Annotated in this window: 67 protein-coding genes, 2 tRNA genes and 2 pseudogenes (2 of these 71 only partly in view); 36 read left to right on the forward strand and 35 right to left on the reverse strand. The window is 63.0% G+C overall.

Features of this window, described 5'->3' with window-relative positions:
- Positions 1-89 carry the 5' end (the start) of a histidine kinase dimerization/phosphoacceptor domain -containing protein gene (locus tag MA07_RS21605; RefSeq protein ID WP_036356662.1) on the reverse strand. The gene continues 1498 nt to the left of window position 1, outside the view, so the window shows 89 of its 1587 coding nt (coding positions 1-89); it begins with the start codon at positions 87-89; its stop codon lies off the left edge, out of view.
- A gap of 153 nt (positions 90-242) precedes the next feature.
- Here MA07_RS21605 and dapD point away from each other — a divergent pair, with 153 nt between their 5' ends.
- The 3 genes from dapD to MA07_RS21620 all read left to right on the forward strand — a co-directional run bounded on the left by dapD (position 243) and on the right by MA07_RS21620 (position 2950).
- Positions 243-1088 (forward strand): 2,3,4,5-tetrahydropyridine-2,6-dicarboxylate N-succinyltransferase, encoded by an 846-nt coding sequence (gene dapD, locus MA07_RS21610; protein WP_036356664.1) that lies wholly within the window; start codon positions 243-245, stop codon positions 1086-1088.
- Positions 1089-1092: 4 nt separating this feature from the next.
- Entirely contained in the window at positions 1093-2256 is a 1164-nt protein-coding gene (gene dapE, locus MA07_RS21615; RefSeq protein ID WP_036356667.1) for a succinyl-diaminopimelate desuccinylase, read from the forward strand.
- Positions 2257-2359: 103 nt separating this feature from the next.
- Positions 2360-2950 (forward strand): hypothetical protein, encoded by a 591-nt coding sequence (locus MA07_RS21620; protein ID WP_052003411.1) that lies wholly within the window; start codon positions 2360-2362, stop codon positions 2948-2950.
- On the opposite strand, the gene truA is transcribed toward MA07_RS21620, so the two are convergent.
- The 5 genes from truA to def are packed head-to-tail and all read right to left on the reverse strand — an operon-like array spanning position 2942 to position 5644.
- Positions 2942-3691, reverse strand: a complete 750-nt coding sequence (gene truA / locus MA07_RS21625) for a tRNA pseudouridine(38-40) synthase TruA (RefSeq protein WP_036356670.1) — start codon at positions 3689-3691, stop codon at positions 2942-2944. The two genes, MA07_RS21620 and truA, sit on opposite strands and share 9 nt — an antisense overlap.
- A 2-nt stretch (positions 3692-3693) precedes the next feature.
- Positions 3694-3873: a hypothetical protein gene (locus tag MA07_RS28045; protein ID WP_052003412.1), complete on the reverse strand. Its 180-nt coding sequence runs from the start codon at positions 3871-3873 to the stop codon at positions 3694-3696.
- A gap of 24 nt (positions 3874-3897) precedes the next feature.
- The gene (locus tag MA07_RS28050) at positions 3898-4188 is read right to left on the reverse strand and encodes a GNAT family N-acetyltransferase (protein ID WP_052003413.1); all 291 of its coding nucleotides are present in this window, start codon (positions 4186-4188) and stop codon (positions 3898-3900) included.
- Between the two features lie 8 nt (positions 4189-4196).
- Positions 4197-5129 (reverse strand): methionyl-tRNA formyltransferase, encoded by a 933-nt coding sequence (fmt, locus tag MA07_RS21635; protein WP_036356672.1) that lies wholly within the window; start codon positions 5127-5129, stop codon positions 4197-4199.
- On the reverse strand, positions 5126-5644 hold the full coding sequence (gene def / locus MA07_RS21640) for a peptide deformylase (protein WP_036356675.1): 519 nt from the start codon (positions 5642-5644) through the stop codon (positions 5126-5128). The genes fmt and def overlap by 4 nt, the downstream gene beginning before the upstream one ends.
- A gap of 198 nt (positions 5645-5842) precedes the next feature.
- Between def and rmuC the strand changes: the two genes are divergently transcribed.
- Complete coding sequence (gene rmuC, locus MA07_RS21645) at positions 5843-7030, forward strand: DNA recombination protein RmuC (protein WP_036357011.1); 1188 nt, start codon at positions 5843-5845, stop codon at positions 7028-7030.
- 104 nt (positions 7031-7134) lie between these two features.
- Positions 7135-7638 carry a ferritin-like domain-containing protein gene (locus tag MA07_RS21650; protein WP_036356678.1) on the forward strand — a complete coding sequence of 168 codons (504 nt, stop codon included), beginning with the start codon at positions 7135-7137 and terminating at the stop codon, positions 7636-7638.
- A gap of 59 nt (positions 7639-7697) precedes the next feature.
- On the opposite strand, the gene MA07_RS21655 is transcribed toward MA07_RS21650, so the two are convergent.
- The 8 genes from MA07_RS21655 to rpmH form a co-directional block, all read right to left on the reverse strand.
- A complete protein-coding gene (locus MA07_RS21655; RefSeq protein WP_036356681.1) occupies positions 7698-8438 on the reverse strand; it encodes a pyrimidine 5'-nucleotidase in 741 nt (246 codons plus the stop codon).
- A gap of 83 nt (positions 8439-8521) precedes the next feature.
- The gene (argB, locus tag MA07_RS21660; RefSeq protein ID WP_036357015.1) at positions 8522-9427 is read right to left on the reverse strand and encodes an acetylglutamate kinase; all 906 of its coding nucleotides are present in this window, start codon (positions 9425-9427) and stop codon (positions 8522-8524) included.
- A gap of 129 nt (positions 9428-9556) precedes the next feature.
- Positions 9557-9925, reverse strand: coding sequence for a DUF423 domain-containing protein (locus tag MA07_RS21665; RefSeq protein WP_036356684.1), 369 nt, complete (start codon positions 9923-9925; stop codon positions 9557-9559).
- The gene (gene yihA, locus MA07_RS21670) at positions 9922-10587 is read right to left on the reverse strand and encodes a ribosome biogenesis GTP-binding protein YihA/YsxC (RefSeq protein WP_036356688.1); all 666 of its coding nucleotides are present in this window, start codon (positions 10585-10587) and stop codon (positions 9922-9924) included. The genes MA07_RS21665 and yihA overlap by 4 nt, the downstream gene beginning before the upstream one ends.
- Positions 10588-10656: 69 nt before the next feature.
- Complete coding sequence (locus MA07_RS21675) at positions 10657-12195, reverse strand: CHAD domain-containing protein (RefSeq protein ID WP_052003414.1); 1539 nt, start codon at positions 12193-12195, stop codon at positions 10657-10659.
- Positions 12196-12327: 132 nt separating this feature from the next.
- On the reverse strand, positions 12328-14187 hold the full coding sequence (gene yidC / locus MA07_RS21680) for a membrane protein insertase YidC (RefSeq protein WP_036356691.1): 1860 nt from the start codon (positions 14185-14187) through the stop codon (positions 12328-12330).
- Positions 14180-14611 (reverse strand): ribonuclease P protein component, encoded by a 432-nt coding sequence (gene rnpA / locus MA07_RS21685; RefSeq protein WP_036356694.1) that lies wholly within the window; start codon positions 14609-14611, stop codon positions 14180-14182. The genes yidC and rnpA overlap by 8 nt, the downstream gene beginning before the upstream one ends.
- 19 nt (positions 14612-14630) lie before the next feature.
- The gene (gene rpmH / locus MA07_RS21690) at positions 14631-14765 is read right to left on the reverse strand and encodes a 50S ribosomal protein L34 (protein ID WP_027314822.1); all 135 of its coding nucleotides are present in this window, start codon (positions 14763-14765) and stop codon (positions 14631-14633) included.
- A 266-nt stretch (positions 14766-15031) separates the two neighbouring features.
- On the opposite strand from rpmH, the gene MA07_RS21695 reads away from it, so the two are divergent.
- From MA07_RS21695 to MA07_RS21710, 4 genes are all read left to right on the forward strand, one after another.
- Positions 15032-15826, forward strand: a complete 795-nt coding sequence (locus tag MA07_RS21695) for a TVP38/TMEM64 family protein (RefSeq protein ID WP_160195472.1) — start codon at positions 15032-15034, stop codon at positions 15824-15826.
- Complete coding sequence (locus MA07_RS21700; protein WP_052003416.1) at positions 15826-17283, forward strand: FAD-dependent oxidoreductase; 1458 nt, start codon at positions 15826-15828, stop codon at positions 17281-17283. Before MA07_RS21695 ends, MA07_RS21700 begins: the two co-directional genes overlap by 1 nt.
- An 8-nt stretch (positions 17284-17291) precedes the next feature.
- The gene (locus tag MA07_RS21705; protein WP_036356700.1) at positions 17292-18728 is read left to right on the forward strand and encodes a HAMP domain-containing sensor histidine kinase; all 1437 of its coding nucleotides are present in this window, start codon (positions 17292-17294) and stop codon (positions 18726-18728) included.
- 104 nt (positions 18729-18832) lie between these two features.
- Positions 18833-18909, forward strand: a tRNA-Arg gene (locus MA07_RS21710).
- 98 nt (positions 18910-19007) lie between these two features.
- Here MA07_RS21710 and MA07_RS30530 read toward each other — a convergent pair.
- Positions 19008-19175: a hypothetical protein gene (locus MA07_RS30530; protein ID WP_200879412.1), complete on the reverse strand. Its 168-nt coding sequence runs from the start codon at positions 19173-19175 to the stop codon at positions 19008-19010.
- Between the two features lie 143 nt (positions 19176-19318).
- Between MA07_RS30530 and MA07_RS21720 the strand changes: the two genes are divergently transcribed.
- Positions 19319-19585 (forward strand): GlsB/YeaQ/YmgE family stress response membrane protein, encoded by a 267-nt coding sequence (locus MA07_RS21720; protein ID WP_036356706.1) that lies wholly within the window; start codon positions 19319-19321, stop codon positions 19583-19585.
- Positions 19586-19644: 59 nt separating this feature from the next.
- On the opposite strand, the gene MA07_RS21725 is transcribed toward MA07_RS21720, so the two are convergent.
- Positions 19645-19896: a YgaP-like transmembrane domain gene (locus MA07_RS21725; RefSeq protein ID WP_036357028.1), complete on the reverse strand. Its 252-nt coding sequence runs from the start codon at positions 19894-19896 to the stop codon at positions 19645-19647.
- Positions 19897-20045: 149 nt separating this feature from the next.
- Between MA07_RS21725 and MA07_RS21730 the strand changes: the two genes are divergently transcribed.
- Positions 20046-20540 (forward strand): ferritin-like domain-containing protein, encoded by a 495-nt coding sequence (locus tag MA07_RS21730; protein WP_036356709.1) that lies wholly within the window; start codon positions 20046-20048, stop codon positions 20538-20540.
- Between the two features lie 74 nt (positions 20541-20614).
- Here MA07_RS21730 and MA07_RS21735 read toward each other — a convergent pair whose 3' ends face one another.
- The 3 genes from MA07_RS21735 to MA07_RS21745 form a co-directional block, all read right to left on the reverse strand.
- Entirely contained in the window at positions 20615-20863 is a 249-nt protein-coding gene (locus MA07_RS21735) for a hypothetical protein (protein ID WP_036356712.1), read from the reverse strand.
- A complete protein-coding gene (locus MA07_RS21740; RefSeq protein WP_036356715.1) occupies positions 20850-21494 on the reverse strand; it encodes an acyl-homoserine-lactone synthase in 645 nt (214 codons plus the stop codon). The genes MA07_RS21735 and MA07_RS21740 overlap by 14 nt, the downstream gene beginning before the upstream one ends.
- Before the next feature lie 77 nt (positions 21495-21571).
- On the reverse strand, positions 21572-22303 hold the full coding sequence (locus tag MA07_RS21745) for a LuxR family transcriptional regulator (protein ID WP_036356718.1): 732 nt from the start codon (positions 22301-22303) through the stop codon (positions 21572-21574).
- 114 nt (positions 22304-22417) lie between these two features.
- On the opposite strand from MA07_RS21745, the pseudogene MA07_RS21750 reads away from it, so the two are divergent.
- The 9 genes and pseudogenes from MA07_RS21750 to MA07_RS21790 all read left to right on the forward strand — a co-directional run bounded on the left by MA07_RS21750 (position 22418) and on the right by MA07_RS21790 (position 27913).
- Positions 22418-22803 (forward strand): annotated as a pseudogene (locus tag MA07_RS21750) (helix-turn-helix transcriptional regulator).
- A 100-nt stretch (positions 22804-22903) separates the two neighbouring features.
- Positions 22904-23446, forward strand: a complete 543-nt coding sequence (locus MA07_RS21755) for a hypothetical protein (RefSeq protein ID WP_200879413.1) — start codon at positions 22904-22906, stop codon at positions 23444-23446.
- An 11-nt stretch (positions 23447-23457) separates the two neighbouring features.
- Positions 23458-23850 carry a phage holin family protein gene (locus MA07_RS21760; RefSeq protein WP_036356722.1) on the forward strand — a complete coding sequence of 131 codons (393 nt, stop codon included), beginning with the start codon at positions 23458-23460 and terminating at the stop codon, positions 23848-23850.
- Complete coding sequence (locus MA07_RS28055; RefSeq protein WP_052003417.1) at positions 23847-24269, forward strand: DUF3618 domain-containing protein; 423 nt, start codon at positions 23847-23849, stop codon at positions 24267-24269. Before MA07_RS21760 ends, MA07_RS28055 begins: the two co-directional genes overlap by 4 nt.
- Positions 24270-24290: 21 nt before the next feature.
- A complete protein-coding gene (locus MA07_RS28060) occupies positions 24291-25031 on the forward strand; it encodes a hypothetical protein (protein WP_052003418.1) in 741 nt (246 codons plus the stop codon).
- 397 nt (positions 25032-25428) lie between these two features.
- Positions 25429-25782, forward strand: coding sequence for a response regulator (locus tag MA07_RS21775; protein WP_036356725.1), 354 nt, complete (start codon positions 25429-25431; stop codon positions 25780-25782).
- Between the two features lie 49 nt (positions 25783-25831).
- The gene (locus tag MA07_RS21780; protein ID WP_036356727.1) at positions 25832-26872 is read left to right on the forward strand and encodes a UV damage endonuclease UvsE; all 1041 of its coding nucleotides are present in this window, start codon (positions 25832-25834) and stop codon (positions 26870-26872) included.
- 80 nt (positions 26873-26952) lie between these two features.
- Positions 26953-27405: a response regulator gene (locus tag MA07_RS21785; protein WP_200879414.1), complete on the forward strand. Its 453-nt coding sequence runs from the start codon at positions 26953-26955 to the stop codon at positions 27403-27405.
- 184 nt (positions 27406-27589) lie between these two features.
- Positions 27590-27913 (forward strand): SWIB/MDM2 domain-containing protein, encoded by a 324-nt coding sequence (locus MA07_RS21790; protein WP_036356729.1) that lies wholly within the window; start codon positions 27590-27592, stop codon positions 27911-27913.
- A gap of 19 nt (positions 27914-27932) precedes the next feature.
- Here the strand turns inward: MA07_RS21790 and MA07_RS21795 are convergent, their stop codons facing one another.
- Positions 27933-28547: a hypothetical protein gene (locus tag MA07_RS21795; protein WP_152568974.1), complete on the reverse strand. Its 615-nt coding sequence runs from the start codon at positions 28545-28547 to the stop codon at positions 27933-27935.
- A 112-nt stretch (positions 28548-28659) separates the two neighbouring features.
- On the opposite strand from MA07_RS21795, the gene MA07_RS21800 reads away from it, so the two are divergent.
- Positions 28660-29523: a D-amino-acid transaminase gene (locus MA07_RS21800; RefSeq protein WP_036356731.1), complete on the forward strand. Its 864-nt coding sequence runs from the start codon at positions 28660-28662 to the stop codon at positions 29521-29523.
- Between the two features lie 53 nt (positions 29524-29576).
- Complete coding sequence (locus MA07_RS21805) at positions 29577-29918, forward strand: hypothetical protein (RefSeq protein ID WP_036356733.1); 342 nt, start codon at positions 29577-29579, stop codon at positions 29916-29918.
- 3 nt (positions 29919-29921) lie between these two features.
- Here MA07_RS21805 and MA07_RS21810 read toward each other — a convergent pair whose 3' ends face one another.
- On the reverse strand, positions 29922-30944 hold the full coding sequence (locus MA07_RS21810) for a hypothetical protein (RefSeq protein ID WP_160195473.1): 1023 nt from the start codon (positions 30942-30944) through the stop codon (positions 29922-29924).
- A gap of 247 nt (positions 30945-31191) precedes the next feature.
- Entirely contained in the window at positions 31192-31794 is a 603-nt protein-coding gene (locus MA07_RS21815) for a DUF1134 domain-containing protein (protein ID WP_036356736.1), read from the reverse strand.
- A gap of 160 nt (positions 31795-31954) precedes the next feature.
- Between MA07_RS21815 and MA07_RS21820 the strand changes: the two genes are divergently transcribed.
- The gene (locus MA07_RS21820; RefSeq protein ID WP_036356738.1) at positions 31955-32602 is read left to right on the forward strand and encodes an HAD family hydrolase; all 648 of its coding nucleotides are present in this window, start codon (positions 31955-31957) and stop codon (positions 32600-32602) included.
- Here MA07_RS21820 and MA07_RS21825 read toward each other — a convergent pair.
- Positions 32585-33418, reverse strand: a complete 834-nt coding sequence (locus tag MA07_RS21825; RefSeq protein ID WP_036356741.1) for a 3'(2'),5'-bisphosphate nucleotidase CysQ — start codon at positions 33416-33418, stop codon at positions 32585-32587. The two genes, MA07_RS21820 and MA07_RS21825, sit on opposite strands and share 18 nt — an antisense overlap.
- A gap of 172 nt (positions 33419-33590) precedes the next feature.
- Between MA07_RS21825 and MA07_RS21830 the strand changes: the two genes are divergently transcribed.
- Positions 33591-34232 (forward strand): histidine phosphotransferase family protein, encoded by a 642-nt coding sequence (locus tag MA07_RS21830; protein WP_036356744.1) that lies wholly within the window; start codon positions 33591-33593, stop codon positions 34230-34232.
- 80 nt (positions 34233-34312) lie between these two features.
- On the opposite strand, the gene MA07_RS21835 is transcribed toward MA07_RS21830, so the two are convergent.
- Positions 34313-35014, reverse strand: a complete 702-nt coding sequence (locus MA07_RS21835) for a response regulator transcription factor CtrA (RefSeq protein WP_036356746.1) — start codon at positions 35012-35014, stop codon at positions 34313-34315.
- A 517-nt stretch (positions 35015-35531) separates the two neighbouring features.
- On the opposite strand from MA07_RS21835, the gene MA07_RS21840 reads away from it, so the two are divergent.
- Positions 35532-35921, forward strand: a complete 390-nt coding sequence (locus tag MA07_RS21840) for a flagellar export protein FliJ (RefSeq protein WP_036356749.1) — start codon at positions 35532-35534, stop codon at positions 35919-35921.
- Between the two features lie 53 nt (positions 35922-35974).
- Here the strand turns inward: MA07_RS21840 and MA07_RS21845 are convergent, their stop codons facing one another.
- Entirely contained in the window at positions 35975-36595 is a 621-nt protein-coding gene (locus MA07_RS21845; RefSeq protein ID WP_036356752.1) for a GNAT family N-acetyltransferase, read from the reverse strand.
- A 173-nt stretch (positions 36596-36768) separates the two neighbouring features.
- On the opposite strand from MA07_RS21845, the gene MA07_RS21850 reads away from it, so the two are divergent.
- Positions 36769-37779, forward strand: coding sequence for a lysylphosphatidylglycerol synthase domain-containing protein (locus tag MA07_RS21850; protein WP_036356755.1), 1011 nt, complete (start codon positions 36769-36771; stop codon positions 37777-37779).
- A gap of 21 nt (positions 37780-37800) precedes the next feature.
- On the opposite strand, the pseudogene MA07_RS29210 reads toward MA07_RS21850, so the two are convergent.
- Positions 37801-37986, reverse strand: a pseudogene (locus MA07_RS29210) (helix-turn-helix domain-containing protein); the annotation flags it as partial.
- A 270-nt stretch (positions 37987-38256) separates the two neighbouring features.
- Positions 38257-38532 carry a DUF1153 domain-containing protein gene (locus MA07_RS21860; RefSeq protein ID WP_036356763.1) on the reverse strand — a complete coding sequence of 92 codons (276 nt, stop codon included), beginning with the start codon at positions 38530-38532 and terminating at the stop codon, positions 38257-38259.
- 329 nt (positions 38533-38861) lie between these two features.
- Here MA07_RS21860 and mnmA point away from each other — a divergent pair, with 329 nt between their 5' ends.
- The 4 genes from mnmA (at position 38862) to MA07_RS21880 (ending at position 41280) form a co-directional block, all read left to right on the forward strand.
- Entirely contained in the window at positions 38862-40019 is a 1158-nt protein-coding gene (gene mnmA / locus MA07_RS21865; protein WP_036356767.1) for a tRNA 2-thiouridine(34) synthase MnmA, read from the forward strand.
- A 22-nt stretch (positions 40020-40041) separates the two neighbouring features.
- Positions 40042-40683: a class I SAM-dependent methyltransferase gene (locus tag MA07_RS21870; protein WP_036356770.1), complete on the forward strand. Its 642-nt coding sequence runs from the start codon at positions 40042-40044 to the stop codon at positions 40681-40683.
- A gap of 122 nt (positions 40684-40805) precedes the next feature.
- A complete protein-coding gene (locus tag MA07_RS21875; RefSeq protein WP_244445327.1) occupies positions 40806-41012 on the forward strand; it encodes a hypothetical protein in 207 nt (68 codons plus the stop codon).
- A 191-nt stretch (positions 41013-41203) separates the two neighbouring features.
- Positions 41204-41280, forward strand: a tRNA-Met gene (locus MA07_RS21880).
- A 204-nt stretch (positions 41281-41484) separates the two neighbouring features.
- On the opposite strand, the gene MA07_RS21885 is transcribed toward MA07_RS21880, so the two are convergent.
- Positions 41485-41928: a helix-turn-helix domain-containing protein gene (locus tag MA07_RS21885; protein ID WP_052003421.1), complete on the reverse strand. Its 444-nt coding sequence runs from the start codon at positions 41926-41928 to the stop codon at positions 41485-41487.
- 73 nt (positions 41929-42001) lie between these two features.
- Between MA07_RS21885 and MA07_RS21890 the strand changes: the two genes are divergently transcribed.
- Complete coding sequence (locus MA07_RS21890) at positions 42002-43285, forward strand: MFS transporter (protein WP_081929112.1); 1284 nt, start codon at positions 42002-42004, stop codon at positions 43283-43285.
- A gap of 148 nt (positions 43286-43433) precedes the next feature.
- Here MA07_RS21890 and MA07_RS21895 read toward each other — a convergent pair whose 3' ends face one another.
- Both MA07_RS21895 and rocF read right to left on the reverse strand, forming a co-directional pair.
- Positions 43434-44489: an ornithine cyclodeaminase gene (locus tag MA07_RS21895; RefSeq protein WP_036356776.1), complete on the reverse strand. Its 1056-nt coding sequence runs from the start codon at positions 44487-44489 to the stop codon at positions 43434-43436.
- A 3-nt stretch (positions 44490-44492) separates the two neighbouring features.
- Complete coding sequence (gene rocF, locus MA07_RS21900; RefSeq protein WP_036356779.1) at positions 44493-45443, reverse strand: arginase; 951 nt, start codon at positions 45441-45443, stop codon at positions 44493-44495.
- Between the two features lie 123 nt (positions 45444-45566).
- Between rocF and MA07_RS21905 the strand changes: the two genes are divergently transcribed.
- Both MA07_RS21905 and MA07_RS21910 read left to right on the forward strand, forming a co-directional pair.
- Positions 45567-46004 (forward strand): Lrp/AsnC family transcriptional regulator, encoded by a 438-nt coding sequence (locus tag MA07_RS21905; protein ID WP_036356783.1) that lies wholly within the window; start codon positions 45567-45569, stop codon positions 46002-46004.
- 87 nt (positions 46005-46091) lie between these two features.
- Complete coding sequence (locus tag MA07_RS21910) at positions 46092-46484, forward strand: RidA family protein (RefSeq protein ID WP_036356786.1); 393 nt, start codon at positions 46092-46094, stop codon at positions 46482-46484.
- Between the two features lie 23 nt (positions 46485-46507).
- Here MA07_RS21910 and MA07_RS21915 read toward each other — a convergent pair whose 3' ends face one another.
- Complete coding sequence (locus MA07_RS21915; protein WP_052003422.1) at positions 46508-47995, reverse strand: sensor domain-containing diguanylate cyclase; 1488 nt, start codon at positions 47993-47995, stop codon at positions 46508-46510.
- Between the two features lie 313 nt (positions 47996-48308).
- Between MA07_RS21915 and MA07_RS21920 the strand changes: the two genes are divergently transcribed.
- Positions 48309-48497: a hypothetical protein gene (locus MA07_RS21920; RefSeq protein ID WP_036356788.1), complete on the forward strand. Its 189-nt coding sequence runs from the start codon at positions 48309-48311 to the stop codon at positions 48495-48497.
- A gap of 57 nt (positions 48498-48554) precedes the next feature.
- Here MA07_RS21920 and MA07_RS21925 read toward each other — a convergent pair whose 3' ends face one another.
- Positions 48555-49289: a TerC family protein gene (locus tag MA07_RS21925; RefSeq protein ID WP_036356791.1), complete on the reverse strand. Its 735-nt coding sequence runs from the start codon at positions 49287-49289 to the stop codon at positions 48555-48557.
- A gap of 338 nt (positions 49290-49627) precedes the next feature.
- Here MA07_RS21925 and MA07_RS29770 point away from each other — a divergent pair, with 338 nt between their 5' ends.
- On the forward strand, positions 49628-50248 hold the full coding sequence (locus MA07_RS29770; protein WP_152568975.1) for a hypothetical protein: 621 nt from the start codon (positions 49628-49630) through the stop codon (positions 50246-50248).
- A 37-nt stretch (positions 50249-50285) separates the two neighbouring features.
- On the opposite strand, the gene MA07_RS21935 is transcribed toward MA07_RS29770, so the two are convergent.
- Positions 50286-50897: a transcriptional regulator gene (locus tag MA07_RS21935; protein WP_036356794.1), complete on the reverse strand. Its 612-nt coding sequence runs from the start codon at positions 50895-50897 to the stop codon at positions 50286-50288.
- 56 nt (positions 50898-50953) lie between these two features.
- Entirely contained in the window at positions 50954-51220 is a 267-nt protein-coding gene (locus MA07_RS21940; RefSeq protein WP_036356797.1) for a hypothetical protein, read from the reverse strand.
- A gap of 173 nt (positions 51221-51393) precedes the next feature.
- Here MA07_RS21940 and MA07_RS21945 point away from each other — a divergent pair, with 173 nt between their 5' ends.
- Complete coding sequence (locus tag MA07_RS21945; protein ID WP_036356801.1) at positions 51394-51774, forward strand: rhodanese-like domain-containing protein; 381 nt, start codon at positions 51394-51396, stop codon at positions 51772-51774.
- Positions 51775-51867: 93 nt separating this feature from the next.
- Here the strand turns inward: MA07_RS21945 and MA07_RS21950 are convergent, their stop codons facing one another.
- A protein-coding gene (locus MA07_RS21950; protein ID WP_036356803.1) for a lytic transglycosylase domain-containing protein crosses the window boundary here: on the reverse strand, positions 51868-52253 show its 3' portion. It continues 115 nt past the right edge of the window; 386 of the gene's 501 nt are visible here — the last part of the coding sequence; its start codon lies off the right edge, out of view; its stop codon occupies positions 51868-51870.

The raw sequence follows: 52253 nt of genomic DNA on the forward strand, positions 1-52253 counted from the left end.
AGGAACGCCCCCCTGATCCCGATCACGGCAACGGCGAACAGGATCGCCGTGGCGTAGAGAACGCTGCGCATATCGCGGACAGGGATCATACGGCGGGAGCTCAGGTCCGAAGCTGTGGGCGGAACGGGTGCAGACCGGACCCTATGCCAGGCTTTCACCCGGTGTCCACATCATAGATCAGGTGACAGGCCCGAGCCCCGTTGCTAATCAGACGGCAACGAAACCCTTGCTCCGAGCTGCTCATGTCCACCACCGACCTCGCCCAAACGATCGATGCCGCCTGGGAGGACCGGGCCAATGTCAGCGCCTCCACAACAGGAGCCGTGCGGGAGGCGGTGGAAGAAGCCCTGCGCCTTCTCGATCACGGCAAGGCCCGTGTGGCTGAGAAGGTAGCCGGCGGCGAGTGGCAGGTGCATCAATGGCTGAAGAAGGCCGTGCTGCTCTCCTTCCGCCTCAACGACATGGAGGTCATCGGCGGCGGGCCGGGTGAGGCGACCTGGTGGGACAAGGTGCCGTCCAAGTTCGCCGGCTGGGGCGAGAACCGCTTCCGCGCCGCGGGCTTCCGGGCCGTGCCGAACTGCACCGTGCGCCGCGGCGCCTACATCGCGCCCGGCGTGGTGCTGATGCCCTCCTTCGTCAATCTCGGCGCCTACGTGGACGAGAACACCATGGTCGACACCTGGGCGACAGTGGGTTCCTGCGCCCAGATCGGCAAGAACGTGCACCTCTCCGGCGGCGTCGGCATCGGCGGCGTGCTGGAGCCGCTCCAGGCCAACCCCACCATCATCGAGGACAACTGCTTCATCGGCGCCCGCTCCGAGGTGGTGGAAGGCGTGGTGGTCGGTGAGGGCTCGGTGCTCTCCATGGGCGTGTTCCTGTCGGCCTCCACCAAGATCATCGACCGCAACACCGGCGAGATCTTCGTCGGCCGCGTGCCGCCCTATTCGGTGGTCGTTCCTGGCTCGCTCCCCGGAAAGCCGCTGCCGGACGGCTCTCCCGGTCCGTCCCTCTACTGCGCCGTCATCGTGAAGCGGGTCGATGCGCAGACGCGGGCGAAGACCGGAATCAACGAGCTGCTGCGCGACTGATCCGATGGACCATTCACCCCTCTCCCTCGCTCAATCTCTCCTGCGCTGCCCCTCCGTGACGCCCGAGGAGGGCGGAGCGCTGGCCTTCATCGAGGGCGTGCTGAAGGAGGCGGGGTTCGCGGTGCACCGTCCGGTCTTCTCCGAGCCGGGCACGCCGGATGTCGAGAACCTCTATGCCCGTTACGGCTCGGGCGATCCTTACCTGCTCTTTGCCGGCCACACCGATGTGGTCCCGCCCGGCGATTCGAGCCGCTGGAGCCATGACCCGTTCAGCGGCGAGATCCAGGGCGGTGAGCTCTACGGGCGTGGCGCAGTCGACATGAAGGGCGGGATCGCCTGCATGATGGCGGCGGCGCTCGACTTCATCCGCAACACTCCCGGGTTCAAGGGCTCCATCGGCTTTCTCATCACGGGAGACGAGGAGGGGCCGGCCATCAACGGCACGGTCAAGCTGCTCGAATGGGCGAAGGGTCGCGGCGAACGCTTCGATCATTGCATCCTGGGCGAGCCCACCAACCCGAACCGGCTCGGCGACATGATCAAGATCGGCCGGCGCGGCTCGCTCACGGGCCGGGTCGTCGTGGAGGGCAAGCAGGGGCATGTGGCCTATCCGCATCTGGCGGAAAACCCGATCCCCGGCATGCTGCGCCTGCTCTCCGGGCTCCTGAGCGAACCGCTCGATCAGGGCACGGAGCATTTCGACGCATCGAACCTGGAGGTCACCACGGTCGATGTGGGAAATCCTGCCTCCAACGTCATCCCGGCCGAGGCGCGGGCCACTTTCAACATCCGCTTCAACGATCTCTGGACGCCACAAAGCCTGGAGGAGGAGATCGACCGCCGCCTGCGCGAGGCTGCCGGCAACACGGTGCGCTACCGCCTCACCATGGACCCGACCAACGCGGTGGCCTTCCTGACGCCGCCGAATGCCTTCGTGGGCTTCATCGCCGATGCCATCGAGGCCGAGACCGGTTTCCAGCCCAAGCTCTCCACCACGGGCGGCACGTCGGATGCTCGCTTCATTGTGAAGGACTGCCCGGTGGTGGAGTTCGGCCTCGTCGGACAGACCATGCACCAGATCGACGAGCGGGTGCCGGTGGCCGATCTGGACCGTCTGACAGGGATTTACCGCAAGGTGCTCGACGCCTACTTTGCCGCCGCATCCTGAAAGCCCAAGCCTGGCTATTTAGACTAAAGTCGGAAATTGAACGGAACGTTTTGGGACGCCCGCCCATTCACGTGAGCAATCGTCTTCATTGATGAGGCTGCTCATGATCGTCACGGCGGATGAGGTCAATCGCTCGTTCAGGGGAACCCTCGACTTGCTCAACAGCCGGGCAGAGGGCCTGAAATCCTTCGACATGAGCGAGCGCGGTTTCTGGCGCTCCTTCACGGCGCTGTGGTTGACCCTTCCCGCCTATGTGGTCTCCTTGGCCTTCGAGCGCCTGCGCCTCGGCCTGCTCCAGCCCGACCGCTCGCTGCTGGACAATGTCTGGCTCGATCTCGTCGTGGCCCTCGGCCATGTGGCGGGCTTCCTCGCCCTGCCGGTCGCCATGATCTGGATTGCCCGCTGGCTCCGCCTCGAGAAGGCCTATGTGCCCTTCGTGATCGTCACGAACTGGATCTCCGTCATCGGCATGATGGTGCTCTCGGTTCCGGCCATGCTCATGCTCCTGGGCTGGGCGCCTCCCGGTCTCGCCAGCCTCTTCAGCCTCGCCTTTGCGATCATCATCGTCCGGCTGCAATGGTTCGCCACCAAATCGACGCTGGGCCTCTCGAGCCTACCGGCCCTGGGCATCGTCGTGCTCGGCATCGTGCTCAATGCCTTCGTCAGCACGGCGATGCGGGGCCTTCTAGGCTAGCTCCGGGTAGTCGACGCCGATCAGGTAGAGGCCTGTCGGCGGAGCCATCGGGCCGCAGCGCTTGCGGTCCTGCGCTTCCAAGGCCGCCCGCACATCCTCCACCGACCAGCGCCCGGCGCCGGCCCGCTCCAGCGTTCCCGTCATCGAGCGCACCTGATGGTGCAGGAACGAGCGGGCGGAGGCGTAGATGCGGATCTCGTCGCCGATCCGCTCCACGTCGAGTCGGTCGAGGGTGCGGATCGGGCTGTTGGCCTGGCATTCGGCCGCCCGGAACGTGGTGAAGTCGTGCCGCCCGACGAGCGTCTGCGCGGCCTCGTGCATCACATCCGCATCGAGCGTCCACGCCACGTGCCAGACCCGGGTCGCCTCAAGGGCTGGCGGCGCGCGTCGGTTGAGGATGCGATAGACGTAGTGGCGCTTCACGGCGGAGATGCGGGCGTTGAATGCCTCGGGCACGATCTGCGCCGACAGGATCGCGACAGGCGCAGGCCTCAGGTGGGAATTGGTGGCATCGCGCACGGTGTCCGGCCGCCACTCCTTCTCCAGGTCCACATGCACGACTTGGTGGGTCGCGTGAACGCCCGAATCGGTGCGGCCGGCGCAGTGGATGCGCACAGGGCTGCCGGTGAAGCGCGCAATGGCATCCTCGACCGCCTGCTGCACCGAGAGGCCGTTCGCCTGATGCTGCCACCCGGTGAATGGCGCGCCGTCGTACTCGACGACAAGCTTGTAACGAGGCATGTCTAGTTCAGTTCTGCAAAGGCCCTGGCATAAGATACAGGGCCGTGGGCGCCTTCCCCGTGATCGGAAAGCGCAAGGGCCTGGAGATAGGGCCCGTCATAAGGCGTTTTCAGCTTTTCCGCCAGCTTCGGATCGAAGCCGAAGCGACCGTAATAGTGCGGTTCTCCAAGAACCACGACCAAGTCGTATCCATTGTCGGTCAGATGCTACAGGCTGTGCCGGACAAGAGCCGCCGCGATCCCCTGCTTCTGAAACACGGGAGCGACCGCAAGCGGCGCCAGCACACAGTCTTTTATGGCTGAGGCTTCGTGCAGCACCAGATGAGAATAGGCGATGTGCCCCGCAGGTTGATCGTTATAGGCAATCAGGGAGAGGATGAGGTCTCCATCATTCTGCATGTTCCGAACGAGATCGGCTTCCGCCGATTGTCCGAAGGCCGCGACATAGATCGCATAGATCGCCTGCCAGTCTGCGGATTCCTTCAGACGGATCGTCATAGGGGGCCTCACCCAAAGCGGGCGCCCGGACCAAGCCTCACGCCGCGCAGGAATTCCTCGAAAGCCACGGGGCCTTTGCCGGCTCTCTGAACCTGGATCAGACGGACAGCCCCGTCGCCACAGGATATTATACCATTATTGTCCAGCATTGTCCCGGGGAAACCTGAACCTCTTCCCAAAGCCGCGCGCAGCACCTTCACCCGCTCTGGTCCCTTGCCGAAATCGGCCGTGAAGTAGGCTCCCGGGAAGGGCGACAGCCCGCGGATATGGTCATGCACCGCCTGAGCTGGCTTCGACCAGTCGATCAGAGCGTCTTCGTTCTTGAGCTTATGGGCGTAAGTGACGCCCTCTTCAGGTTGAGGCGTGAAGCCTAGGCCCCCGCGGGAGAGGGCGGCGAGCGCCCGCACCATGAGGTCGGCGCCGAGCACCATCAGCCTGTCGTGAAGCTCGCCCGCATTCATGTCGGGCTCGATCGTCACCCTCTCGACCATGGCAAGGGGGCCCGTATCGAGGCCCTCTTCCATCTTCATGACGGCGACGCCGGTTTCCCGGTCACCGGCCATGACAGCCCGCTGGATCGGCGCTGCGCCGCGCCAGCGGGGGAGCAGGGAGGCGTGGAGGTTGAGGCAGCCGAGCTCCGGCGCGTCGAGAATGGCCTTGGGCAGCAGCATGCCATAGGCCACCACCACGGCCACATCGGCGTCATGGCTGCGGAAGATCTCTGCGGCCTCGTCGGTGCGCAGCGTCTTCGGCGTGAACACGGGGATCCCGAACCGGTCCGCCATGGTGTGAACCGGAGACGGCTTCAGCTCCATGCCCCGCCCGGCGGCGGCCGGCGGGCGGGTATAGACGGCCACCACCTCGTGGCCTTGGCCCACGATCTCGGACAGTGTCGGCACGGCGAAATCCGGCGTGCCCATGAAGACGACGCGCAGGCTCATGCGCCGGCCTCGCGCCGGGCCGCCTTCTTGAACTTGGTCACCACCCGGTCCCGCTTGAGCTTCGACAGGTAGTCGATGAACAGGACCCCGTTGAGGTGGTCGATCTCGTGCTGGACGCAGGTGGCAAGCAAGCCGTCGGCGTCCTGCTCGATGGTTTCGCCCTTCAGGTCCATGTAGCGGAAGCGCACCCGGTCCGGCCGCTCGACCTCCTCGTAATATTCAGGGATCGACAGGCAGCCCTCCTCATAGACCCGCTTCTCCTCCGAGGCCCAGACGATCTCTGGGTTGATGAGCACCATCGGCTGGCGCTCGTCCTCGGTTTTCGACACGTCCATGGTCACCATGCGGACCGGCACGCCGATCTGGATGGCGGCAAGCCCGACGCCGGGGGCGTCGTACATGGTTTCCAGCATGTCGTCCGCCAACTGGCGGATCTCGCTCGTGATTTCCTTAACGGGCTCGGAAACCAGGCGGAGCTTGGAATCGGGAATGATGACGAGAGGTCTGATGGTCATGATCGCGGGAGATAAGCGCTTGGGGCAGGATGGTCAAATCGTTCGTCTCAGGCATCGGACCCAAAAGTGGGTCCGCTTTTGGGGCTGATCCGATGCCTATCATTCATGAGTGCATCGTTTTCGCGGAAAAGCGGAATCCACTTTTCCGCACGAGGCACTTGTGTTCGGATGCAGCCGTCAACCGGAACCTTGACCTTTATGAACGACGTCGTCCTGATCCTCGGCCAAACCTCCCTGACCTGGGGGCAGATCGTCCTGGGGATGGCGGGTTTCAGCGTCTTTCTCCTGCTCCTCGTGACCGTGCTGCTCCTGCGGACCCGCCGGGATCGGGCGATGGAAGCGCTGATCGCGGACGAGCGGGCGCGGGAGATGGACGACAAGGTGGCGGAGCTCACCCGGATCCAATCCGAGATGACCGGCCGGATGCGGACCATGGCGGAGGTGTTCGGATCCCGCCAGAGCGACTTCGTGCGCATGATCTCGGAGCGGATCGACGGGCTGCAGCACCGGGTCGGCCAGGGGCTGGAATCCTCCACGCGCTTCCAATCCGAAAATCTGTCGAAGCTGAACGAGCGCCTCGCGGTCATCGACGCGGCGCAGCAGAATCTGACGAACCTCACCGGCGAGATCGTCGGGCTCAAGGACATCCTGTCGAACAAGCAAACCCGCGGCGCCTACGGCCAGGGGCGCATGGAGGCAATCGTTCGCGACGGGCTGCCCGTGGGCGCGTTCGAGTTCCAGGCGACGCTCTCCAACCGCACGCGCCCGGACTGCCTCGTGCGCCTGCCGGGCGACGAGCGCGGGCTCGTGATCGATGCCAAGTTCCCGCTGGAAGGCTTCACCCTGTTCCGGGAGGCCAAGGGCGACGAGGCCCGCGCCCGTGCCGCCGCGAAGGTCCGCAGCGACATGCTCGTCCATGTGAAGGACATTGCGGAAAAGTACCTGATTCCCGGCGAGACCCAGGACATCGCCATGCTGTTCGTGCCGGCGGAGTCGATCTATGCCGATCTCGCCGAGCATTTCGACGAGGTGGTGCAGAAGGCCCATCGCGCCCGCATCGTCATCGTCTCGCCGTCTCTTCTGACGCTCGCCATCCAGGTCATGCAGGCGCTCGTTCGCGATGCCCGCATCCGGGAGGAGGCGCGGGTAATCCAGATCGAGGTGCAGAAGCTTCTCGAAGACGTGGAGCGGCTCGACTCGCGCGTGGCGAAGCTCGACGCCCATTTCCGGCAGGCACAGGACGACGTGTCCCAGATCCGGGTGTCGACCGACAAGATCGTGAAGCGCGGCGAGAGGATCGAGGCTCTCGAGTTCGACGAGGGGGAGGCCGAAGCCCGGGCCGAGCTCCTGCGCCTTCAGGGCCGCAATCTTCGGGCGGTCGATTAGGAACCGCCTTCCGCCCGCGACGTTCTCCCCAAGCTGCACGATGCGCCGAGCGAATGATGGCGCTCGCATGCCGGCATGTCTCAAAACTCGGGAAGGATTGCGCTATGGGCCTTTTGTCGAAGGACATCAAGTCGTTGGATGACCTCTTCATCCATACCCTGCAGGATATCTACTACGCCGAGCAGCAGATCACGAAGGCGCTGCCGCAGATGATGGAACAGGTGACCGATCCGCAGCTGAAGCAGGCTTTCCAGACCCATCTCGGCGAAACCCAGCAGCAGATCCAGATGGTCGAGCAGGTCTTCCGCATGCACGGCCATGATCCCAAGGGCGTGACCTGCCCGGCCATCGACGGCATCATCAGCGAAGCGCAGGACATCGCTGGCGAAATCGACGATCCGCAGGTTCTCGACGCCGCGCTTCTCGCCGCCGCTCAGGCCGTGGAACACTACGAGATCACCCGCTACGGCACCCTCGTGGCCTGGGCCAAGCAGCTCGGCCGCGAAGACTGCGCCGGCGTCCTGCACCAGATCCTCGATCAGGAAAAGGCGACCGACCAGAAGCTCAACCGGATTGCCGAGAGCAAGATCAACACGCAGGCTGCGTAAGCCTTTCATGCTCTTGAAGCGAAAATGGCCTCCTTTCGGAGGCCATTTTTGTTGGGGAGCTATGACTTGGATTTTGCCGGCAACGCATAGGCGCGCAGGAACTCCGCCAGGTCGTTGGTGATGTAGTCGATATCCGGCGTCTTGACCGCTTCCTGCTCGAAGCTTTCCCGGAAGGGGTCGAGGGTCTTCGGCACGATCAGGGTCGTGGTCATGCCGAGCTCATGCGGCACGGTCAGGTTCTTGGCGATGTCCTCAAACATGGCCGAGCGGGACGGCTCCACCCCGTGCCGGTCGAGAAATAGTTCATAGGCGCGCCGGTCCGGCTTTGGCACGAAGTTGGAGGCAGCGATGTCGAACACATCCTCGAAATGGTCGAGGATGCCGATCTTCCTCGCCACGTTCTCCGCATGCTTGCGCGAGCCGTTGGTGAGGATGAGCTTGCGGCCGGGCAGCTGCTCGATCGCCTCGCCCAGGCTGTGGTTCAGCTCGATATCCGTGTGGTCGATGTCATGGGCGAAGTCGAGGAAGTCGTGCGGATCGATGTTGTATTCATCGACCAGCGCCTTCAGGGTCGTGCCGTATTTGTGATAAAAAAACTTCTGCAGCGCCTGCGCCGACAGCCCGTCGAGCCCGAAGAGCTCGGTGATGTAAAGCGTGATCCGCTGGTCGATCTGCGGCCAGACCCGCGAGGTGTGCGGATAGAGGGTGTTGTCCAGGTCGAAAACCCACGTCTCCACATGCGCGAAGGGGCGGGAGTCGGCGGAGGACAGGTGGCTTTCGACGGCTGGTTTGGCGTTCATGGATTCCAAAGACGACAATGGGGCCGTGCGGCCCCACTGCCAGAAATATAGGCGTTCTTCGCTGCTTCGGAAAGGGTCGAGCGTTAGCCGCGGCGGATCAGCGTGCCGGCGCCGTGGTCGGTGAACAGCTCCAGCAGCACCGCATGGGGCACCTTGCCGTCGAGGATGACCACGGCCTCCACGCCCTTCTCCAGGGCATAGATGCAGGTCTCGATCTTCGGGATCATGCCGTCCGTGATGGTGCCGTCGGCGATCAGGCGGCGGCAATCCTCGATGGTCATCTCGGGGATGAGGTTCTTGTTCTTGTCGAGAACGCCCGGAACGTCGGTGAGCAGGAGGAGGCGCTTGGCCGTCAGGGCACCGGCGATGGCACCGGCAAAGGTGTCGGCATTGACGTTGTAGGTCTGGCCGTCCTGACCCGTTGCCACAGGGGCGAGAACAGGGATCAGCTCGGCCTGGAGCACCTGGTCCAGAACCTCCCGGTTCACATGCTCCGGCTCGCCCACGAAGCCCAGATCCACCACCTTCTCGATGTTGGATTCAGGATCGACGGCTGTGCGGGTGACCTTGCGGGCCATGACCATGTTGCCGTCCTTGCCGGACAGGCCCACGGCCTTGCCGCCCTCGGCGCCGATCCAGCCGACGATCTGCTTGTTGATGGAGCCGGCGAGCACCATCTCGACCACCTCGACGGTGGCCGCATCCGTGACCCGAAGCCCGCCCTTGAACTCGGACTTGATGCCGAGTTTCTCGAGCATCCTGCCGATCTGCGGGCCGCCGCCATGGACGACCACTGGCTTGATGCCCGACTGCTCGAGGAGAACCACGTCCTCGGCAAAATCCTCGGCGGCCGCCCGGTCCCCCATGGCATGGCCGCCATACTTGATCACCACCACCTGCTGGTCATAGCGCTGCATGTGCGGCAGGGCCTGCACAAGCACCTCGGCCTGCACGTGGACGTCGGGAAGGGGGGTGGACGGATCGGACATGGACGGCTCCGGCGCGGTCATCGGGATCGGACGGCCTGCCTTCTAGAGCATCGGACCCAAAAGTGGAATGCACTTTTGGGATCAATCCGATGCTCCCTCCCTCAAGCGGCGCTGCTGCAAACAGGGACTTCAGGCTCTCACGCGAAGAAGGGCAGAGATGGCCACCAGCAACCATCCGATCATGAGAAAGATGCCCCCGGCAGGCGCTGCCCTCGGGAACAGCGCGACGCCTGAGAAAGCGCGGCGGGAGAGGTCGCCGCAGAACAGGACCAGCCCGAGCACCAGCACGTAGCCGGCGATCTGACCCAGCATCGGGCTCACGGCCCCGGCGGCAATCAGGGCCACAAGACCCAGCAGGGCAGGGGCGTGGAAGAGCAGGAACTGTGCGGCCGTGGTGAGATTGCCTCCCGTTACATGGGCCGCAGCGGCCGAAAGGCCGACGCCGAGGAGGCCCGACAGGGAAGCCAGGACGATCAGGATCCGGGTGGCAAGCGTCATCCCGCTCCCCGCTCGCTCAGGAGCTTGGCGATTCCGGCACGCAGTTCGGGGATGCCGAAGCCGGTGCGGCTGGACGTGGGCATGATCTCCGGGAAGGCGGCCGCCCGCTTCTCGATCTTCTTCAGAGTGTCATCCATACGCTTGTCGAGTTCGCCCGGCTTCAGCTCGTCCGCCTTGGTCAGCACGACCTGATAGGAGACGGCCGCCGTGCCGAGGGTTTCCAGCACCGCCTCGTCCACCGGCTTGATGCCGTGGCGGGCGTCGATCAGCACATAGACGCGGGCAAGGCTCGCCCGACCGCGCAGGTAGTCGTGGATCAGCTGCGTCCAGGCCTGCACCTTCTGCTTCTCAACGGCAGCAAAGCCGTAGCCGGGCATGTCGACGAGGTGGAAGCGGTCGTTGATATTGAAGAAATTGAGCTGCTGGGTGCGGCCCGGGGTGTGGGACGTGCGGGCCAGCGTGTTGCGCCCGGTGAGCGCATTCACCAGGCTGGATTTGCCCACGTTGGAGCGCCCGGCGAAGGCGATCTCCACCTTGCTCATGGGCGGCAGGTTGTTCAGGGCGTTGGCGGCCCAGATGAAATCCGCCTCGCCGGCAAAGAGCTTGCGGCCGATCTCGAGGAAGGGATCGATGTCCTGGTTCGGGGGGCTTGTATCGGTCATGGGGCTCTTATCGGCGCTTGGAACGCATTCTTCAAGGCACCTCGCCGATTTCCCTTAAAGCTCGCGTGCTTAGAGCCAGAAGGGATCGGCCTTTGAGAGCGCGCTCAAGGAGGCCTCGCTCTTGTCGAGAAGCTTTTTCCGCTGCCGCTCCAAACGCTTGGGTGAAACTTCGGGGAGGTACATGGCAAGGGAGCCGCCGACCGCGAGATCGTTCAGGTCGCCCAGGTTTTCCTGAAGCTCCTCCAGAAGGGAGGAAAACGTCTTGCGACGCTTCTGCGCCTTACCGGAGGTGAAGAGCGAACCGAAGAACTCGGTGCCGTAGCGCAGCTTCTTGATGCGAATGCGCAATTCGTGGCGCTCCTCGTCACCGATGTCCCGCAGGTGCTTTGCAAGCTTGCGAATGCGCTTGAAGCGGCGCGAAAACTCGGCCGAGGCGAAATCCCGCGCAGGGCGTTCCTGGGCGGACTTCCGACCCTTGCCTGATGTTGTCCAGGCCCCCGCCTCGATCCAGGCAGCCGTCTGCAGGATCACATCCATGAAGCGATGGGATTCGAGGGTCTCAAGCAGGTCCCTATAGGCTTCCGTCCGGCGTCGCTCGATTTCCTCCATCTGAGATGGGTCGGGCATGGCATCATCCATGGAGCGCAGCCGCCCGATGAACACGTCGAGGTCCCTGGCGGCGCCCAGCGTCTGCCCGGCCCAACGGAGATTGTCGCGGATTTCGGCGCTTTCAGGATCCGTCAGCAGCTGGGTCCTGAACAGGGAAATGGCAGCCCTCAGGCGCCGCAGGCCCACGCGCATCTGGTGCAGGGCTGCGGGCTCCTGCGTGAGCCGTACCAAGGCTTCGTTCTGCACCATCTGGGCAAGGCAGGACCGGGCGATGACCTGGAAGGCCTGGGCGCAGGTTGCGTCCTTTGCCAGCTTGATCTTCTCCGAACGGAAGGGGCGAACGGTTCCCTCCTCCAGGAGGCGGTAGCCCCGCTCGGATTTCGCCGCCGTCGAAAGCCTCAAGGGAGCCGCCTCGCCCAAGCGGCGGGCGAGGGCAAACAGGGCGCCGGCATGGCCCTGCCGCAGCTCCAGCTCGATTTCCGAGAAGGAGGCCGTTTTGTCCCCACCGGAGGCTTTGGCTCGATCGAGAGCCACCTCGATCACGGCGCCGTCGAATTTGGCCTCGAAAGCCTTCCGGTCGGTTTCGACAGTGAAGGCCGGCTTGATTCCCGTCCGCAGGGCCTCGTCCGCAATCAGCTTCTCGAGAGGGGTTCCGGCCGCGGCGGACAGGTCGAGTTTTCCATCGACGGGCGTCTCCCACTCGCCGCGATCCATGGCGATGCCCTTGTGCGGCCCTTCGGCTTTGATGGTCTGGATGGCCTTCCCCTTCCGGCGGCGGATGCGCAGGCTGATGCCCTCGCGGTGCAGGGCCTGATCGTCAGTGTCAAAGTAGGTCGCATGAAGCTGTCCGCTCTGCTTGGAAAGCGGACGTGCTTCGTTGAGGAGAGGATGCGCGAGCAGGTCCTCGGCCGCGCCGGAGGCGAGTTCCAGCTTCAGCTCGATCTCGCGGGGTGCGTCCGATATCGGGTCCTGCTTCGATCTTCCCTTTGAGGCGCTCATTGTCCGTCACCGCATTGCTTCAATGATTGATATAGATGTGTGACGCTTCGAAGAAACGGCGGCGCTCATCATCGGCAAAAGAAAATCCCCGGGACGAGGCCCGGGGATGATCGCGTTTCAATCTGGCACCGTTCAGCCCTTGGCGGGGCTGGCCTTGCGGCTGAAGGTCTTGCGCAGGTTGTCCCATAACTCGATCTTCACGCCGTTCTTGCGCATGATGAAGGCCTGCTGCGACACGGAGAGCAGGTTGTTCCAGGCCCAGTAGATCACGAGGCCGGCCGGGAAGGAGCCCAGCATGAAGGTGAAGATCACCGGCATCCAGGCGAAAACCTGCTTCTGGACCGGATCCGGCGGCTCCGGATTCATCTTCATCTGCAGCCACATGGTGATGCCCATGAGGATCGGCCACACGCCGAGCATCAGGAACGGACCCAGCACCGGCACCGCGCCGGGGTTGTAGGGCAGCAGGCCGAACAGGTTGAAGATCGACGTCGGATCCGGGGCCGCAAGGTCGCGGATCCAGCCGAAGAACGGCGCATGGCGCATTTCGATGGTTACGAAGAGCACCTTGTAGAGCGCGAAGAACACCGGGATCTGGATCAGCACCGGCCAGCAGCCCGCGACCGGATTGATCTTTTCCTTCCGGTAGAGCTCCATCAGCGCCTGCTGCTGCTTCATCTTGTCGTCCGCATAGCGCTCGCGGATCGACGTCATCTCCGGCTGCACCGCCTTCATCTTCGCCATGGAGGCGTAGGACTTGTTGGCGAGCGGGAAGAACAGGATCTTCAGCAGCACGGTGACGATCAGGATCGCGACGCCGAAATTGCCGAACAGGCGGAAGAAGAAGTCGAGCACCTTAAAGAGCGGCTTGGTGATGAAGTAGAACCAGCCCCAATCGATCAGGAGATCGAAGTTCTTGATGCTGAACGCCTCGTGATACTGGTCGACGGTCGCAACCTCCTTGGCGCCTGCGAAGAGGCGCTGCGTCACCTCCGTGGTGGCGCCGGGCTGGAGCGTCTGCGCCGTGCCGAGCATGTTGGCCTGGTAGATCTGGCCCGTCGGGCCCTGGCGCATGGTGAAGGAGCCCTGATAGGGCTGCGCCTGATCCGGGATGACCGCCGCGGCCCAATACTTGTCGGTGATGCCGACGAAGCCGCCGTTCACCTCGTCCCACACTTCGCCCACGGTGTTCTGGCCGGCGGGAACCGGATCTTCCTTGGCGATGGCGTCGTAGGTGTATTCCTGCAGGCCCTTGTCGCCCAGGACGCCGATCAGGCCCTCGTGGAGCACGTAGTAGCCGAGAGTCGTCGGCCTGCCATGCCGGGAGACGAGACCGTAGGGGTGCAGGGTCGCCGCCGCGGAGCCGCGGTTCTCGACGGCGTTCTTGACAGTGAACATGGACTTTTCGTCCACGGAGATCGTACGCCGGAAGATCAGTCCCTGGCCGTTGTCCCAGGTGAGCGTCACCGGGGTGGAGGGCGTCAGCGTCGTCCGATCGGCAGTCCAGACCGTCTCGGCGGTCGGCAGGGCGCCGTTCTGCGCTCCAACCCAGCCGAAGTCGGCATAATAGGGGTTCTGAGTTCCGGCGGGGGAAAGCAGCACGATGTTCGGGCTGCGCGGGTCGACCGTCTCGCGGTAGTTCTTGAGCGACACGTCATCGATGCGGCCGCCGCGGAGGTTGATCGAACCTGCGATGGCCGGAGTATCGATGGTCACGCGCGGCGAGCGGGCGAGCGCTGCCTCACGGGTCTCGACCAAGGGTGCCACCGGGGTGCTGGGCACCGTTCCCGGTACCGTGGGGGCAGCACCGCCTGCCTGGCTCGGACTGGCCGGTGGGTTGGGTGCGTTGGGATTGACCTGCGTGGATTGCTGCTGCTGGGCGGCCTGGCGCTGCCTTTCGGCTTCCGGTGCCGCAAAGAAGTATTGCCAGCCTAGCAGGACCGCCATCGACAGCACGATGGCGACGATGAGGTTTTTATTGTCATCACGCATGGGAATGTCCGCGACGCTCGCCGTTGGAGGGAGGTGAGGAGGAAGAACGCTCTGCGGGAGAGGCGCTTTTCGGCTTTGTGACCGTCCGCAGTGCGCGCCGAAGATCGTCGATGAGCACGTCGAACTCGGCGGAGAGGATATCGCGCCGTCCGATGACGACGACATCCGCATCGATGGTGGCGTAGTCCTGACCTGCCATGGGGAGGGCGGCCCGGAGCCGGCGCTTGATGCGGTTGCGCTCGGTGGCGTGGCCGACCCGCTTCGTGACCGTGAGGCCGAAGCGCAGGCCGAGGCCGGAGCCTTCGCGAAGGCGGGCCTGAACCGTCATCCGCTCGGTATGAAAGCGGCGGCCGGAGGCCGCCGCGACGAAGTCAGGTCTTTTCGTCAGACGCCCGAGGCTAGACGTTGCGCGATGGTCGCGCATCGGGCGGTCCTAAAGCTGCTTACGCCGACAGGCGCTTGCGGCCATGGGCGCGGCGAGCGGCAATGACCTTGCGGCCACCCTTGGTCGCCATGCGCGCACGGAAGCCGTGGCGGCGCTTGCGAACCAGCTTGCTCGGTTGATACGTCCTCTTCACGGCACTTCTCCGGTCGAATGGGGCAGCGGTGCTCGAAGGCTCGCGCCCGTCTGGTTGGGATGGGGTTTCCCCCGAAACTGTCTCGAAAAAACGATCAGCGCCCAAGAAGAGCGCTGTCAGCTTGCGGGCTTATGAAGGAACGGAGGGGCAAAGTCAACGGCGCTTTGGCCTTCGTGCGGCAATCCGGCCCCTGCTCACCAAGCTGTGACGGGCCGGCAGGCTTGACCGCATGGACACTCCATACCACACCGGTTTCAGGAGGACACGTGGCCCAGATACATCCGAAGCCGGGAAGCCCGAAACAGGCAGGACGTTTCTGGCGCATGCTACCTCTGGTGCTCGTCCTGATGGCGATCGGAGCCGTGTTCGCAACGGGCGTTCACCGCTCCCTCACGTTCGAGACCTTCGTGCACTATCAAGCCTGGCTTCAGGGCCTGGTGGCCGCTCACGGCCCGGCGATGCTTGGGCTCTACACCCTGATCTATGTGGCGGCCGTGACCCTCTCGCTGCCGGCCTCGGCCTTTCTAACCGCCATCGGGGGCTATCTCTTCGGCTGGCCGCTCGGGGGCATCACGGCGAATCTCGCCGCAACCCTCGGAGCAGCCAACATCTTCCTCATTGCCCGGTCCTCCCTGGGGCGCCCTCTGCTCGAACGGGCGGGCTCGCGCATCCAGGGGCTTGCGGCAGGCTTCCGGAAGCAATCCTTTCTCTACCTGCTCTCCCTTCGCCTGATTCCTGTGGTGCCGTTCTGGCTGACGAACCTGGCCGCGGCCTTCTTCGGCATGCGCCTGAAGCCCTTCGTGCTGGCGACCCAGCTCGGGATGCTGCCGGCCTCGTTCGCCTTTGCCCTTGCGGGATCGGGGCTCGATGGGGTCATCGCGAAGCATGAGCGGCAGCGTGCCGAGTGCCTCGCCTCGGGGCAGGGCGATTGCGCCATCGACTTCAATGTCAAAAGCCTGTTGACGCCCGAGCTGATGGCTGCTCTCGCACTGCTCGGAATTTTGGCGCTGATCCCGATTGCGCTCAAGCAATGGCGCCGTCGCGAAGCGGGCGAGAGCTGATGGTGAAGCTGATAGACCAAGAGGGCAGGCGGGTCTTGCAGCCCGATCTGTGCGTGATCGGCGCCGGCTCCGCCGGGCTGTCGGTCGCGTCCATTGCGGCTTCCCTCGGGGCATCCGTGGTGCTGATCGAGAAGAACAGGATGGGCGGCGATTGCCTGAATGTGGGCTGCGTTCCCTCCAAGGCGTTGATCGCTGCGGCTCTTCACGCCCGCAATATGCGCGAAGCAGGGAATTTCGGGATCGGGGGAGGAGAGCCCACCGTCGACTTCGCCAAGGTCCATGCGCATGTGAAGGACGCCATTGCGGCCATTGCTCCGATGGATTCGGTGGAGCGCTACCGGGCCCTGGGCGTGTCGGTGGTCGAGGGCGAAGCCCGGTTTACCGATAGCCATACGGTTGTTGTCGAGGATCAGGTGATCCAGGCCCGCCGCTTCGTCATTGCGACTGGCTCCCGCCCGGCCATCCCGCCGATTCCCGGGCTTGAGCAGGTCCCTTATCTAACCAACGAGACCATCTTCGATCTGACCGAAAAGCCCGAGCATCTCGTCGTCATCGGCGGGGGCGCCGTGGGGGTCGAGATCGCTCAGGCCTACCGGCTTCTAGGCCTGCAGGTTACGATTCTTGAGGCCGGCGAGCGCCTCCTGGCGCAGGAAGATCCCGAGATGGCGCACGTCGTCGATCAGGCTCTCCGGTCGGACGGCGTCGCCGTCAGAACCGGGGCCTCCATCGACAGGATCGAACCGGCGAAAGCGGGGGGCGTCGGTGTCGTGCTCAGCAGCGGCGAGACAATCGAGGGAAGCCATCTCCTCGTGGCAACCGGCCGCAAGCCCGTCGTGAATGGGATAGGCCTCGAGGTTGCCGACATAGCGTCTGACGCCTCTGGTATCCTTGTCGACAAAGGGCTCAGGACCTCCAACCGGCGCGTCTATGCCATCGGCGATTGTGCGGGCGGGGCGGCGGCTGGCCTCCGGTTCACCCATGTGGCGAACCATCATGCGGGCCTGGTGATTCGGAATGCCCTGTTCCGGCTCCCCGTCCGCGTCGGGAAGGCGCCCATTCCTCGTGTGACGTATACGGCGCCGGAGCTGGCCTCCGTGGGTCTGACGGAGGCGCAGGCGCGGGATCAGCATGGGGCGATCCGCATCCTGCGCTGGGCCTTTGCCGACAACGATAGGGCCCACACGGAGAGACGAACCGAAGGGCACGTGAAGGCCGTCGTCACCTCAAGGGGCAAAATCCTGGGCTGCTCCATCGCCGGCGCGCATGCGGGCGAGCTGATCATGCCGTGGGTTCTGGCCATAAGCCGCGGCATGAAGGTTTCCCAACTCGCCGGGTTGATTTATCCCTACCCCACGTTTTCCGAGGTGACGAAGAGCGCAGCGGTGGAGTTTCTCAAGCCTTCGGCTCAAAATCCCTGGGTGCGGCGGCTGGTGTCCCTGGTCCGCCGCATGGGATGAAACCGAACATGAGACCTGAGCAGACATCCCTTGCAGGGCGCATCCTGAGCCAGTTCGGGCTCTCCGCGCGCCTGCTGCTGCTCACGGTGCTGTTCGTGATGATCGCCGAGGTGCTCATCTACGTGCCCTCCGTGGCCAATTTCCGTCTCACATGGCTGAACGACCGCTTGGCCGCGGCGCAGATCGCCGCCATGGTGCTCGACGCGGCGCCCGAGGAAAGCCTTCCCGAAGATCTTGAGATACGCCTCCTTCAAGGCGTCGGCGCTCGGGCCATCGCCCTGAGGGGCGGCGGGCGCAGGAGCATTCTGGCTGCGGGCGATGTGCCGACCGAGGTGGGCAAGACCGTCGATCTGCGGGACGCGCAATGGATGACCCTGGTCTACGATGCCTTCGACGTCCTGCTCAATCCGGCCGACAAGCCGATCCGGGTGATCGGGTCCGGCATGGGCGTCGACTTCGTCGAGATGATCCTCGATCAGCGGCCCCTGCGCCACGCCATGATCGAGTTCTCGCGCAACATCCTGTTCCTGTCCCTGTTCATCTCCATCATCACGGCGGGGCTCGTCTATCTCACCCTGCAATGGGTGATCGTGCGCCCGGTGCGGCGCCTCACCGGCAACATCGCGGAATTCTCCAGCAATCCGGAGGATGCCTCCCGGGTGATCCGGCCGACGGATCGCGTCGACGAGATCGGGCTCGCCGAGCAGGCCCTCGCCCGTATGGAAACGACCCTGGCCGATGAGCTGCGCCAGAAGCGGCGTCTTGCCCAGCTCGGCCTCGCGGTCAGCAAGATCAATCACGAGCTGCGCAACATGCTGACCACGGCTCAGCTCCTGACGGACCGTCTGGATAACGTCAGCGACGATTCCGTGCAGCGCATCGCCCCCAGGCTGGTCAGCACCCTCGACCGGGCAATCGCCTTCTGCGAGACGACCCTGGCCTATGGCCGGGCGACCGAGCCCCTGCCGCAGCGGCGCCTCATCCCCTTAGGCCCCATGATCGGCGAACTGTCGAACCTGACGGATCTGGCGCCCGAGGTCGGGATTGCGTTCCAGGCGGACGTTCCCGATGACCTGATGGTCGATGCGGATCCGGATCAGCTTTCCCGGGTGCTCGTGAATGTGGTCCGCAATGCGGTTCAGGCTCTCAGCCAGACCGGTTCCCCCACTGGCCACCCGTGCATCGACATCTCGGCCCATCGGGAGGGCAGCGCCGTGGTCATCCTGATCAGGGACAACGGCCCCGGCATCCCCGAGCGGGCCAAGGCCAACCTGTTCACGCCCTTCCAGGGCTCGGCCCAGAAGGGCGGCACGGGCCTGGGGCTGCCGATTGCGGCCGAACTTGTTCAGCTCCATGGGGGAACCATCATTCTCGATGAAGGGCAGGGGAAGACCTGCTTCAAGATCACGATCCCCGACCGGCTCTCCCTGGCGGGAGCCAACTGAGCTTTTGGCAAAACTTCCCCACAAGAGGCTTGCCAACCGGGACGGATCCCTTTATGTCACCGGCCTCGGCCAACGTTGCTTCCCGCAACGACTTAGCCGGTCAGGCGCCCGTAGCTCAGCTGGATAGAGCACCAGACTACGAATCTGGGGGTCAGAGGTTCGAATCCTTTCGGGCGCGCCATTTTCTCCAAAGACATCGATGCAGCAGGACGAAGGTTCGAGTGCGCGTATGGCGCACTCCGAAGCCTTTCTGAGCGATGAGCTCCCTCGATTCTGCCCTTACACTTCCGCAATCGGCGTGACGCCGAGATCGTCCAGCTTGGCTCGAACCTCCGTGATCGACCGCTTCAGCTTCAGGCTGATCACCGAGACCGGGATGCCCTCCCGGGCAAGGGTCAGAAGGGCCTGAACGGATTCGTAGCTCCAGGAACCGCCGGAAGAATTCATGGCCGAGACCTCCAATCGATGAACCGGAAGCGTCGCCTTCAAGTGCGGCGAGATCATGAAAAGAGGATCGTTGCGGTGCTCCGCCGCAACCTTAGCCGAAGATGCGCGTTCCCTGTGGAGGCAACACTGACAGGGACTCTCTCATGAGCATCATCTGGACCATCATCATCGGCTTCGTGGCTGGCTTGATCGCGAAATGGATCATGCCGGGCCGGAACGAGCCATCGGGTTTCATCATGACGACGATCCTCGGCATCATCGGCGCTTTCGTCGCCACCTATCTCGGGCAGGCCCTGGGCTGGTACCGGGCCGATGAAGGGGCCGGATTCATCGGTGCCATCGTGGGCGCTATCGTCGTGCTCTTCATCTATGGCCTGATCGCCGGGCGCCGTTCGAGCTCGACCTACTGATCGCGCCAGATCCGAGTTCAGAAATTGAGGGCCACAGCTTCCGCTGTGGCCCTTGTCGTTTAGCCGTGGTGGGCGAGACGGCCGCTCTCGGAAAAGCCTGTGAGAGCCGCCTTGACCGGGCACTGACCCACATATCCACGCCAGGCCAGATAGGATCCGCCCGCAAGCGCCAGGATGTTCAGGAGCGGATTGGGGCGGGGCTTGGCGGCTGCGGCCGCTAGGCCGAGGCCTGCCAGCATGTAGACGCCGCGCTCCGTGGTGCTGAGATTGGGATCCCCATTCATCAGCGATCCGGCCTTGGCCGATATCATGTTCGTCACGTCATTTCTCCTTGATTGGCATGGGGCCGAACGCGACGCGACACAGGGTTGTTCCCCTCTGTAAAAAGAGTCCGGAAGAGGCCCGGAACCTCCAACCTTGGCTTCCGTTGAGTCCACGCTTTAACCATGGAGCTGTCACAATGCCCGCTAAGGAAAAGACCTTGAACGATTTGTTCCTTCACACGCTGAAGGATGTTTTCTATGCCGAGAAGCAGATCCTGAAGGCTCTCCCGAAAATGGCGAAAGCAGCCGAGTCGGATGAGCTGCGGGAGGCGTTTGAAACCCATCGCGAAGAAACGCAGGGGCAGATCGAGCGCCTGGAGAAGGTGTTCGAGATGCTCGGCAAGCCCGCCCGCGGCGTGCAGTGCGAGGCCATCATGGGCATCATCGAGGAAGGCAAGGAAGTCATGGAAGACTTCGCCGACAGCGAGGCTCTCGATGCCGGCATTCTGGCCGCCGCTCAGGCGGTGGAGCACTATGAGATTACCCGCTATGGCTCCCTGAAGACCTGGGCTCAGGAACTGGGCATGAATGATGCAGCCAAGCTCCTGGACCAGAACCTTCAGGAGGAGAAGAAGACCGACCAGCTTCTGACCCAGCTTGCCGAAGCGCGCGTCAACACCAAGGCCGCCTGACGCTTCATTCCGATGTCGAAAACCCCGCGCCCGAGAGCGCGGGGTTTTCTTTTGAGCCCTGGGGGCGGAAGGGTTCAGTGACGGTTGGCTGGGGAGGGTGTGACGGCCGTGTCCAGGGTGAGCCGCATGGAGCCCGAGGGAGTAATGTCGAGTGCGGCTTTCATGGCGGCCGGATCTTCGACCAGATGCATGAAGGCCAGGAGCCTCAGCAGCACGATCGGCGGCAGCCGAGAGAGGCGGGCCGCCAGCGTCTGGGTGGCTCCGTCGACCATCTCTTCTTGAACGAAGGAGGTGACGGGAGGGATCTCGTCAGGCAGCGACATGGGGCACCCGATCGGCAAAGGCGGAGGCACCGGCGGCGCGCACCAGGCATGAGCCGCGCAGGCCCGCGAGTCTGCTGACATGCCTCAGGCTGTCCTCCGATATCTGGATGGCGGCCGCGATGCAGGGCTGGCCTTCCACCATAGTTGGCAGGCCCAGAGGACGGACCTTGAAGCCTGCCTGCTGCCAGCGCGGCAGCCACCACATCTCGACCACGGCGGTGACCTCCGTGATGCCCTCTTCAAGACAGAATTGCTGAAAAGCTGCCAGGAGGCGGCAATCGGTGCGGCCCGTCCGCCGTTCCTTGACGATGAAGTACCGGGTGCATTCGAGGATGCTCGGACCGGACAGAACATCCCGCCCCCTGACCAGATGGGCAAAGGACTCGCTGATCATGTGCGGCAGCAGGGTCGGGTAAAGCCTCAGGCCCCCGATCACCTTACCATTGTCGAGGGCGATCAGGTAGGTCGCCCGATCATTGTCGTACCCGTCCATATCCCGCCCGTCAGGCCGTTCCAGGTCGCGCCAGCCACGCTCGCCGACGAAGATCTCGTGCCTCAGACGAAAATACTCGTCCAAGATCGCTTCATATCCAGCTCTGTTCTCGGCGGTGACGATGTGAATTGAGGTCATACCCCATGCCTCCGTTATGTCGGAGAGCAGTGTTCATGACCGGCCTGATTTGAATATTGTAGGAAATTACAGGTGCGTCAGATCTCGATGAGGCGGTGCTGAAGCGCCCTGGCGACCGCATGGGTCTTGTTGGCGGCGCTCAGCTTGGCGCAGGCGCTGCCGATATGGGCGGTGATCGTCCGTTCCGTCACGCCCAGGATCTCCCCGGTATCGGCAGCGGACTTTCCTAGGGCCGCCCAGCGCAGCGCCTCCCGCTCGCGGGCCGTCAGCGGGTTCGGGCGTGCGGAGGGAGCCAGGACGAGCCGGGCACGCTCGAACGCATACATTGACATCAGGTGGATGGCAGGCTTGGTCTGGGGCGTCAGGTCAAGGTCGGGGCCGCTCATGGAGAGGCAGGCCTCGAATCCATTCAGGCCGTGAATTGGTAGGCAATAGCCCTGCCTCATGCCGAAGTCGGCAGCCCCGTGCATGATCTCCCGGCCCTTGGGAATCGTCTCCGGATCGGAGTGAGCCTCGCCCCATTCGAAGGGCTGGACGGTCCGGCGGCACAGGCGGATCACGGGATCGTGCCGGTCATAGCTGTTTCGCGTGTAGCGCTCATACCAGCCAAGGGGCCACTTCTTGAGCAACACCAGGCTTTCGATCTGCTGCTCCGGATGCGGCAGCCCGGGCATGATGAAATTCTCGAACCCGTATTGGGCAAAGGAGCGCTCCATCGCATCGATGATCGCCTGAGGCGATGCCAGACGGTCGAGCTCTTCGATGAACTCGAACGCATGTATCGTATGGTCAAGGCTGCGGCCGCTCACGGGCGTCTCCCAGGCAAGTCTTGCAGCTGAAAATTGTGTTGAGATATAATGCTACCAAAAGTTTTGGACTCGTCATAGAGAAGATTGGGTTCATCAAAGACGCAGGAGCGGGCCTTGCAGAAGAAGGCGCCTAACCACATCGACAGGCACATCGGCAGTCGGGTGAGGGCCCGGCGGACCATGCTCGGCATGAGCCAGGAACTGCTTGCGGACGCCTTAGGTCTCACTTTCCAGCAGGTTCAGAAGTACGAGAAGGGCATGAACCGCATCGGCGCCAGCCGCCTGCTCCAGATTGCCGGCATTCTTGACGTGAGCATCGAGTTCTTCTTTGAGGGCCTCCCCGGCCTGCGGGCAGGCGGGTTCTTAGGGGACAGCCTATGGCCGAGTTCCTGACCCGGTCCGAGAGCGACCGTCTCGTGCGCGGCTTCCTGCGACTGAAGGACGATGAGGCCCGCAGGAAGGTTGCCGACCTCGTCGATTGGCTCGCCTCCGTCGGCTAGGCGCGGGAACTGCTGAAACCCCAAAGCTTTGGTTTCAAGCAGCGTTCGGAACCTGCCGCGCTTCTAATGGTTACTCCCTCACGATTGAGAGAGGTTGACCATGGGCGTGGGACAGCAAAACACCAACAGGCAGCAGGATAACGGCACCGAGGATTGGGATGCGCTGAAAGGCGATGTCGGCGATATCGCGGACGCCGCCGTGGAGCGCAGCCGTTACTTCATCGACACCGCACGCGAGCAGGCGACGGATTACGTCGACCGCCGCAAGGACGACATCGCGCAGTCGGTGGCCGACTTTGCCACGACGCTGCGTGAATCCACCCATTCCTTCGACGAGCGGCCGAATATCCGCGCCGTCGTGGATACGGCGGCCGAAGGGCTGGAGCAGCTGGCGGATTCGATCCGCGAGCGGACCTTTGCCGACTTCTTCAACGAGTTCGAGGGCGTGGTGCGTCGTCGACCGGCGACCGTGGCCGCCGTTTCTGTGGCCGTCGGCTTCCTCGCTGCTCGCTTCATCAAGAGCACGGCCGAGGATCTGCGCTATGACAGCATGAATGCCGGCTCGGCACAGGGTGGCCAAGGCCGCTCGCGCCAGCAGGGTCAGCAAGGCCAGCAGCGCTCGCGCGCCAAAGCCAGCGCCTGACGGAGGCGGTCATGCAGGGTAACGGCAATCAAACCATCCAGGGTCTCGTCGGCGAGGCGCTGCGGGAATCCACCGATCTCGCACAAAAGGAATTTACCCTTTTCAAGACCGAGATATCCCAGAACATGCGGACCCTCTTCCTGGGGCTCGCCATGGTGGTTGCGGCGGCGGTCTTTGCAATCGCAGCCGTTATGCTGCTGACCGAGTCGCTCGTGGAGTGGCTGGCGACCGTCGTCGATTCGGAGGCGCTCGCCGCACTGATCGTCGGCGGCATTCTGGCTGTGATCGCCATCGGCCTCGGGCTGTGGGGGAAGAACGCCATGACGGCGTCGTCGCTCACGCCGCAGAGGACCATGCGCTCGCTCAAGCGCGATGCGGAAGTCCTGTCCGAGAGAGGTGCATGATGACGTCACAAAGTCTGCAGGATCTGGAGAGGGACATCGAGCGCAGCCGCGCTCAACTCGACCAGACGATCGATCGCCTCCAGGACAAGATGACCGTCTCCGGCGTCGTCGACGACGTGCTTGGGACCGCCCGCAACGGACAGTACGGACCGCTCTATGATCGGGTTCTGGATACGGTCAAGCGCAATCCCGTGCCGGTGATGCTGATCGCCATGGGCATCGGGCTTCTCGCTTACCGCCTCGGCCGCCCGACCCGTCCTTTGCGTCCGGCCCGACTGATCGCGGCCGATGAGGACCTCATCACGGAGGAGCATCTGCTGATGGAGGCGGAGGACCCCCGTCTGTATGGGACGGAAGCCGTTCACCAGCCTGCGACGGACACCATGTTCGAGCGGCCCGGCATGAATTCCCGCTACTGAAGAATCGAACAGGAGCTTTCCATGGCAAACACGAAGAACGAGACCGGCAAGCCGGGAGCGGACAAGCAGAGCGACGCCGGCAATGCCGGTAAGGTCTCCGCCGGCACGTCGGTCGGCAATATCGGCGAGGCTCCGATGCCTCATGCCCATGACCCGAAATCCACCCAGGGCGCCGGATCGTCGATGGGTGGCGCGCAGTCCGCCGGCCAGTCGAAGGGCTCGTCATCGGGTCAGACCTCGAGTCAGGCCACCGGTCAATCCTCGCAGCGGAATGTGCAGGATCAGGGCGGCATGACGGACAAGGCGCAGCAGGCCGCCGATCAGGTGCGTCAGAAGGCCGAGGATGTCTATGAGGACGCCTCCGAATGGGCGAAGGATACGTATGAGCGCGCTTCGGATTGGGCCTCTGGCACTTACTCGCAGCAGCGTCGCCGCATGAACAAGATGGGTGGCCGGTCCTCTCGGGCTTTTGGCAACGCGCGTGGTGGCGTTCAGAGCTACGTGTCCGAGAACCCGATGGTGGTGGGTCTCGTCGGCTTGGCGGCCGGCCTGCTTCTCGGGGCTCTGCTGCCCCGCACCCGCCGCGAGAACGAGATGTTCGGTGAATGGGCCGACGAGGTTCGCAACCAGGGCCTGCGCTACGCCCGCGACGCCGCCAGCCGCGGCCGTGAATATGTCGAAGAGACGTTCAGCGGTGATGACGCGCAGTTCAGCCGCCATGAAAGCGAGTTCAACGGTCAGCGTGACGCCAATCGCCACTGACGCAGGGCTCGAGATGAAATGCAAAAGGGCGCCGGTGAAAACCGGCGCCCTTTTGATGTTGTTTCGAGCAATGCGAGGTGCTCAACGGCCCCGCAGAAACAATAACGGCCACGGCGAGATGATGCGCGTACATCCGGCGTCATCATCTCGGCATCGTGACCGCTTCTGGTCGGCACGAATGCCGCCAGCGTGACTTTAAAATGGGATTGGCCTGCACTGAATTCAAGAGCATATGGGTATTTCTTAACCCTGTCCGGCTAAATTCCTCTCCTGTGCAGGACCTTCCAGGAACGACGCGCCTTCGAGTTTGTTGGCTCTGAACAGGGCCAAAATTTCCTATCAGAAGGCTCTGCGCGAAAGATGATCCTCCTCAGGCATCGGACGATGGAGTTGGGGCATGCGTATTCTGATCCTGGAAGACGATCCGGCGATCGCGTTTGATCTGCAGGCTATCCTGGAGGCCGACGGGCATGAAGTTGTCGACTCCATCAGCTCGCTTGCCGAAGCCTACCAGCACCTCGACGACAGGTTCGATTGCGCGCTGCTCGACATCGATGTGATCGGCGGCAAGAGTTTCGGCGTGGCCGAGACCCTCATGGAGCGTCACATCCCCTTCGTCTTCGTCTCGGCGTCCGCTCCGTCGGATCTGCCGCAGCCTCTGCAGCAGGCCGCCTTCGTGGCAAAGCCGTTCGAAGAGAAGGTGCTGCTAAAAACCGTCGAGCACGCCGTTCCCAATCTTCTCCCTTGCTGATGATGCGGGAGACGGAGGAACCTGTCCTCGCCCGGTGACTTCCTTCACCATGCAAGACTCTCGGTTCGGCTTCTGCTGCAAGTACATTCCTGAAGACGGTTCGGCGCAGGCTGCCCGGGCCATGAACACCTCCACGGTGACGATGGCCTACTTGAGCCGTCTCGAGCCGACGGCTGCCTATGACAAGCTTGCGGCCGTGGTCTCCCATAACCTGGAAGCCTTTCGGCTCCAGATCGAGCATGTGTCTGACAGACCGAAGCTGGAACGTCTCCATCGCCTGTCCAGCGATCTGCTCCCCGGCTACACCCATGCAAGCTGCCGGGAGTTCTACCGCGATCCTGATCTTCGCAACCTGATCGAGACGAAGCTCGCGCAGGCAGGGCGCTTCGCCAGGGACAGGGATGTGCGCCTGAGCATGCATCCCGGACAGTTCTGCGTGATCGCCTCCGCCAATCCTTCAGCGGCCGCCAACGGCATTGCGGAGTTCGAGTATCATGCCGAGGTCATGGCTCTCATGGGCTATGGCGAGGGCTGGCATCCGCACGGTGCGCACATCAACATCCATGGCGGTGCGAAGGCCCTGGGCGCGGAGGGAATCCGGAGCGGCCTCGCGCACCTGTCGCAAACCGCACGCAACCTGATCACCCTCGAGAACGACGAGGTGAGCTACGGTCTCGACGATCTCCTGCCTCTCGTGAACGACGTGCCGCTCGTCCTCGACCTCCACCATCATTGGATCATGAGCCAGGGCGAGTATATCGAGCCGGACGATCCACGCATTGCCCTGATCATCGAATCCTGGCGCGACGTGAGACCGGTGAGCCATGTGAGCGTGTCCCGAGAGGGCCTCCTGCCGGATCAGGACATCTATGCTCTGCCGGATTTCAGGATGCTTGTTGCATCGGGGATCAAGCCGAAGGATCTGCGCGCGCACTCGGACCTGATGTGGAACGAGGCCATCAATGATCTGGTGATGCGCCATCTCTCGTGGTCTGACTTCGAGATCGAAGCGAAGCTGAAGAACATCGCCACCGAGGGGCTGGCCCACCACCTGGAGAGACGGCAAACCGCGCTTCTCGCAACAGGATAAAGTTGCGAATAATTTCAGAGGCAGTGGAACCAACCCAACCAGGAGTCGTTGTCGCGTATTGTATTGCGAGTCACGAAGTGATGTTGCCGGCCCATTCCACAGTCCTTCTGGTCGAAGACGAACCTCTGATCCGTCTCTTCCTGTCCGAGCTTCTTGAAGATGCCGGCTTCAGAGTTGTCGAGGCGGCCAACGGCGCCGAGGCTCTGGTGCTGATGGAAGCGGGACTGCAGGTCGACGTGCTTCTCACCGACGTGGATATGCCGACCGGCTGCAACGGCTTCGAGCTGGCTCATCGGGTGCACGAAATCTGGCCCGGAACCGAGCTTCTGATCATGTCGGGGCGGCAATGGCCCTCGGAGGGGGACCTCCCTCCCGGAGCAGCCTTCCTGGCGAAGCCGTGCCCCAATGAGGCGATCGTCTCTCATGTGGTTTCCGCGGCGGAGCGCAGGAAACGCCTGTTTCATGTTGCTGAAACCACACGGCAGCCCACGGAGCGAGGTTCCAACATCCTGCCCTTTCCGAAAACAGCCTAAATTCCTGAACTCGATCTTGCTGACGGCGTTGAGCGGACATAAGCTCTGCCGGAATTGACCTTCATCAGGGGGCCGGAGTCTGTGAACGCTCTCCGGAATGTCCGACCGAAGGTTGGTCAATATGCTTTTCGAGCCTGATCCAAGGCTTTTGACGAGCTTCCCCACCCCATTCCCGGAGGAATACATGGCGACCAAGACGACTGACGGAAAAGCCGGCGCGAAGAAGGCTGCAGACAAGCCTGCCGCCAAGAAGGCTGCCGGTTCAAAGCCTAACGCTCTTCAGCAGCCCTTGCAGCCGTCCAAGGAGCTGGCCGTCATCGTGGGCTCGAACCCGCTGCCGCGCGGCGAGGTTGTGAGCAAGATGTGGGAATACATCAAGAAGAACAACCTGCAGAACCCCGAGAACAAGCGCGAGATCCTGGCTGACGACAAGCTCCAGCCGATCTTCGGCAAGCCGAAGGTGACGATGTTCGAGATGAACAAGCACCTCGCCCAGCACCTGAAATAAGCGAACCGCCTCAGGTTGATCAGGAATCCTGCCGCCATTGATCGAGCGGCAGGATCTCCGGCCTCTGACCCGGGGCCTTTTTCCACGGGTCCACGGCCCATCCGGCACCGCTCCGCTTCTCGGTGATCACGGCCGTAAAATGCGGGTAGCGCCCGTCAAGGAAGAACCCCCGCGATTCCGGATGCTCCACCACATGATGGGCGAGGAGCCCGTGCTCCTGCAGGACGAGGAGCAGGCTGGTCGTATTCGCGGTTTCATCCAGGCAATCCATCTGCCCGTGAACGCCCGACATCTGAGCCGGTGACCCTGGGACGTCAGGCTTGCCGCCCAGGGAAGCAGCCAGGTATGCGGTATAGGATCTGATCACCTCGGCCAGAGCCTGCCTCTCGGCAGTGGGCGACCCTTGAGCCGATCTCAGCATCCCGCTCGCCCGGCTCAGCAGGCCCCCGTCGACCGAGAGAGCCAACCGTCGCGTGCATCCATATCCATGACAGGCGATGATGCGGCTTCCGATCGGCTCGACATAACCACGCTCGTGGAACCATCTCTGAGCCGCCAGGGGGCCGGCGATGGCCGGAGCGGCCAGGAACAGCAGGGGCAGAACCTTCAAAATGAGAAGTGGCGTCGATCTCACGATGGCGGTACCTATCACCTTAGCTTGCAGGGCTTCTGGCGATATAGGTCGGTAGGCTCGGCTGCCTATAGGTTAAGCTTGGTTGAGTCGGGTTACGACTTTTGAGGTTCCCATGTCCCGCATCGTCTTCCTGAATGGTACATTCCAGCCGATCGAAGAGGCCAAGGTGCCCTTCATGGATCGAGGGTTCCTGTTCGGTGATGGGGTCTATGAGGGGATCGGCGTGCTCGATGGCCAACTGATCGACAACGAGGCGCATCTTGAGCGGCTGGAGCGCTCCCTGGCCGAGGTGCGCATCCGCAATCCCTATTCGAGAGCCGAGTGGACTTCCCTCCAAGAGGAGATCGTCCGTCGCAACGGCATGGCGGAAGGCTTCATCTACTTCCAGGTCACCCGGGGCGTGGCGGAGCGGGACTTCTTCTTCCCCGAGAACGCCGAGCCCACGGTGGCCATGTTCACCCAGGCTAAGGCGATCGCCGACGCGCCGGCAGCCCGGACGGGCATCGCGGTGGTGACCGTGCCGGATCAGCGCTGGGCGCGGCGCGACATCAAGTCGATCAACCTGCTCGCCCAGGTTCTGGCCAAGCAGGCAGCCAAGGAGGCCGGGGCCCAGGAAGCCTGGCTGGTGGAAGACGGCTATGTGACCGAGGGCGGCTCATCGAGCGGCTTCATCGTCACGAAGAAGGGCAGCATCGTCGTGCGCCCTCTCTCGAACGCCATCCTGCCCGGTATTACCCGCAAATCCCTCCTGCGCCTCTCGGAAGAGGCCGGGATCTCCCTCGAAGAGCGACGGTTCACGGTCAAGGAGGCCTACGAGGCCGCCGAGGCCTTCCTCACCAGCGCGTCGAACTTCGTCCTGCCCATCGTGACGATCGACGGACGCTCTGTGGGCGACGGAAAGCCCGGTCCCATCACGAAGCGTCTGCGGGAACTTTACCTATCCATGGCCCGCGTCCCGGCCATGGCCGCCGAGTAGCGTTGCCGGAACCCGCCAATGGGTCGCCCGTTGCCTTTCCAAAGGAGCGACCCATGAAGCGTGTGCTGGTGCTATCGACAATTCTGGCGGGCTGCCTCGGAACGGCAGCTCTCGCGCAGAACCCTGGAGTACTGAATCAGCAGGCCCCGAACATGCCTGCGCCTAGCCAGATGCCGGCCGAGAAGGTGGAGCCCGACAGCAAGCTCTCCGGCACCAATGGCCCCTCGACGACGGGGTCGACCAATACCTTGAGCGAGAAGCTCGAGCGGACCGACGGTGTGATCCGGCCGCCGGAGACGGCGACTCCGGACATCACCGTACCGGCGCCCGTGCCCAATCCTGGCACCACGCCGGTCATCCGACCGCCGGGCAACCAGCAGATCGATCCGAAATAAAACTTAGGAGGCCGGGAGCTGCTTCCCGGCCGAACGCCGCCGTTTGCCCTCGTGGGACCTGTTGTTCTCGCGAGGCTTGGCGTCGGCTGAGCGATCATTGCCGCTTTTCATGATCTGGGCTGCCACCTCGGAGATCTGGCGGCGCAGCTCATCGTTCTGGCCGCCGGAGACTTCCAGGTTTGCAAGCCGCTCCTGGGCCTCGTCTCGCTCCGCTTCGATCTCGCGGATGCGCTGCTCAAGGATCAGGCCACGCTCCTGCTCGGCGGCAATGCCCTTGGCCAGTTCCGCCAGACGCAGGCGCTCGTCGGACAACTCGCTGTGCCGCTCGTTCAGGGCCCGCTCAAAATCGTTGCCCCGGGCGGTCTGGGTCATGAGGCGGGTTTCGAGATCCGAGATGGTGATGCGCTTGGTGTCGAGGTCGCTCAGGGCTGCGGTGAGCCGGCGTTCCATGTCGGCGGCATCAGCCTCCAGGCGGGCCAGCTTCTCCTCCGCATGCAGCAGCTCGGTCTTCGTCCTGGAGCGTTCGTGCTGCGTGAGCTCCAGTTCCATGCGGGTGTTGGACAGCTCATTCAGGGTTGCCCGATGGGCATTTTCGAGAGCCGTCAGGGTCTCGCGGGTGCTCGCGAGAAACGTCTTCGTTTGTGCGAGATCGTCCTCGGTCGACGCAAGGCGCGTCTGGGTGCTGGCGAGGCTGACTTCGAGCTGGCTCACCGTCTGATCGCGCTCGGCCAGGGTGCTCTCGAGGGCCTCGATGCGGATCGCCCGCCGGCCCAGCTCTTCCATGCTCTCCCGCTTGTAGGCTAGCGCCTCTTCCGCCTTGCGCTCGATCCGCCGCTGGAGAACGGCGAATTCCGCGCGCAGGTGGTCCTTTTCCGCCGTCAGTTCGGAGATCGACATGGGAAAGAGCGCCTCGGCCCGGCGGCGGGCGAGACGTTCCGCCCGGGCATTGACGGCGGGGATGATCAGAAGCGCGATGAGGGAGGCTGCGACGAACCCCAACGCGAAAATCATAATTGTTTCGATCACGCGGACGCCAACTCCAAGGTGCTTGACCGGTAACGCTCAAGCACCTTGCCTTGTGCCTGCGCAGCTTCCTAGAGCATCGGACCCAAAAGTGGACACCACTTTTGGGACCCATCCGATGCTCATTCTAGACTGGCGCATCGTTGGGCGCGAAAAACCGGGGCCACTTTTTCGCACGATGCGCTAGAGCCCTAACGCTCCAGACCGCCCGTTGTAGCGCATCCGAGGGCGGTTTCCACTGCTTCGGCGCCTAGAAGGGATTCCAGGTGGGCTCCGAGGTGAACTTCAGGTAGCCGATATTGACGCCCAATCGGGCTCCCACACCGGCGCGGATCGGCACCACGACCATCTCGTCCGCCGCCACGGCGGTCACGCCGAACCCGCCGATGAAATAGGCCGAGCCGTCGACCCCGACGAAGCGCTTATAGAGCGCGTCCGTAAAGGGCATGTTGTAGACCAGCATCATGGTGCGGGCGCCGTCGCCGCCCACGTCGAACCCGAGGGAGGGACCCTGCCAGAAGATGCGGCGGTCCCCGGCATTGCGGGTGAAGAGCTTGCCCTCGCCGTAGCGCAGGCCGCCGAAGAAGGCGCCGGAGGCCTCTTGGCCCAGGATATAGCCGTTGGGCTCGCCCCAGCGGCGGATCGCTTCCTGGAGCGCGAGCGCAAGGCCGCGGGAGGCGGAGCCGAAGAACTGGTGACCGGACTGGACCAGTTCATCGGAACGGAAGGATTCCGGATTGCCGGGATTGGCAACATAGGCGCGCTGGACGGTTTGAGCCGATGCCTGCAGGGGCAGGGCGCTGATCAGGGCGGCAAAGGCCGCAGCCGCAAGAAAGGTTGACCGGGAGCGCATGGGCTATCTCCTCGCATGAGACAGGGGACAATCCGGCCGTGTCAGGCCGAAAGGCTGCTATCGAGGTTCGAACCTTACGGTCATCAACCCTAACAATCTCTGTACGGAATGCCGCTCCTCGAAATAGACATGGCTGCCTCCATCAAGTGAAAGCTCGTCCATGCGCCCGAAAATGCTGTTCTTCGATGTCGGCGAAACACTTGTCAGTGAAGAGCGCCTTTGGACCTCATGGGCCGAGTGGCTCCGGGTGCCCGTTGGCGAATTCTTCGCGGCCATGGGGAGCGTCATTGAACGCAAATGCGATTACCGGGAGGTATTCGGCTATTTCCGGTCCGATTTCGATCTGGCCAAGGAGAGAGAGGAGAGGGCCAAGGCCGGGTTGCCGTTCGGCTTTCTGGCTTCCGATCTGTTCCCCGACACCGTGCCGACGCTTCAGTGGGCACGCGCTCAGGGTTATCGCCTGGGTTTGGGCGGCAATCACTCCCTGGCGACCGAAAATTTCCTGAGAGGGCTGGATGCCGACGTCGAGATCATCGGATCGGCCGAGCGCTGGGGCTTTTCCAAGCCTGATCCGCGGTTCTTCGAAACCATCATCCGGGATTCAGGGCTCGATCCTCAGGACATCGCTTATATCGGAGATCGGATCGACAACGACGTCCTGCCGGCTCTCGCCCTCGGCATGCAGGCCATCCATGTCGAGCGAGGGCCTTGGGGCGTCATTCAAGCCCGCTGGCCTGAGGCCGAGAGAGTTCGGCTGAGAATCAAGACCTTATCCGACTTGAAAGCCGTCTTAGGCCACAGCAGCTGACACGGGCAGGTCCAGCCGGGGCGCCAGGGCCGTGTCGCCGATGGCTGCGAAGGGGCCGTTCCGGTAGCCCTTGTCCTCGTGGCCATAGGTGAGGGGGGCTCCTCCCGGTCCGACCACGCTGCCGCCGGCGCAGGTGAGGATATGGTCGCCCGCCGCCGTGTCCCATTCCATGGTCGGGCCGCAGCGCACATAAACGTCGGCCTCACCCGAGGCGATGAGGCAGAACTTAAGGGCCGAGGAGGTCATGCGCCTCGTGCCGATCGACAGGACCGACAGGCAGGCTTCCGTGGCGATGTCGCCATGGCGGCGGCTCACCAGCGCCACCAGATCCTTCTCGGGGGCAGGGCGCACCTTTGCTTCGCGCCAGTCGAAATCCGTCCCCTGGCCATCAGGCAGGGGGCTCACGCGGGCGGTCTCGCCGGCCATCCAGATCGACCCCATGGCCGGAGCTGCCACCACGGCCGCCATGGGCCGGTCACCCCGGATCAGGGCAATGTTGACGCTGTACTCGCCGGTGCCGTGGATGAAGTCGCCGGTGCCGTCGAGAGGATCGACCAGGAAGAAATAGTCGTCCGTCTGGGCCGTGCTGGAGGTTTCCTCTGCCACCACCGGAACGCCGTCCCAGGCCTCGTTCAGGCGTTGGATGATGAGCTGCTCTGCCGCAAGATCGGCTGCCGTCGTGGGGGTTCCGTCATCCTTGATGCGCTTGTCGACCAGGGCGCTTTCGAAGCCGCGCAGGACCCGTCCCGCCTCCCAGGCGATGTGAGCCAGCTTCAGGGCGATGTCGTCAGGGGTCTGTCCATCGAAGCGCATCATAGATTTGTGCCTGTTCCCTCGCGGGCTGTCGATGTCTTTTTGCCCGCTTTTCAAAGAACTCTGAGCCGGGTATCCCGGTTCACGTTCTCTTTCCTGTTTGGCTGTATTCATGCCCGTCGAAATCCCGATTTCATGAATGCACAGCTGACTTTACGGTGCCTCCGGAGCCCCAATGGCCACGATTTCCCTCGATTCGCTCGATCTCGCCGCTCTCCTCTGCTCACGCGTCTGCCATGACGTGATCTCGCCGGTGGGTGCGATCGTCAACGGGCTCGAGGTTCTGGAGGACGACAGCGATGCCTCCATGCGCGATTTTGCCTTGGACCTGATCCAGAAGAGCGCCAGGCAGGCCTCGGCCCGCCTCCAGTTCGCCCGCCTTGCCTTCGGGGCGGCAGGCTCCGCCGGCGCCTCGATCGATCTCGGCGATGCCGAGCAGGTGGCCCGCGGGCTCTTCCTTGACGACAAGATCAGCTTCTCCTGGTCGTCGCCCCGGCTCCTGTTCCCGAAGAACCGGGTGAAGCTTCTCCTCAACCTGGTGATGATCGCCACCACGGCGATTCCGCGGGGCGGCTCGATCGCCGTGACTGTCACGGGAGACGCCGAGAACTGCGCCTTCACCATCGTGTCGAAAGGCCTGAATGCCCGCATTCCCACCCATTCCGAGGCGCTCCTCGCCGGCAGTTCGGAGACCGGCACGGTCGACGCCCACGGCATCCAGATCTTTTATGCCGGCATGGTGGCCCGCGCGTCGAATATGACGATCGACTTTTCCATCGAGGGCGACGAGGTGACGATCAAGGCTGTCACTGCATAAGGCAGCCGACGTTTCCTCTCGGCGCCCAAAAGAAAAGCCCGGCATTCAGCCGGGCTTTTTCATGTCGAATGTCGCTTGTATCAGATCGCGATCCGCTCTTCCGCCTCAGTAGGCTCGCGCAGCACGTAGCCGCGGCCCCAGACGGTCTCGATGTAGTTGCGGCCCTGGGAAGCGTTGGCGAGCTTCTTGCGCAGCTTGCAGATGAAGACGTCGATGATCTTCAGCTCCGGCTCGTCCATGCCGCCATAGAGATGGTTGAGGAACATCTCCTTCGTGAGCGTCGTGCCCTTCCGCAGGGAGAGGAGCTCCAGCATCTGGTACTCCTTGCCGGTGAGATGCACGCGGGCGCCGCCGACTTCGACCGTCTTGGTGTCGAGATTGACGATCAGGTCCCCGGTGGTGATCACCGACTGGGCGTGACCCTTCGAGCGGCGCACGATCGCATGGATGCGGGCCACCATCTCGTCCTTGTGGAACGGCTTCGTGAGATAATCGTCGGCACCGAAGCCAAGACCCTTCACCTTGTCCTCGATGCCGGCCATGCCGGAGAGGATCAGGATCGGCGTCTTCACCTTCGCCACGCGGAGCGTCCGCAGAACCTCGTATCCCGACATGTCGGGCAGATTCAGGTCGAGAAGGATGATGTCGTAATCGTAGAGTTTGCCGAGGTCGATGCCCTCTTCTCCGAGATCCGTCGTGTAGATATTGAAATTCTCGGACTTCAGCATCAGTTCGATGCTTTGCGCTGTCGCGCTGTCGTCTTCGATCAGAAGTACGCGCATGTTCAATCCCCAGCCCTTGCCCTTGAGCCTTGAAACAGCGGGAGGCTGTTCACCCGCCACCGGGCTTGCGGCGGATGCTCTTTTGAACTGATTCGAAACGCTAGTACGGAATGGTTAACAAACCCTGATTCTGGGACGCAAGCGCTTAACGAACTTGACAGGCAGATCATCCGCCGAAGGCCATTATCCTGTGGATTCTGGGTAACCATAGGGAACCGCCTTACAACATCCCAAAAGCTTATCTTCCAAGCGTTTCCGCCTTGTCTGGAGACGGACCCGAGGGAGCCGCGACCGTGACAAGGGCAGTGTTAACGAAATCGGTAAACGAATGGTTTACGAGGCCCGCAGGACGCAAGCTTGAGGCAAGAATTCGCCAAGGGGATTGAGATCACAGGAATTTTTTGGCGGCGGCGGTAAGGAAAGCTCAACCTCCATCGGCGATGGTGTCGCATGTCTGGCGGATAACTGAGCGATCCGTGAGGCAAAATGAAACAGCGACGTGTGGAGTTGAATCAAGATGAAGTCGCGGGACACGCTCATCCGCCTCAAGCGCTTTCAGGTCGACGAGAAACGTCGCCGTGTGGCGCAGATCGAGATGATGATCGCCGAGTTCGACCGCATGGCGGCTGACCTTGATCGGGAAATCGCAGCGGAAGAGCAGAAGGCCGGTATCACCGACCTCAACCACTTTGCCTATCCGACTTACGCGCGCGCTGCGGCCCAACGGCGCGACAACCTGCGCCTCTCGGCTCAGAACCTGCACATCCAGCTCGACGATGCGAAGGCCGAGTTGGGAGAGGCGTTCGAGGATTTGAAGCGGGCCGAGAGTCTCGAGGATCGCGAGCGCTCCCTGGACGCGGCCATCAGCCAAGCCGGCCAAGGCCGCGTGGTTCGCGCCACGGCCTAATCCCCCGCCGCACCGAAATCCGAGAGGGCGCGCCAGGCCGGCGCGCCCTTTTTTCATGCTGTGGGCGTCAGCAGCGGAATGTGGGGAGCCGCCTCGCGGGGAAGGAAGCCGTGAAGGCGCGGATCGTCCGCGACCTCGATGGCGCGCCGGTAGGGCTTGAAGCCCGAGCGGATGTAGAAGGGAAGGGCGCTGGCTGAGTCGAGCGTGCAGGTGTGGACGAAGAAGCGGCGCGTCGGACGGGCGAAAGCACGGCGAATGGCCTCGTTCATCAGGAAGCGTCCTGCTCCCTGGCCGATGAAACCGGGCGCCAATCCTAGAAAGGCGAGCTCGACCTCGTCGCCGCGGAAATCCAGTTCGAGCAGGCCCACATCGCCCGTTCCGTCATGGAGGGCGTAGGCCTCCACCTTCGGGTCGTCGAGGATCGCGGCGAGCGTGTCATCCGGCATCATGGCCCGACTGAACCAGAGCCAGGGCTCGCCCACCGCGCGGAACAGGGACCGGTAGCGCGGCCGGTCGTGATCGATGCGCTGGAGCGTCCAGCCCTCAGGCTGCAGTATCGAGGGCAGGTCCGGCGGTTCCCGCATGTCGAGATAGGTGACGATGGTGGCGATTTTGCCAGGGGGCAGATCGGTATAGCCGTTGAGGTTGAGAGCTGCAGCCGAAGCGCTCGTCATGGCGGATCGCCTTTTCGGGATCTTCAAGGACACGGTTGCTTGATAAAGCGATTGCTTCCCCGCGTCACCCGGCCTGCTTGGACTTTATGTCATGGACCTCCACACCAATATCCCCTTGCAGACCAAGGGGATTATAGGCACAGAAGAGCCAATGAGGGAGATGTGCCGGCTCGATGAAGAATGTGCGTGAGTTCATTTGGCCCCTGATCGGGCTGCTGGCGGTCATCGTCTCAGGCTGGCTTCTCTACCGTGAACTTCGCGGCATGTCCCTGGACGACGTCTGGGACAGCCTGACCGCCGTTCCTTCCCACCGCTACGCTCTCGCGGCTCTATCGACCCTGTTCGCCTATGCGGCGCTCGCCTGGTACGACCGGATCGCGTTGCTGCATCTCGGCGTCCGCCACATTTCGTGGCTGTTCGTGTCCGTTACGTCATTCACGACCTATGCGTTGTCCCACAATATCGGCGCCTCGGTCTTCTCCGGTGCCGTCGTGCGCTATCGGGCCTATACGTCGAAGGGTCTCAGCGCTCCGCAGATCGCCGTGCTGGTGGCTCTCTGTTCCTTTACCTTCGGGCTCGGCACCATCCTGCTCGGCGGCGTGGTGCTGGTGGCCGACCCGACGCTCCTTCACCGGCTGGAGGAGCTTCTGCCCTCGATGCTGACCAATCCGGCCACGGCCCGCATCGTCGGGCTGCTGCTCCTCGGCTTCGTGGCGCTTTATGTGGTCGGATCGGTCCTGCACCTTCCGCCGCTCGTCATCCGCAAGGCCAAGCTGGAATATCCGCGCCCGGCCATCATGGTGCGCCAGCTGATCGCGGCGCCGCTGGAGCTTCTGGGCGCTGCCGGCATCATCTACTTCGTGCTCCCGTCGCATCTGGAGCCGAGCTTCATCGTGGTGTTGGCCGTGTTCCTGGCCTCCTTCTCGGCGGCCCTGGTGAGCCATGCCCCCGGCGGCCTCGGGGTGTTCGAACTCGTCTTCCTCACGGCCATGCCCGACATCCCCAAGGCGGACGTGCTGGCGGCGCTCATCATCTTCCGCCTGTTCTATCTCCTGATACCCTTCGCCCTGTCGCTCGTGGTCGTGCTCCTGTTCGAGCGGGCGCGGCTGGCGCAGGCCTGGCGCGGCCGAATGGTCGCCGACGGTTCCGTGCCGCCGCCGCCGCTGTCATCGTCCGATCAATAGGAACGGAAGAAGCGCGAGCGCTCAGGCAGGGCGCTGGCCCGGCTCGGGCACGGCAATGCCGGCCTGCATGTATTCGTTCAGCTTGTTGCGCAGGGTGCGGATCGAGATGCCGAGGATCCGGGCCGCATGAGTCCTGTTCCCAAGGCAGGAGGCGAGCGTGTCGAGGATCAGGTGCCGCTCCACGTCGGCGATGGTCCGGCCGACCAGAATGCTCCGGAATGTCTCGATGGTCTGTTCCGGACCGGCAGGGGACGGCGAACCGCCTATCATTGCGAGGGAGCCTTGTTGGTCCAACAGATCCTGGGTGCCGAGCACGTTGAGAGCCTGCCTTTAGAAGAGGTGATTCAGGAGTTTATGCTCATCTTATGGTTAGGAAGCTCTTAACGGCCGAGCTTCGAGAATCCGAATCCTGAACCTGAAATGGAAAAGGCGCTGGCTCGGGTGAGCAGCGCCTCATCGTTGGATCGGCCGGCGTGCTTACTGCCGGTACTGCTGGATGCGCGTGGTGCGCAGGCCGGCCAGGCCATGCTGGTCGATGGACAGCTGCCAGCTCAGGAACTCTTCGGTGGTCAGGGTGTAACGCTGGCAGGCTTCCTCCAGGCTGAGGAGACCGCCGCGAACGGCGGCAACAACCTCGGCCTTGCGGCGGATAACCCAGCGGCGGGTGCTGGTCGGGGGAAGGTCGGCAATCGTCAGGGGACTGCCGTCGGGCCCTATGACATACTTGACCCTAGGGCGGTGGGGTTCGGTCATGATACGCTCACACAAAAATTCAACGACCTCAGTGGCTCGAACCTACGCGACGGGACTTAATGTTTTCCTAAGCCCGATCAGGCGGTTATCGAGAGTGCCTAAGCTTAGCCATAAACGTTAACGTTGCCTTATTCCGCTGCACTTTCCCTTTAAGAATTGTGGCGTACGGGCATCGGTCCCAAAAGTGGAATGCACTTTTGGGTCCGATGCTTCAGTTTTAGCTGGTGCATCGTGTGGTCCGGAAAACCGGGTCCACTTTTCCGCACGATGCGCTATAGAGGGACTTTGGCCCCTCCCGTGCGCCGCCTTGAACGGCGCCTCTGGATGGAATGATGCTCAACTCACTCGACCTGCCTACAGAACCTTCGAAGACCCGCGTCGTGGTTGCGATGTCGGGCGGCGTTGACTCGTCCGTCGTCGCAGCCCTGCTCAAGCGCGAGGGCTATGATGTCATCGGCATCACGCTCCAGCTCTACGATCACGGGGCCGCCGCGCACCGGAAGGGCGCCTGCTGCGCCGGCCAGGACATCTACGATGCCCGGCGGGTGGCGGAGGCCATCGGCATTCCCCATTACGTGCTCGATTACGAGGCCCGCTTCCGTGAGGCCGTGATCGACCGTTTCACCCAGAGCTATCTGGCCGGGGAGACGCCGATCCCCTGCGTGGAGTGCAACCGCTCCATCAAGTTCCGTGACCTCCTGGAGACTGCCAGGGAGCTTGGCGGCGATGTGCTGGCGACCGGCCATTACGTCGCAAGCCGCGCTCTGCAGGATGGGCGCCGGGCGCTGCATCGGGCGGCCGATCCGGACCGGGATCAGAGCTACTTTCTCTATGCGACCACGCCGGAGCAGCTGGATTTCCTGCGCTTTCCCCTGGGCGAACTGCCGAAGGATCAGGTCAGAGAGCTGGCGCGCGAGTTCGGGCTCACCGTGGCGGAGAAGGCCGACAGCCAGGACATCTGCTTCGTGACGCAAGGGCGCTACAGCGACGTGATCGAGCGCCTGAAGCCCGGGGCCGTGCAGGGCGGCGAGATTGTCCATATCGACGGCCGGGTGCTCGGACGCCATGAAGGCATCATCCACTACACGGTGGGGCAGCGGAAGGGCCTGGGCCTCTCCGTCGGCGAGCCCCTCTACGTGGTTCGCCTTGAGGCCAAGGAGGCCCGCGTGGTGGTCGGCCCCCGGGGGGCGCTGGCCACTCGGCTGATCCGGGTGACGGATGTGAACTGGCTCGGCGACGTGCCCCTCGAAGCCTTAGGCGAGAAGGGCATGGAGGTGGCCGTGCGCGTGCGCTCCACCCGTGAGCCGCGTCCGGCGATCCTTCGATCCACAGGAACAAGCACTACGGTCGAGCTGTTATCGGCGGAAGACGGGGTGTCTCCCGGTCAAGCTTGTGTCATCTATGAGAGCGATGCTCCGCGGGCACGTGTGCTTGGCGGGGGGACGATTGCTCGCACAATGGCCGAAGCCGCACCCGCCGCGGCCTGAGGCCTCGACCGAAGGGACCTTTATGACGGATGGAGCGACCACCGTGCTGATGCGCAAGGCTTATGCGCGTTGGGCGCCGATTTACGACCTCGTCTACGACAAGCTCACCGAGCCGGCCGCCCGCGCGGCCGTGAACGCCGCCGTCGCCTGCGGGCCGAAGGTGCTGGAGGCCGGCGTCGGCACGGGCTTGTCCCTGGGCTACTACCCTGGGCACGCCGAGGTCTACGGGGTCGATCTCTCGGAGGACATGCTCCGCCGGGCCCAGGAAAAGGTCGACAGGCGTGGCCTTACCCATGTGAAGAGCCTGCAGGTGATGGACGTCACCCGCCTCGGCTTCCCGGACGGGACTTTTGACGCGGTAACGGCGCAGTTCATCATCACCCTGGTGCCCGAGCCGGAGACGGCGCTGGACGAGTTCATGCGCGTGCTCAGGCCCGGCGGCGAGATCGTGCTCGCCAATCACTGGGGACAGCCCTCCGGTCCCGTCGCCAAGGTTGAGGAGATGGTCTCTCCCATCGCCAAGGCCATCGGCTGGAGCTCGGCCTTCAAGGCTTTGCGGGTCGAGAACTGGGCTCAGCGGACAGGCCGCATGGAGGTCGTGGAGCTGCGGTCCCTATTCCCGAGCGGCTTCTTCAAGCTCATGAGAATCAAGAAGAAAGCCTGACGGTTCGGTGCGGGTGGATGAGGCGGGTCTTCGTGCCTTGGACGTGACTTTCGGGCTCGAAGCCCTATCTCAAGGAGCAAGGGCAACTCCAGATCACGAAAGCACTTCCGATGCGCCTTTTCATGTTCACCTCCCAGGCCAAGGACGATCTTCACGCTTTTGCAGGTGATGAATCCGGCACCAAGCTCCCGGCCAAATACGCTCCCTGGGGGCTGACCGGCACGCTGAACTCCCGTGAGACCCCGCCGCACAAGTTCAACCGCAAGGCCATCGAACAGGCGGTCTCGACCGAGGGCTATCAGCTCTGGCGGATGAAGCCGAAGGGCTGACCGGAGCGAACCGCATTCACCCCTGGACGGACGCAGGGCTTCAGGCGTATCGCGCCGAAATCCTGCCGTCCGGGCACATGGCCGACGGGGTGGCGACAAATCCGTACTTTCCCCGCGGGTCTTTCTTGACACTGAGGGCGAACCTTCCCTATATCGCCCATGCCTGACGCGGGGTCCGCCCCGCTGCCTGGGGCGGAGTAGCTCAGTTGGTCAGAGCAGAGGAATCATAATCCTTGTGTCGGGGGTTCAAATCCCTCCTCCGCTACCATCTATCACTTAAGTGATTCAAATCATTAGAAAACTTCATGTTTTGGTCTCGCGAGTGGTAGCGCCTCCTGCACCGAAAGCTCAATAGCATCTGTTGGCTGAGCAAACGCTTGCATTGATTGCGAGTGTCTGCTTTTGGCCCCGAGCAGACTTTCGTGTTTGCGAGGGGCGTTATTGGAGCCGACGCCCAAAAGCTGTTCACGACCTATTCGACAAGCCGGGAGCTTCCGCGGCGTCCGGTCCCGGATGCTGGACGGGTGAGGCGTCTACGGGTCGCTGCCTTCAGAAGCTTGCGGAAGGTCGGGCATTCCAGATGCGACGGGGCTGGACATTCGGCCACGTGCCGAAGCGCATCCCGCAGCATCCGCAGGTCGAGCATCTGGCGCTGCAAATCATCCGCCTTTGCGTGCAACTGATCGCGGGGAATGTTGGGCCGGCCGTCTTTGCCGAACATGCCTGCGATCTCGGCGAGGGAGAAACCTGCCGCTTTTCCGAGCTCGATCAGGGATAGCTTCAAGAGGACGTCAGCATCGAATTGCCGCCGCAGCCCATGCCGGCTGATCGACCGGATCAAGCCGACCTCCTCATAATAGCGTAGCGTCGAAGGCAGCACGCCTGATCGTTCGGCAACCTCTCCAATATCCATCATTCTTGTGCTTGACCTCAAGTTGACTTGAAGTCGTAGCCTCTCTCGAATCGTCAATTCGAGCAAGAGGCACGTTATGACCAGCACCACGATCCCAAGGCAGACACAGATCTGGCGAGACCCGCGAGCGATCGCGCTGTTGATGGCCGCGTCGCTCACCACGATGGCCAATGCCACGATCAGTCCCGCTCTCCCCGGGCTCGAGCGCCTGTTCGCGGATGATCCGAATGCCGCGATGCTGGTTCGCCTGCTGGTGCCCGCACCCTCCCTCAGCGTCGCCATCTTCGCGCCATTCGCCGGCCTCGTTGCTGATCGGTACGGGCGACGTCACATGCTTCTTGCCGGGGTCATCCTCTTCGTGGTCGCCGGATGCGCGGGGCTGTTCCTTCCCGACCTGCCCACCATTTTTGCCAGCCGTCTGGTCCTGGGGCTGGCCGTCGCCCTCATTATGACGGCGCAGACCGCGCTCATCGGGGACTACTTCACTGGGGATAGCCGGAGCGCATTGTCAGGACTTCAGATATCGGCCCGGAACTTCGGGGGGCTCATGTTCATCTCGCTCGCCGGATGGTCCGCGGCGCTCTCGCCGCGCCTACCGTTTGTTATCTATGGAGTTGCCGCGGCGTTCCTGCCGCTGATGTGGAAGACCATCAAGGACACATCACGGACCTCGTCCAATTCGAGTCCCAAGCTGGACGACCGCTCCCTCAAGCCTTCTTCGTGGGCCCTCGCCTTCACGTTGCTCGTGGTTCTCCAGGCGCTGACGAACATGATCTTCTTCGTCATCCCGACCCAGTTGTCGTTCTTCTTCGCAGCGGCAGGCTATAGCAGCCCAGTGATGACGGGTTCGGCGCTCGGTATCCTGATGCTCTCGGGCGGCAGCCTCGCCCTGTTATACGGCCGAGTGCAGCGGGCCATCGGCTACGGCGGCATCTTCGCTCTGGGCTATGGTGTGATGGCGCTTGGTTTCGCGTTGCTGGCCCTTGCGGCGACGCCTCTGGCTTGGTTCGCGGCAGCCGCTGCCGTCGGTGCAGGCTATGCATTGGTCTCGCCGAGCTTCGTGACCCTTGCCTTGAGGCTTGCACCGCCCCGGCGGAGGGGAGCGGCCGGTGGCATCCTGACCGCTTCCGTGTTCATCGGCCAGTTCTGTTCGCCCCTTCTGAGCACACCATTGATCGCGGCATACGGTTACGAGGAACTCTTCCAAGTCACCTCATCGCTTGCCGCCGCGATGGCCGTTGCGGCGGTCTTGAAGGCCTGCGCGATGAGACTTCAGGCGGTGAAACGCGGGATCCGATCGGTGGAGTGGCGTCATACGGCGGAACAAGGGCCTGCTCCCGGACAGAACTGTAGAGAATGACGCCTTTTGGCACGAAGCTGACATTGCGCAATATCCAAATCTCAGCAAATGGACCTAAGCAGAGCATAAAGGCTGGAGAGTGGGCGATTGAAGGTGTCGGCCCTCTGCAACCGCCTCAAATTCGCAATCCTGGAACCTTCGCAATCGATCACGCCGCATTCGGCGTGGCGGCAGCACGTAGAAGCATGCCGAAGAGGTCGCGGGGTTCGTCGGGGTCGGCCAGGAGGTCGAGTTCGTCGGAGAGACCCGTCTGCTCGATCTGGCGTTTCACGTAGCGCAGGGCTGAGAAATCCTCGATGGCGAAACCGACGGAGTCGAACAGGGTGATCTGCCGGTCGCCCGTGCGGCCGGGCTCGAGGCCTGCAATCACGCGCCACAGTTCCTTGACCGGATAATCCGCCGGAAGCTGCTGGATCTCGCCCTCGATGCGGGTCTGCGGCGGGTATTCCACGAAGATGTCGGAGCGCTTCAGGATGTCGGCGTGCAGCTCGGTCTTGCCGGGGCAGTCGCCGCCGACGGCGTTGATGTGGAGCCCTGAGCCGACCATGTTGTCGGTGAGGATCGTGGCGTTCTGCTTGTCCGCCGTGACGGTGGTGACGATCTGGGCGCCTTCCATCGCCTCCTCGATGGAGTTGCAGACCGCGATGCCAAAGCCGAGGCCTGCGAGATTGCGCACGCATTTCGTGCTGGCCGTGCGGTCGATGTCGTAGAGCCGCAGGGTGTCGACGCCGAGGAGCGCCTTGAACGCCAGAGCCTGGAACTCGGCCTGTGCGCCGTTGCCGATGATGGCCATCGTGCGCGCTCCCTTGGGGGCGAGGTGCTTGGCCGCGACCGCCGATGTGGCGGCGGTGCGAAGCGCCGTGAGAATGGTCATCTCGGTGAGAAGCACGGGATAGCCGGTTGCCACATCGGCCAGCACGCCGAAAGCCGTGACGGTCTGGCGTCCCTCGCGGGTGTTCTTAGGGTGCCCGTTCACATACTTGAAGCCATAGACCTCGCCGTCGCTGGTCGGCATGAGCTCGATCACGCCCTCCCGGCTGTGGGAGGCGACCCGCGGGGTCTTATCGAAGGATTCCCAGCGCCGGAAATCGGCCTCGATGCACTCCGCCAGCTCCAGCAGGAAGCGCTCCACGCCAATGGTGAGAACAAGCTTCATCATGTTGTCGACGCTGACGAAGGGGACGACGTTCAGTTTCAGGTTCATGGCTTAAGGGTTCTTTGGAGTATGGCGGTAGCTCTGGGTGGGACGGTCGAGCACGCGCCGGCCCATGAGGCTGGAGACGAGGTCGACCATCAGAAGGGCCGTGCGCCCGCGCTCATCGAGGAAGGGATTGAGTTCGACCAGGTCGATGCTCCGCACCAGGCCGCTGTCGTGAAGCATCTCCATGATGAGATGCGCCTCTCGGAAGGTGGCGCCGCCGGGAACCGTCGTGCCGACCCCTGGGGCAATGCCCGGATCGAGGAAGTCCACATCCAGGCTCACGTGGAGAATGCCGTCGGAGGCGGCCACGCGCTTGAGGAACGCGTCGAGGAGAGGCGCGACGCCGTTCTCGTCGATGGCGCGCATGTCGCGGACCGTGACGCCGGCTGTCGCGAGAGCGGCCCGCTCCGCCGGATCGACGCTGCGGATGCCCATCATGCACACGTTCTGCGGATTGAGCGGGTTGGTGACAGCCGGGAAGTAGCCATCGAAGCCCTTGAGGCCCGTTGCATAGGCCATCGGCACCCCATGGAGGTTGCCGCTCGTCGTAGTCTCAAGGGTGTGGAAATCCGGGTGGGAATCGAGCCAGAGTACGAAGAACTCGCGGCCCTCCTTGGCGGCCCGGCGGGCGAGCCCGGTCATGGACCCGGCAGAGAGGCTGTGATCTCCGCCGATAAAGATCGGCATGCCGTCGCCGCTTGCCTGATAGGCGGCCTCGGTGATGGCCTCGGTCCAGGCCACCGTTTCGGCTAAGGCCTTGATGGCGCCGTTCGGGTGGCGCACTTCGCGTTGGGGAGCAGGCGCGATGTTGCCGCGATCCTCGACCGCGTAGCCGAGATTGCGTAGCTCCGTCACCAATCCCGCCGTCCGGAAGGCGCTGGGACCCATGTCGCAGCCGAGCCGGCCGGCGCCCTCCTGCACGGGGATCCCGAGCACAATGCATGTGGTCGAAGCCATTCATCTCTCCCAATCCTGCCGTCAAGCTACCGGATCGCCTCGGCATAATGAACATGGTACTTTGACATAAAGCGCAGACCTTGTGATCATTCTGGCAAGCTCAGCTTACCATAGTGGTGCCCGATGGATGACCTCGACCAGCGCCTGATCACGCTCCTGCGGCACAACGGACGGCGGAGCGTCTCGGATCTTGCCATCGCCCTTGGCGCCTCCCGCGCGACGGTCCGGTCCCGCATGGAGCGTCTCGAACGGTCCGGCGATATTGTGGGCTATACGGTTATCCTCCGGGCCGATGCGGTGGCCTTGCCGGTGCGGGGCATCATGCTGATCGAGGTGGAGGGCAGGGCCGGCGACCGGGTGGTGAATGCGCTCGGCGGCTTTCCGCAGGTGAGCGCCATTCACACCACCAACGGCAAGTGGGATCTCATCGTCGAACTCGGTGCAACCAGCCTTTCGGATTTCGACGCCATCCTGCGGCGGGTGCGTCTGATCCCGGGCGTCATCGCGTCCGAGACGAATCTCCTGCTGGCAACGCCCCGCAGCACCCGCGCCAAGCTCTAGGGTCGCTTCCACAGCAGCAATGCCTCTCCGGACTGGCGCGACCGTCTCGAGTCGCTACAGTGTGGGTTGTTCTAAAGAGGGCCATCCATGTCCAAGGAAGTCGTCGAGGTTCCCGTTCTGTCTGAAGGCGTGCGCAAGGTGGGCGTGCCGCTGTCCATGGTGACGAGGGCGAACGGGTTCGTGTTCGTGTCGGGAACGCCTCCCTTCAACATGGAGAGCGGCGGTTTCGTGAAAGGCGACATCGAGGTGCAGACGGAAGCATGCCTCCGGGCGCTTCAACATTGTCTGGAGAGTGCCGGCACCTCGCTCGACAAGGTGGTCATGGTGCGGATCTACGCGGCCAATGCCGGGTTCTATGGCGCCATCAACCGCGTCTATGCCCGCTTCTTCCCGGAAAACCCGCCCTCGCGGACCTTTGTGCCGGTGGCGTCCTGGCCTATGGAGTTCGACATCGAGATCGAGTGCATCGCAGTTGCCTGACCCGCTTGGTCGAATAGTCCAGATCAGGCTGCTGCGTGCGGAAGCGATGTTCGGGATGGGGCGCTATCCTCACCGGGGCTGCGGACCGCGTTGCGGCCTGCGGCCTTTGCCACATAGAGGGCCTGGTCGGCGGCCTCGAGAAGGGTGTTCCTCTCATTGCCGCGGGACGGCTGCGCCGAGGCGACACCGATGCTGATCGTGACGATGTGGTAAGGGCTGCCCTCATGCGCCATCGCCATCGCGTTGATGGTCTCGCGAATGGCGTCGGCGATTCTCATGGCGCCGTTCAGATCCGTCTCGGGCAGGATGATGGCGAACTCCTCGCCGCCATAGCGGGCAGCGATGTCCCGAGGACGCCGGATGCTGGCGTCGAGGGTGCCGGCAATCGCGCGCAGAACCTCGTCGCCGCGGCCATGCCCATAGCGATCATTGAAGCTCTTGAAATAATCGGCGTCGATATAAAGCAGCGACAGGGCCGAGCCTGAGCGAACGGCCTGGCGCCACTCGCGCTCGAAGGTCTCACGGAAGGCGCGACGGTTCGGCAGACCTGTCAGGTCATCGGTTCTGGCGATCCGCCTGAGCTTGGTCTCGGCTCTCGTGCGGCGCTTCAACTCCCGCTGGAAGAGGAACGTCAATCCGACCACGGCACAGCAGAGCACCAGCGTCACGAGGCTCAGGACCAGGGCTTTCCTCTCCCAGGCGGCGAAAACCTCGTCCATCGACAGTGCCACGGTGAGCACGAGAGGATATTTCTCCAGCCGGCCGAAGGAGATGATGCGGTGGACGCCATCGATGGGAGATACCGAGTCGAATGTGCCGGACTTTTCCCGCAGGAGGCGCTGGACATGAGGGGAGCCGCCCAGATCCTGGTTGACCTGGCTCTCGTCGAAGGGATAGCGCGTCAGCAGGACGCCGTCGCCGCGGAAGAGATTGATGGCTCCATGACGGCCAAGGCTCAGGTGCTCAAACCGCTGATTGATCGTGTTCAGGGCAAGCGACCCGATGACCACCCCAGCGAAGCCGCCATTGGCGTCTGAGAGTCTTCGGCTGATCCCGATGGTGAGATCGCCGTGGGGGGCTTTGCTCCGGTAGGGGCGGCTGACGTAGAGGCCGAAGTGATGCGTGTTCTTGTGAGCCGTGAAGTACTCGCGGTCGGAGACGTTGAGCGATCGCGAGGCAATCACCGGTCCTGCATCGGCAATCAGGTTGCCGTTTTTGTCCACCAGCAGAAGGGCTGCCATGAAGTTGGCCGAAGCCGCGCGGTCGAACAGCATCCGGTACTGGAGATCGGGCGACAGTTGATGGGTGCTGAGGTGGCTCAGTCCCTCCATGGCTCCCTTCAGGGACAGATCGAGCAGTTCCAGATTGTTGTCGAGATCGCGGGCAATGGCGGTCAACACATTCCGAGAAGATTTTTCGGCCTCTTGCCATGTGCCGAGCCGATCCATCCAGAGCGTATGGGCGGAAATCCCGAGAATGCCGAGGGCAATCACGCCTGCGATCAGGTGCAAGTAGACTTCTGATAACAGGCGCTTCATTCGACGATACAACGATTGTGGTTGAATTTATTCTATAGGTGAAGGCAATGAAATGAGCCAACAGAATTATTGGGCGCAGGGCGGTAGCCATTAGTCTGTTGTGGAGACTGTCTCTGTTCTTAGAGGAATGTAAATGCCTCTAGGGCATGTCTTGTACCAAGTTCTAATATAACGGTTGATGTCTCATCTGGCGATGCTGTATCGATCACCCTGCGCAGCTTAAGAGATCCGCCATGAGAGGAGGGCGGTTATGTTCGGTCCTTCGCAGTCTCACAGGATATGGCGAATGATGAACGCCCTGATCGACGCTCGGCCGGAATGGGCCGACAAGGATGTCTTCGAAGCGGATCGTGAGAAAATCCTTCGGTATGGGGCCTCCATCGGGCTCAGCGTGGAGGAACTTCTCCGGATGACGGAGCCTGATGCCATCCTCGGTCTCTGGACTGCAGCCGAGGCCGCGCAGGCCGAAGATTGACCGTTCGAAGATGGAATTGGGCGCGGCCGGGAAATCTGCCGCGCCCAAACATTGCGGTTATCGGGTCTTCTTAGCTCTCCGCGAGAGCATGTTGAGGCCCTCGATGAGGGCCGAAAAGGCCATGGCTGCGTAGATATAGCCTTTGGGCACGTGTGCGCCGAAGCCCTCTGCGATCAACACCATGCCGATCATGAGCAGGAAGCCGAGCGCGAGCATGACGACGGTCGGGTTCGCCTGGATGAAGCGCGCCAGCGGATTTGCCGCCAGCAGCATCACCGTCACAGCCACCAGCACCGCAATCACCATGATCGGCACGTGATCCGTCATTCCAACGGCCGTGATGATGCTGTCGATGGAGAAGACAAGGTCCAGCAGCAGGATCTGTACGATGGCGGATGCAAAGCTCATCTGAGCCTTCTCCCCTTCGAAGAGATCCGGGCCCGGATCGGGATCCACATGGTGGTGAATCTCCTTGGTGGCTTTCCAGACCAGGAACAGGCCGCCTGCGATCAGGATCAGGTCGCGCCAGGAGAAGCCATGTCCGAAGGCGGTAAAGAGCGGCTCGGTCAGCTGAACGATGATTGCGATGGTCCCGAGCAGGCCGAGACGAAGAATGAGAGCCAGCCCGATGCCGATGCGACGGGCTCTGGCCTGCTGATGAGCGGGCAGCTTGTTGGTCAGGATCGAAATGAAGATGAGATTATCGATTCCGAGCACAACTTCCATGACGATGAGGGTTGCCAAGGCCGCCCATGCGGTTGGGTCCGCGGCAAGTGCAAATAGCTGGTCCATGAAGCCTTCCGTGTTTGCGAACCCTTATTTCGGATACTGCAGAGCTTGCACAAGGGCCAAGCCGTCTTTCTCATCCCTTTTGCATCACAAAAGATTGGATCGGAGATTTCAATCAGACCCCTATTCCAAGAGGCACTACAGCCAGGACCCTATCCTGAACAAGTAGCGGGCCTGCAGCAAAAGCTGAGCCTTTCTAGTAAAAAGTCTATACCTCACAGTGGTTTGTCCATGTCGCTCCTGAAATAAGCTGATCCGGTGGAACCCGCAATGACGGCACAAGCGTTCCTCTGTGACAGGAATGGAGTTGGGTTATGGCAGGGTCACCAGGACGTTGGCTGTTGACGGTGTCGCTTATCAGCGTTCTGTCGGCCGCAGCGCCCGTTCTTGCCCAGTCAGGGCGCCCCTGGGTCGATCCCCCGTCGGAGAACGACACCACACCATCCTCGTCGCCGACCCCTGCACCTGCAGTCTCTGCACCTGCGACCCCGGCGCCACAGGCCGCTGCCCCGGCGCCACCGCCATCGGCGCCTCAGCCCTCCTCGGCTTCCGCCTCCTCGGAGGCCTCGAAAGAGAAAGAGGCGGTCGCATCCAGATCCCCTGCCGAGGTTTCTCCACGCAAAGAGGTGGCAGGTGAGCAGGTCGAGCAGAAGACCGTAACCGAGCGCAAGGTACGCCGTTCAACCCAGCAGGCGCGCAGCGTCACGCGTCCCCAGAAGCGGGAAGAGCGGGCAGCCCAGCGGCGTGGTGAGCCAAGATTGGCGGTTTCCCAGGCGCGTGCCCCACGCAATGGGATCGAGCGACGGGCTCGGGTCACACGCTATGGATCGGCGCAGGAGGGAATCGATGCGGGGCTGGAGGTCATGCGGCTTCGGACAATTCAGCTTCCGGATGGTCGACGCATTGAGGTTCTGACCCGTCCCAGTCAGGACATCGCAGGCGAACTCCCGGACGGATACTAGATTCGAGCCCTGCTTGGGAGCCTCCCGGGGCGCCTTCTCAGAAGAGATCAACCCCATGCGAGGGTCGACTGGTCGTTTGATCGGCACCTGCAATCTCCCGAGCGCGACGGCGGATATCAAGCCAGAGGCGCTGTTCGCGGCGTGCATCCGCAAGGGCGCGGTGCTCGGCAGGGCCGAGTTCATCGTCTTTTCGCTGGGCCTGAGACAGTACCTTCTTCATGAGGCCATCATGAAGCTCAGCCGGTACGCCCATTCCGAGGAAGATTTCGTGCATAGTCTGCCGGTGAACGGCTTCCGTATCCGCAAGGCGCAGAGCATGCCGTGGGAGCCCGGCGGTTCGCAGCAGGCGGCTGAGCCATTTCCCATCCCACGACGGTGCTGTTGCATAAAGATCATACCCCGCGAGAGCGGACGTCATTCGCTGGGCGACATCCGCCACAGGCGCTCCCTCCGCCTGCAGCCGATCCCGCGAGATCCCGTGAATGGCTTCAGCCTTGAGGTCCCAATCGGTCCAGGTTGGATCGGGCCGAATGAGGTGGCTCTCCTCCTCGCCGTTTGAGAGAACCCAGGCCACCTCGATCGGATAGCCGTGCTTGCCTAAGGACGAAGCTTCGAAGTCCAGAAACGCGATCGTTGGCAAATCGGGCATTGCAGGTCCACTGTCCTCCAGCCTGTGCTTGTCACTGCAGCCTGCTCCGGTCGCCGCTAAACCTGAGCGGCCGGCGACTCTTCGATCAGCTGCGAGCGGATGGCCCGGAGCAAATCGTCATCGGGCAGGCTCGTCTCCCAATCTCCTGGGAGTTCGAGGCGCACCGACTTGGCTCCCCCCGATGGGGTGCAGACGACATGAACCTGATTGCGCGTGCCGTCGACGCGCGCGGCATCTGTTTTCTCGGGATCATTGCCGAGGCCGGCGAAAGCCTGAATGCAGGTCCACGTGATGCCCTCCGCATCGCTTACCTCACGAGGCATGTCATTGTCCTTTCAGGCATGCAGAATGCGCCAGTCCCGTTAACGCGTGAGGTCCGTCGATGCTCCAAAGAAGCAACTCATCACGTCTGAGACTTTATCTTCCTTGACACATTGCGCCCTCAGGCGGAGCCTCGCCCGGCTGCCAGACGGCAGAGCTCTGTATGGAGAGGACCATGGCGAAAAACGTGAAGGATCTGCTGGCCGAAGCGAACTCCTCAGTGCCCAGGCTGTCGCCAAATGAGGCTGCCGAGAAGATGCGCTCAGGCGATGTTCTCGTGGTGGATGTGCGCGATCCGACGGAAGTTCAGCAAAGTGGAAAGCTCAAGGGGGCGGTCAATGTCTCCCGCGGCATGCTCGAATTCCGGGCCGACCCGGAGAGCCAATATCACAACCCTGCCTTCCAGAAGGATAAAACGGTTCTCCTGCATTGCGCCTCCGGCGGGCGCTCCGCCTTGGCGGGAAAGACCCTGCAGGACATGGGCTATACGGCTGTATTCAACATCGGCGGATTTAAGGATCTGGCGGACGCGGGCATCGATACCGAGCCGGCCTGATTGAATAAGATCAAGTCTCGACGATGAAGACGCTCGGCCTCGTAGAAGGCCGAGCGTGGAGCGATAGGGTCTGAACTGACCTAATTGGCCATATCACTGCGCATTCGCAGATGTGAATGCCGAAGAGCGCGAGGTGCTTCCAACCGTCGAGATGGAGCCGGTCGACACTGGATCGGCAACGGCCGTGCCGAGTGCATGAAGCAGCCCCTTGCGCTTAGCCTCATAATAGTAGCCGCCTGCATAGAGGGCGACGGCCCGATCGGAACTGCCGCCGGCAACTTTATACGCGTTGGCAAGATATGGGACTGCGTAAGTGAGGTTGGTGTTGGCATCGAGCAACCCCGACGGGCTTCCGCGATATCCCATGCCGCGGGCCGTTGCGTAGCGGATCTGCATCAGGCCGAAATTGCCTTTGCTCAGTGCTCGCGGATTATAGTTGCTTTCCCTTCTGATAACCCTGTGAACCAAAGCCTCTGGAA

Origin of the sequence: Microvirga sp. BSC39 (assembly GCF_000739015.1) — a bacterium.
GTDB lineage: Bacteria > Pseudomonadota > Alphaproteobacteria > Rhizobiales > Beijerinckiaceae > Microvirga.

What these genes read in the sequence shown, in the direction of transcription:
- dapD (WP_036356664.1), top strand. Translation starts at nt 243, where the DNA reads ATGTCCACCACCGACCTCGCCCAAACGATCGATGCCGCCTGGGAGGAC.
- dapE (WP_036356667.1), top strand. Translation starts at nt 1,093, where the DNA reads ATGGACCATTCACCCCTCTCCCTCGCTCAATCTCTCCTGCGCTGCCCC.
- MA07_RS21620 (WP_052003411.1), top strand. Translation starts at nt 2,360, where the DNA reads ATGATCGTCACGGCGGATGAGGTCAATCGCTCGTTCAGGGGAACCCTC.
- truA (WP_036356670.1), bottom strand. Translation starts at nt 3,691, where the DNA reads ATGCCTCGTTACAAGCTTGTCGTCGAGTACGACGGCGCGCCATTCACC.
- MA07_RS28050 (WP_052003413.1), bottom strand. Translation starts at nt 4,188, where the DNA reads ATGACGATCCGTCTGAAGGAATCCGCAGACTGGCAGGCGATCTATGCG.
- fmt (WP_036356672.1), bottom strand. Translation starts at nt 5,129, where the DNA reads ATGAGCCTGCGCGTCGTCTTCATGGGCACGCCGGATTTCGCCGTGCCG.
- def (WP_036356675.1), bottom strand. Translation starts at nt 5,644, where the DNA reads ATGACCATCAGACCTCTCGTCATCATTCCCGATTCCAAGCTCCGCCTG.
- rmuC (WP_036357011.1), top strand. Translation starts at nt 5,843, where the DNA reads ATGAACGACGTCGTCCTGATCCTCGGCCAAACCTCCCTGACCTGGGGG.
- MA07_RS21650 (WP_036356678.1), top strand. Translation starts at nt 7,135, where the DNA reads ATGGGCCTTTTGTCGAAGGACATCAAGTCGTTGGATGACCTCTTCATC.
- MA07_RS21655 (WP_036356681.1), bottom strand. Translation starts at nt 8,438, where the DNA reads ATGAACGCCAAACCAGCCGTCGAAAGCCACCTGTCCTCCGCCGACTCC.
- argB (WP_036357015.1), bottom strand. Translation starts at nt 9,427, where the DNA reads ATGTCCGATCCGTCCACCCCCCTTCCCGACGTCCACGTGCAGGCCGAG.
- MA07_RS21665 (WP_036356684.1), bottom strand. Translation starts at nt 9,925, where the DNA reads ATGACGCTTGCCACCCGGATCCTGATCGTCCTGGCTTCCCTGTCGGGC.
- yihA (WP_036356688.1), bottom strand. Translation starts at nt 10,587, where the DNA reads ATGACCGATACAAGCCCCCCGAACCAGGACATCGATCCCTTCCTCGAG.
- MA07_RS21675 (WP_052003414.1), bottom strand. Translation starts at nt 12,195, where the DNA reads ATGAGCGCCTCAAAGGGAAGATCGAAGCAGGACCCGATATCGGACGCA.
- yidC (WP_036356691.1), bottom strand. Translation starts at nt 14,187, where the DNA reads ATGCGTGATGACAATAAAAACCTCATCGTCGCCATCGTGCTGTCGATG.
- rnpA (WP_036356694.1), bottom strand. Translation starts at nt 14,611, where the DNA reads ATGCGCGACCATCGCGCAACGTCTAGCCTCGGGCGTCTGACGAAAAGA.
- MA07_RS21700 (WP_052003416.1), top strand. Translation starts at nt 15,826, where the DNA reads ATGGTGAAGCTGATAGACCAAGAGGGCAGGCGGGTCTTGCAGCCCGAT.
- MA07_RS21705 (WP_036356700.1), top strand. Translation starts at nt 17,292, where the DNA reads ATGAGACCTGAGCAGACATCCCTTGCAGGGCGCATCCTGAGCCAGTTC.
- MA07_RS30530 (WP_200879412.1), bottom strand. Translation starts at nt 19,175, where the DNA reads ATGAATTCTTCCGGCGGTTCCTGGAGCTACGAATCCGTTCAGGCCCTT.
- MA07_RS21720 (WP_036356706.1), top strand. Translation starts at nt 19,319, where the DNA reads ATGAGCATCATCTGGACCATCATCATCGGCTTCGTGGCTGGCTTGATC.
- MA07_RS21725 (WP_036357028.1), bottom strand. Translation starts at nt 19,896, where the DNA reads ATGATATCGGCCAAGGCCGGATCGCTGATGAATGGGGATCCCAATCTC.
- MA07_RS21730 (WP_036356709.1), top strand. Translation starts at nt 20,046, where the DNA reads ATGCCCGCTAAGGAAAAGACCTTGAACGATTTGTTCCTTCACACGCTG.
- MA07_RS21735 (WP_036356712.1), bottom strand. Translation starts at nt 20,863, where the DNA reads ATGTCGCTGCCTGACGAGATCCCTCCCGTCACCTCCTTCGTTCAAGAA.
- MA07_RS21740 (WP_036356715.1), bottom strand. Translation starts at nt 21,494, where the DNA reads ATGACCTCAATTCACATCGTCACCGCCGAGAACAGAGCTGGATATGAA.
- MA07_RS21755 (WP_200879413.1), top strand. Translation starts at nt 22,904, where the DNA reads ATGGGCGTGGGACAGCAAAACACCAACAGGCAGCAGGATAACGGCACC.
- MA07_RS21760 (WP_036356722.1), top strand. Translation starts at nt 23,458, where the DNA reads ATGCAGGGTAACGGCAATCAAACCATCCAGGGTCTCGTCGGCGAGGCG.
- MA07_RS28055 (WP_052003417.1), top strand. Translation starts at nt 23,847, where the DNA reads ATGATGACGTCACAAAGTCTGCAGGATCTGGAGAGGGACATCGAGCGC.
- MA07_RS28060 (WP_052003418.1), top strand. Translation starts at nt 24,291, where the DNA reads ATGGCAAACACGAAGAACGAGACCGGCAAGCCGGGAGCGGACAAGCAG.
- MA07_RS21775 (WP_036356725.1), top strand. Translation starts at nt 25,429, where the DNA reads ATGCGTATTCTGATCCTGGAAGACGATCCGGCGATCGCGTTTGATCTG.
- MA07_RS21780 (WP_036356727.1), top strand. Translation starts at nt 25,832, where the DNA reads ATGCAAGACTCTCGGTTCGGCTTCTGCTGCAAGTACATTCCTGAAGAC.
- MA07_RS21785 (WP_200879414.1), top strand. Translation starts at nt 26,953, where the DNA reads ATGTTGCCGGCCCATTCCACAGTCCTTCTGGTCGAAGACGAACCTCTG.
- MA07_RS21790 (WP_036356729.1), top strand. Translation starts at nt 27,590, where the DNA reads ATGGCGACCAAGACGACTGACGGAAAAGCCGGCGCGAAGAAGGCTGCA.
- MA07_RS21800 (WP_036356731.1), top strand. Translation starts at nt 28,660, where the DNA reads ATGTCCCGCATCGTCTTCCTGAATGGTACATTCCAGCCGATCGAAGAG.
- MA07_RS21805 (WP_036356733.1), top strand. Translation starts at nt 29,577, where the DNA reads ATGAAGCGTGTGCTGGTGCTATCGACAATTCTGGCGGGCTGCCTCGGA.
- MA07_RS21815 (WP_036356736.1), bottom strand. Translation starts at nt 31,794, where the DNA reads ATGCGCTCCCGGTCAACCTTTCTTGCGGCTGCGGCCTTTGCCGCCCTG.
- MA07_RS21820 (WP_036356738.1), top strand. Translation starts at nt 31,955, where the DNA reads ATGCGCCCGAAAATGCTGTTCTTCGATGTCGGCGAAACACTTGTCAGT.
- MA07_RS21825 (WP_036356741.1), bottom strand. Translation starts at nt 33,418, where the DNA reads ATGATGCGCTTCGATGGACAGACCCCTGACGACATCGCCCTGAAGCTG.
- MA07_RS21830 (WP_036356744.1), top strand. Translation starts at nt 33,591, where the DNA reads ATGGCCACGATTTCCCTCGATTCGCTCGATCTCGCCGCTCTCCTCTGC.
- MA07_RS21835 (WP_036356746.1), bottom strand. Translation starts at nt 35,014, where the DNA reads ATGCGCGTACTTCTGATCGAAGACGACAGCGCGACAGCGCAAAGCATC.
- MA07_RS21840 (WP_036356749.1), top strand. Translation starts at nt 35,532, where the DNA reads ATGAAGTCGCGGGACACGCTCATCCGCCTCAAGCGCTTTCAGGTCGAC.
- MA07_RS21845 (WP_036356752.1), bottom strand. Translation starts at nt 36,595, where the DNA reads ATGACGAGCGCTTCGGCTGCAGCTCTCAACCTCAACGGCTATACCGAT.
- MA07_RS21850 (WP_036356755.1), top strand. Translation starts at nt 36,769, where the DNA reads ATGAAGAATGTGCGTGAGTTCATTTGGCCCCTGATCGGGCTGCTGGCG.
- MA07_RS21860 (WP_036356763.1), bottom strand. Translation starts at nt 38,532, where the DNA reads ATGACCGAACCCCACCGCCCTAGGGTCAAGTATGTCATAGGGCCCGAC.
- mnmA (WP_036356767.1), top strand. Translation starts at nt 38,862, where the DNA reads ATGATGCTCAACTCACTCGACCTGCCTACAGAACCTTCGAAGACCCGC.
- MA07_RS21870 (WP_036356770.1), top strand. Translation starts at nt 40,042, where the DNA reads ATGACGGATGGAGCGACCACCGTGCTGATGCGCAAGGCTTATGCGCGT.
- MA07_RS21875 (WP_244445327.1), top strand. Translation starts at nt 40,806, where the DNA reads ATGTTCACCTCCCAGGCCAAGGACGATCTTCACGCTTTTGCAGGTGAT.
- MA07_RS21885 (WP_052003421.1), bottom strand. Translation starts at nt 41,928, where the DNA reads ATGATGGATATTGGAGAGGTTGCCGAACGATCAGGCGTGCTGCCTTCG.
- MA07_RS21890 (WP_081929112.1), top strand. Translation starts at nt 42,002, where the DNA reads ATGACCAGCACCACGATCCCAAGGCAGACACAGATCTGGCGAGACCCG.
- MA07_RS21895 (WP_036356776.1), bottom strand. Translation starts at nt 44,489, where the DNA reads ATGAACCTGAAACTGAACGTCGTCCCCTTCGTCAGCGTCGACAACATG.
- rocF (WP_036356779.1), bottom strand. Translation starts at nt 45,443, where the DNA reads ATGGCTTCGACCACATGCATTGTGCTCGGGATCCCCGTGCAGGAGGGC.
- MA07_RS21905 (WP_036356783.1), top strand. Translation starts at nt 45,567, where the DNA reads ATGGATGACCTCGACCAGCGCCTGATCACGCTCCTGCGGCACAACGGA.
- MA07_RS21910 (WP_036356786.1), top strand. Translation starts at nt 46,092, where the DNA reads ATGTCCAAGGAAGTCGTCGAGGTTCCCGTTCTGTCTGAAGGCGTGCGC.
- MA07_RS21920 (WP_036356788.1), top strand. Translation starts at nt 48,309, where the DNA reads ATGATGAACGCCCTGATCGACGCTCGGCCGGAATGGGCCGACAAGGAT.
- MA07_RS21925 (WP_036356791.1), bottom strand. Translation starts at nt 49,289, where the DNA reads ATGGACCAGCTATTTGCACTTGCCGCGGACCCAACCGCATGGGCGGCC.
- MA07_RS21935 (WP_036356794.1), bottom strand. Translation starts at nt 50,897, where the DNA reads ATGCCCGATTTGCCAACGATCGCGTTTCTGGACTTCGAAGCTTCGTCC.
- MA07_RS21940 (WP_036356797.1), bottom strand. Translation starts at nt 51,220, where the DNA reads ATGCCTCGTGAGGTAAGCGATGCGGAGGGCATCACGTGGACCTGCATT.
- MA07_RS21945 (WP_036356801.1), top strand. Translation starts at nt 51,394, where the DNA reads ATGGCGAAAAACGTGAAGGATCTGCTGGCCGAAGCGAACTCCTCAGTG.